General features: G+C 65.3%; 60 protein-coding genes and 1 tRNA gene (1 of these 61 running past the window's edge). 34 read left to right on the forward strand and 27 right to left on the reverse strand.

What is annotated here, in order from left to right; translation table 11 throughout:
* Positions 1-49: 49 nt before the first annotated feature.
* Positions 50-126: transfer RNA gene (locus tag GSH16_RS14940), tRNA-Met, on the forward strand.
* A gap of 157 nt (positions 127-283) precedes the next feature.
* On the opposite strand, the gene GSH16_RS14945 is transcribed toward GSH16_RS14940, so the two are convergent.
* Complete coding sequence (locus GSH16_RS14945) at positions 284-997, reverse strand: helix-turn-helix transcriptional regulator (RefSeq protein ID WP_160856421.1); 714 nt, start codon at positions 995-997, stop codon at positions 284-286.
* A gap of 87 nt (positions 998-1,084) precedes the next feature.
* Between GSH16_RS14945 and GSH16_RS14950 the strand changes: the two genes are divergently transcribed.
* Positions 1,085-2,029, forward strand: a complete 945-nt coding sequence (locus GSH16_RS14950) for an alpha/beta fold hydrolase (RefSeq protein ID WP_160856422.1) — start codon at positions 1,085-1,087, stop codon at positions 2,027-2,029.
* 201 nt (positions 2,030-2,230) lie between these two features.
* Here GSH16_RS14950 and GSH16_RS14955 read toward each other — a convergent pair whose 3' ends face one another.
* Positions 2,231-3,181 (reverse strand): LysR family transcriptional regulator, encoded by a 951-nt coding sequence (locus GSH16_RS14955; RefSeq protein WP_160856423.1) that lies wholly within the window; start codon positions 3,179-3,181, stop codon positions 2,231-2,233.
* 105 nt (positions 3,182-3,286) lie between these two features.
* Between GSH16_RS14955 and GSH16_RS14960 the strand changes: the two genes are divergently transcribed.
* Both GSH16_RS14960 and GSH16_RS14965 read left to right on the forward strand, forming a co-directional pair.
* On the forward strand, positions 3,287-3,754 hold the full coding sequence (locus tag GSH16_RS14960) for a cupin domain-containing protein (RefSeq protein ID WP_160856424.1): 468 nt from the start codon (positions 3,287-3,289) through the stop codon (positions 3,752-3,754).
* Complete coding sequence (locus tag GSH16_RS14965) at positions 3,751-4,173, forward strand: hypothetical protein (protein ID WP_160856425.1); 423 nt, start codon at positions 3,751-3,753, stop codon at positions 4,171-4,173. Before GSH16_RS14960 ends, GSH16_RS14965 begins: the two co-directional genes overlap by 4 nt.
* 179 nt (positions 4,174-4,352) lie before the next feature.
* On the opposite strand, the gene GSH16_RS14970 is transcribed toward GSH16_RS14965, so the two are convergent.
* On the reverse strand, positions 4,353-5,480 hold the full coding sequence (locus tag GSH16_RS14970; RefSeq protein ID WP_160856426.1) for a helix-turn-helix domain-containing protein: 1,128 nt from the start codon (positions 5,478-5,480) through the stop codon (positions 4,353-4,355).
* A gap of 153 nt (positions 5,481-5,633) precedes the next feature.
* Between GSH16_RS14970 and GSH16_RS14975 the strand changes: the two genes are divergently transcribed.
* Positions 5,634-6,320 carry a DUF2306 domain-containing protein gene (locus GSH16_RS14975; protein ID WP_160856427.1) on the forward strand — a complete coding sequence of 229 codons (687 nt, stop codon included), beginning with the start codon at positions 5,634-5,636 and terminating at the stop codon, positions 6,318-6,320.
* Between the two features lie 164 nt (positions 6,321-6,484).
* Complete coding sequence (locus GSH16_RS15810; RefSeq protein WP_205524137.1) at positions 6,485-7,273, forward strand: hypothetical protein; 789 nt, start codon at positions 6,485-6,487, stop codon at positions 7,271-7,273.
* Positions 7,274-7,411: 138 nt separating this feature from the next.
* On the opposite strand, the gene GSH16_RS14980 is transcribed toward GSH16_RS15810, so the two are convergent.
* The 6 genes from GSH16_RS14980 to GSH16_RS15005 form a co-directional block, all read right to left on the reverse strand.
* The gene (locus GSH16_RS14980; RefSeq protein ID WP_160856428.1) at positions 7,412-7,975 is read right to left on the reverse strand and encodes a transglutaminase-like cysteine peptidase; all 564 of its coding nucleotides are present in this window, start codon (positions 7,973-7,975) and stop codon (positions 7,412-7,414) included.
* A 154-nt stretch (positions 7,976-8,129) separates the two neighbouring features.
* A complete protein-coding gene (locus GSH16_RS14985; protein WP_160856429.1) occupies positions 8,130-9,164 on the reverse strand; it encodes an AraC family transcriptional regulator in 1,035 nt (344 codons plus the stop codon).
* Positions 9,165-9,211: 47 nt separating this feature from the next.
* Entirely contained in the window at positions 9,212-9,868 is a 657-nt protein-coding gene (trhA, locus tag GSH16_RS14990) for a PAQR family membrane homeostasis protein TrhA (RefSeq protein WP_160856430.1), read from the reverse strand.
* A 109-nt stretch (positions 9,869-9,977) separates the two neighbouring features.
* Complete coding sequence (csgH, locus tag GSH16_RS14995; protein ID WP_160856431.1) at positions 9,978-10,277, reverse strand: curli-like amyloid fiber formation chaperone CsgH; 300 nt, start codon at positions 10,275-10,277, stop codon at positions 9,978-9,980.
* Positions 10,278-10,533: 256 nt separating this feature from the next.
* Positions 10,534-10,962 carry a hypothetical protein gene (locus GSH16_RS15000; protein WP_160856432.1) on the reverse strand — a complete coding sequence of 143 codons (429 nt, stop codon included), beginning with the start codon at positions 10,960-10,962 and terminating at the stop codon, positions 10,534-10,536.
* 174 nt (positions 10,963-11,136) lie between these two features.
* Entirely contained in the window at positions 11,137-11,520 is a 384-nt protein-coding gene (locus GSH16_RS15005; protein WP_160856433.1) for a hypothetical protein, read from the reverse strand.
* Positions 11,521-12,189: 669 nt separating this feature from the next.
* Here GSH16_RS15005 and GSH16_RS15010 point away from each other — a divergent pair.
* From GSH16_RS15010 to GSH16_RS15035, 6 genes are all read left to right on the forward strand, one after another.
* On the forward strand, positions 12,190-13,509 hold the full coding sequence (locus tag GSH16_RS15010; RefSeq protein ID WP_160856434.1) for a DEAD/DEAH box helicase: 1,320 nt from the start codon (positions 12,190-12,192) through the stop codon (positions 13,507-13,509).
* A 104-nt stretch (positions 13,510-13,613) separates the two neighbouring features.
* Positions 13,614-14,063: an RbsD/FucU family protein gene (locus GSH16_RS15015; RefSeq protein ID WP_160856435.1), complete on the forward strand. Its 450-nt coding sequence runs from the start codon at positions 13,614-13,616 to the stop codon at positions 14,061-14,063.
* Entirely contained in the window at positions 14,060-15,226 is a 1,167-nt protein-coding gene (locus GSH16_RS15020; protein ID WP_160856436.1) for an acyl-CoA dehydrogenase family protein, read from the forward strand. Before GSH16_RS15015 ends, GSH16_RS15020 begins: the two co-directional genes overlap by 4 nt.
* An 80-nt stretch (positions 15,227-15,306) precedes the next feature.
* Positions 15,307-15,792 (forward strand): transcriptional repressor, encoded by a 486-nt coding sequence (locus GSH16_RS15025; protein ID WP_160856437.1) that lies wholly within the window; start codon positions 15,307-15,309, stop codon positions 15,790-15,792.
* Positions 15,789-16,574: an ATP-binding cassette domain-containing protein gene (locus tag GSH16_RS15030; protein WP_160856438.1), complete on the forward strand. Its 786-nt coding sequence runs from the start codon at positions 15,789-15,791 to the stop codon at positions 16,572-16,574. The genes GSH16_RS15025 and GSH16_RS15030 overlap by 4 nt, the downstream gene beginning before the upstream one ends.
* 3 nt (positions 16,575-16,577) lie before the next feature.
* On the forward strand, positions 16,578-17,399 hold the full coding sequence (locus GSH16_RS15035) for a metal ABC transporter permease (protein WP_160856439.1): 822 nt from the start codon (positions 16,578-16,580) through the stop codon (positions 17,397-17,399).
* On the opposite strand, the gene GSH16_RS15040 is transcribed toward GSH16_RS15035, so the two are convergent.
* The 3 genes from GSH16_RS15040 to carB form a co-directional block, all read right to left on the reverse strand.
* Complete coding sequence (locus tag GSH16_RS15040) at positions 17,385-17,921, reverse strand: gamma carbonic anhydrase family protein (RefSeq protein ID WP_160856440.1); 537 nt, start codon at positions 17,919-17,921, stop codon at positions 17,385-17,387. The two genes, GSH16_RS15035 and GSH16_RS15040, sit on opposite strands and share 15 nt — an antisense overlap.
* A 4-nt stretch (positions 17,922-17,925) precedes the next feature.
* On the reverse strand, positions 17,926-18,381 hold the full coding sequence (locus tag GSH16_RS15045) for a cell wall hydrolase (protein WP_160856441.1): 456 nt from the start codon (positions 18,379-18,381) through the stop codon (positions 17,926-17,928).
* A gap of 137 nt (positions 18,382-18,518) precedes the next feature.
* Positions 18,519-21,797, reverse strand: a complete 3,279-nt coding sequence (carB, locus tag GSH16_RS15050; protein WP_160856442.1) for a carbamoyl-phosphate synthase large subunit — start codon at positions 21,795-21,797, stop codon at positions 18,519-18,521.
* 253 nt (positions 21,798-22,050) lie between these two features.
* Between carB and GSH16_RS15055 the strand changes: the two genes are divergently transcribed.
* From GSH16_RS15055 to GSH16_RS15070, 4 genes are all read left to right on the forward strand, one after another.
* Positions 22,051-23,199: an aminodeoxychorismate synthase component I gene (locus GSH16_RS15055; protein WP_160856443.1), complete on the forward strand. Its 1,149-nt coding sequence runs from the start codon at positions 22,051-22,053 to the stop codon at positions 23,197-23,199.
* Complete coding sequence (locus tag GSH16_RS15060; protein WP_328803250.1) at positions 23,160-23,813, forward strand: aminotransferase class IV; 654 nt, start codon at positions 23,160-23,162, stop codon at positions 23,811-23,813. The genes GSH16_RS15055 and GSH16_RS15060 overlap by 40 nt, the downstream gene beginning before the upstream one ends.
* Positions 23,814-23,927: 114 nt before the next feature.
* A complete protein-coding gene (gene aspS, locus GSH16_RS15065; protein ID WP_160856444.1) occupies positions 23,928-25,709 on the forward strand; it encodes an aspartate--tRNA ligase in 1,782 nt (593 codons plus the stop codon).
* 144 nt (positions 25,710-25,853) lie between these two features.
* Positions 25,854-26,102, forward strand: a complete 249-nt coding sequence (locus tag GSH16_RS15070) for a GlsB/YeaQ/YmgE family stress response membrane protein (protein WP_160856445.1) — start codon at positions 25,854-25,856, stop codon at positions 26,100-26,102.
* Positions 26,103-27,032: 930 nt separating this feature from the next.
* Here the strand turns inward: GSH16_RS15070 and GSH16_RS15075 are convergent.
* From GSH16_RS15075 to GSH16_RS15095, 5 genes are all read right to left on the reverse strand, one after another.
* Positions 27,033-27,218: a hypothetical protein gene (locus GSH16_RS15075; protein ID WP_160856446.1), complete on the reverse strand. Its 186-nt coding sequence runs from the start codon at positions 27,216-27,218 to the stop codon at positions 27,033-27,035.
* A gap of 270 nt (positions 27,219-27,488) precedes the next feature.
* Positions 27,489-28,088, reverse strand: coding sequence for an acyl-homoserine-lactone synthase (locus tag GSH16_RS15080; RefSeq protein ID WP_160856447.1), 600 nt, complete (start codon positions 28,086-28,088; stop codon positions 27,489-27,491).
* Between the two features lie 33 nt (positions 28,089-28,121).
* Positions 28,122-28,730, reverse strand: coding sequence for a helix-turn-helix transcriptional regulator (locus tag GSH16_RS15085; protein ID WP_160856448.1), 609 nt, complete (start codon positions 28,728-28,730; stop codon positions 28,122-28,124).
* A 132-nt stretch (positions 28,731-28,862) separates the two neighbouring features.
* Positions 28,863-29,180, reverse strand: coding sequence for a helix-turn-helix domain-containing protein (locus GSH16_RS15090; RefSeq protein ID WP_160856449.1), 318 nt, complete (start codon positions 29,178-29,180; stop codon positions 28,863-28,865).
* Positions 29,181-29,399: 219 nt separating this feature from the next.
* On the reverse strand, positions 29,400-30,608 hold the full coding sequence (locus GSH16_RS15095) for a CaiB/BaiF CoA transferase family protein (protein ID WP_160856450.1): 1,209 nt from the start codon (positions 30,606-30,608) through the stop codon (positions 29,400-29,402).
* Positions 30,609-30,804: 196 nt separating this feature from the next.
* On the opposite strand from GSH16_RS15095, the gene GSH16_RS15100 reads away from it, so the two are divergent.
* The 9 genes from GSH16_RS15100 to GSH16_RS15140 all read left to right on the forward strand — a co-directional run bounded on the left by GSH16_RS15100 (position 30,805) and on the right by GSH16_RS15140 (position 37,672).
* Positions 30,805-31,608, forward strand: a complete 804-nt coding sequence (locus GSH16_RS15100) for a S49 family peptidase (protein ID WP_160856547.1) — start codon at positions 30,805-30,807, stop codon at positions 31,606-31,608.
* 4 nt (positions 31,609-31,612) lie between these two features.
* Positions 31,613-31,792, forward strand: a complete 180-nt coding sequence (locus GSH16_RS15105; protein ID WP_160856451.1) for a hypothetical protein — start codon at positions 31,613-31,615, stop codon at positions 31,790-31,792.
* Positions 31,793-31,831: 39 nt separating this feature from the next.
* On the forward strand, positions 31,832-32,794 hold the full coding sequence (locus GSH16_RS15110) for a calcium/sodium antiporter (protein WP_160856452.1): 963 nt from the start codon (positions 31,832-31,834) through the stop codon (positions 32,792-32,794).
* Positions 32,795-32,845: 51 nt separating this feature from the next.
* The gene (locus GSH16_RS15115) at positions 32,846-33,628 is read left to right on the forward strand and encodes an SDR family oxidoreductase (RefSeq protein WP_160856453.1); all 783 of its coding nucleotides are present in this window, start codon (positions 32,846-32,848) and stop codon (positions 33,626-33,628) included.
* A gap of 294 nt (positions 33,629-33,922) precedes the next feature.
* Positions 33,923-35,854: an excinuclease ABC subunit UvrC gene (gene uvrC, locus GSH16_RS15120; protein WP_160856454.1), complete on the forward strand. Its 1,932-nt coding sequence runs from the start codon at positions 33,923-33,925 to the stop codon at positions 35,852-35,854.
* Between the two features lie 97 nt (positions 35,855-35,951).
* Positions 35,952-36,620 (forward strand): CDP-diacylglycerol--glycerol-3-phosphate 3-phosphatidyltransferase, encoded by a 669-nt coding sequence (gene pgsA / locus GSH16_RS15125; RefSeq protein WP_160856455.1) that lies wholly within the window; start codon positions 35,952-35,954, stop codon positions 36,618-36,620.
* Positions 36,621-36,625: 5 nt separating this feature from the next.
* A complete protein-coding gene (gene moaD / locus GSH16_RS15130; protein ID WP_160856456.1) occupies positions 36,626-36,871 on the forward strand; it encodes a molybdopterin converting factor subunit 1 in 246 nt (81 codons plus the stop codon).
* Position 36,872: 1 nt separating this feature from the next.
* Positions 36,873-37,322, forward strand: a complete 450-nt coding sequence (locus GSH16_RS15135; protein WP_160856457.1) for a molybdenum cofactor biosynthesis protein MoaE — start codon at positions 36,873-36,875, stop codon at positions 37,320-37,322.
* Between the two features lie 101 nt (positions 37,323-37,423).
* A complete protein-coding gene (locus GSH16_RS15140; protein ID WP_160856458.1) occupies positions 37,424-37,672 on the forward strand; it encodes a hypothetical protein in 249 nt (82 codons plus the stop codon).
* Positions 37,673-37,777: 105 nt separating this feature from the next.
* Here the strand turns inward: GSH16_RS15140 and GSH16_RS15145 are convergent, their stop codons facing one another.
* The 3 genes from GSH16_RS15145 to ubiA form a co-directional block, all read right to left on the reverse strand.
* On the reverse strand, positions 37,778-38,104 hold the full coding sequence (locus GSH16_RS15145; protein ID WP_160856459.1) for a hypothetical protein: 327 nt from the start codon (positions 38,102-38,104) through the stop codon (positions 37,778-37,780).
* Complete coding sequence (locus GSH16_RS15150; protein WP_160856460.1) at positions 38,104-40,155, reverse strand: OmpA family protein; 2,052 nt, start codon at positions 40,153-40,155, stop codon at positions 38,104-38,106. The genes GSH16_RS15145 and GSH16_RS15150 overlap by 1 nt, the downstream gene beginning before the upstream one ends.
* Positions 40,156-40,241: 86 nt before the next feature.
* Positions 40,242-41,231 carry a 4-hydroxybenzoate octaprenyltransferase gene (gene ubiA / locus GSH16_RS15155; RefSeq protein ID WP_235913263.1) on the reverse strand — a complete coding sequence of 330 codons (990 nt, stop codon included), beginning with the start codon at positions 41,229-41,231 and terminating at the stop codon, positions 40,242-40,244.
* 12 nt (positions 41,232-41,243) lie between these two features.
* Here ubiA and GSH16_RS15160 point away from each other — a divergent pair, with 12 nt between their 5' ends.
* The 3 genes from GSH16_RS15160 (at position 41,244) to GSH16_RS15170 (ending at position 43,966) form a co-directional block, all read left to right on the forward strand.
* Positions 41,244-41,990 (forward strand): 16S rRNA (uracil(1498)-N(3))-methyltransferase, encoded by a 747-nt coding sequence (locus GSH16_RS15160; protein WP_160856461.1) that lies wholly within the window; start codon positions 41,244-41,246, stop codon positions 41,988-41,990.
* On the forward strand, positions 41,987-42,523 hold the full coding sequence (locus GSH16_RS15165) for a hypothetical protein (protein WP_160856462.1): 537 nt from the start codon (positions 41,987-41,989) through the stop codon (positions 42,521-42,523). Before GSH16_RS15160 ends, GSH16_RS15165 begins: the two co-directional genes overlap by 4 nt.
* A 72-nt stretch (positions 42,524-42,595) precedes the next feature.
* Positions 42,596-43,966 carry a glutamate--cysteine ligase gene (locus tag GSH16_RS15170; RefSeq protein ID WP_160856463.1) on the forward strand — a complete coding sequence of 457 codons (1,371 nt, stop codon included), beginning with the start codon at positions 42,596-42,598 and terminating at the stop codon, positions 43,964-43,966.
* Positions 43,967-43,972: 6 nt separating this feature from the next.
* Here GSH16_RS15170 and GSH16_RS15175 read toward each other — a convergent pair whose 3' ends face one another.
* The 5 genes from GSH16_RS15175 to GSH16_RS15195 all read right to left on the reverse strand — a co-directional run bounded on the left by GSH16_RS15175 (position 43,973) and on the right by GSH16_RS15195 (position 47,767).
* Positions 43,973-44,347: a DUF805 domain-containing protein gene (locus GSH16_RS15175; protein ID WP_328803251.1), complete on the reverse strand. Its 375-nt coding sequence runs from the start codon at positions 44,345-44,347 to the stop codon at positions 43,973-43,975.
* Complete coding sequence (locus GSH16_RS15180) at positions 44,344-44,766, reverse strand: DUF805 domain-containing protein (RefSeq protein ID WP_160856464.1); 423 nt, start codon at positions 44,764-44,766, stop codon at positions 44,344-44,346. Before GSH16_RS15180 ends, GSH16_RS15175 begins: the two co-directional genes overlap by 4 nt.
* Positions 44,767-44,895: 129 nt before the next feature.
* A complete protein-coding gene (plsY, locus tag GSH16_RS15185) occupies positions 44,896-45,555 on the reverse strand; it encodes a glycerol-3-phosphate 1-O-acyltransferase PlsY (RefSeq protein WP_407941078.1) in 660 nt (219 codons plus the stop codon).
* Positions 45,552-46,835 carry a dihydroorotase gene (pyrC, locus tag GSH16_RS15190; RefSeq protein WP_160856465.1) on the reverse strand — a complete coding sequence of 428 codons (1,284 nt, stop codon included), beginning with the start codon at positions 46,833-46,835 and terminating at the stop codon, positions 45,552-45,554. The genes plsY and pyrC overlap by 4 nt, the downstream gene beginning before the upstream one ends.
* Positions 46,832-47,767 carry an aspartate carbamoyltransferase catalytic subunit gene (locus GSH16_RS15195; protein WP_160856466.1) on the reverse strand — a complete coding sequence of 312 codons (936 nt, stop codon included), beginning with the start codon at positions 47,765-47,767 and terminating at the stop codon, positions 46,832-46,834. Before GSH16_RS15195 ends, pyrC begins: the two co-directional genes overlap by 4 nt.
* A gap of 136 nt (positions 47,768-47,903) precedes the next feature.
* On the opposite strand from GSH16_RS15195, the gene GSH16_RS15200 reads away from it, so the two are divergent.
* The 3 genes from GSH16_RS15200 (at position 47,904) to moaB (ending at position 49,973) form a co-directional block, all read left to right on the forward strand.
* Positions 47,904-48,527, forward strand: coding sequence for a glutathione S-transferase family protein (locus GSH16_RS15200; RefSeq protein ID WP_160856467.1), 624 nt, complete (start codon positions 47,904-47,906; stop codon positions 48,525-48,527).
* Between the two features lie 79 nt (positions 48,528-48,606).
* A complete protein-coding gene (locus GSH16_RS15205; RefSeq protein WP_160856468.1) occupies positions 48,607-49,443 on the forward strand; it encodes a uracil-DNA glycosylase in 837 nt (278 codons plus the stop codon).
* On the forward strand, positions 49,443-49,973 hold the full coding sequence (gene moaB, locus GSH16_RS15210; RefSeq protein ID WP_160856469.1) for a molybdenum cofactor biosynthesis protein B: 531 nt from the start codon (positions 49,443-49,445) through the stop codon (positions 49,971-49,973). Before GSH16_RS15205 ends, moaB begins: the two co-directional genes overlap by 1 nt.
* A gap of 3 nt (positions 49,974-49,976) precedes the next feature.
* Here the strand turns inward: moaB and GSH16_RS15215 are convergent, their stop codons facing one another.
* A complete protein-coding gene (locus tag GSH16_RS15215) occupies positions 49,977-50,819 on the reverse strand; it encodes a protein-disulfide reductase DsbD domain-containing protein (protein WP_160856470.1) in 843 nt (280 codons plus the stop codon).
* Positions 50,820-50,939: 120 nt separating this feature from the next.
* Between GSH16_RS15215 and GSH16_RS15220 the strand changes: the two genes are divergently transcribed.
* Positions 50,940-51,518 (forward strand): YqgE/AlgH family protein, encoded by a 579-nt coding sequence (locus GSH16_RS15220; protein WP_160856471.1) that lies wholly within the window; start codon positions 50,940-50,942, stop codon positions 51,516-51,518.
* Positions 51,519-51,528: 10 nt separating this feature from the next.
* On the opposite strand, the gene GSH16_RS15225 is transcribed toward GSH16_RS15220, so the two are convergent.
* Positions 51,529-52,524, reverse strand: a complete 996-nt coding sequence (locus tag GSH16_RS15225; protein ID WP_160856472.1) for an L-threonylcarbamoyladenylate synthase — start codon at positions 52,522-52,524, stop codon at positions 51,529-51,531.
* Between the two features lie 135 nt (positions 52,525-52,659).
* Between GSH16_RS15225 and GSH16_RS15230 the strand changes: the two genes are divergently transcribed.
* Together GSH16_RS15230 and GSH16_RS15235 are read left to right on the forward strand one after the other, a co-directional pair.
* A complete protein-coding gene (locus tag GSH16_RS15230; protein WP_160856473.1) occupies positions 52,660-54,390 on the forward strand; it encodes an acyl-CoA dehydrogenase in 1,731 nt (576 codons plus the stop codon).
* A 4-nt stretch (positions 54,391-54,394) separates the two neighbouring features.
* On the forward strand, positions 54,395-54,500 hold the 5' end (the start) of the coding sequence (locus GSH16_RS15235; protein WP_160856474.1) for an MBL fold metallo-hydrolase. The gene runs 962 nt beyond the window's last position; only the first 106 of its 1,068 coding nucleotides appear in the window; its start codon is at positions 54,395-54,397; the stop codon falls past the right edge of the window.

A 54,500-nucleotide genomic window follows, 5' to 3' on the forward strand; every position in this document is an offset into this window, starting at 1 on the left:
AAACCTGACAAGAACAGACGCTCTCAAACGATACAAAAAAGAACATCACCGCGGGATGGAGCAGCCCGGTAGCTCGTCAGGCTCATAACCTGAAGGTCGCAGGTTCAAATCCTGCTCCCGCAACCAACTATACAGAACGCCTGCGGAGAGAAGCCGCGGGCGTTTTCCATTTGCCTATTCCTGTAGGGACATGGTTCCGCAAACACTCCAACGTTTGATGGCGCAGGGTCTGTGGTTGCTTGTGCTTTCAATTACCGCAGTCCGCGTGATGCACTGACACCTGCTACGCATACCGAACTGGCTGCACACCGGCAGCAAATTCGATCCGCCGCGGCCGGAATGACTGGCCCTCGACCACATCGGGCCGGCTGATCCGGTCCATTCGGAAATGCCGGACATCCGCCCGACTCGGGTCCCACGCTACCAGATACCAGAGCGGCGGCAGGATCAGCATCGCCTGGGGTTCGACGCAGCGCCGGGTTCTCGCGCCCTTGGCATCCACATAGTCGAATTTCAGACTTAGTCGCTCGAGAAAGGCCCGCTCGAATGCCGGAAGCAAGCCGTTTTCCACCTCTCCGACCGTGGAGAGATCGACCTGCGGGGCCAGTGGCCCGACATAGAGACTGTCCAGCAGGCGCCGGAGGTCACGCAGCCTGTCGGGCGGCAGGGACTTCTCGATCCGGGACAGGCCGCTGTCGGCCAGGCCGGCAAAGGGAAGCGACCCGGCGGCACGCATGCTCGATATGCCGATGATGAGCGCGAAAACCTCCGGAACCGACAGCCTGGCCGTCGTCTGAACGGAGCCCGGGTCGAGATAGATGCCACCGCCACGTCCCTGTTCCGCGATGATCACATAGCCTTCGTCACGCAGCGCGGAGAGATCGCGCAGGATCGTGCTGCGCGACGCCCCGACCTCCGCACACAGGGCAGAGATCCTTGTCGGTCCGCTGCGGCGCAGGTTTCGGATGATGGCCTCTTGTCTCTCCCGGGTCCTCATACTTGTAGATAGATACAGAAAGGTGCCAAAATTTGGAACCTTTGAGGGGTAATCCGGTGTCGGAACAGCAGAACCGGAGGCAAAGACATGACCAAATTCACCGATTTTCCTTCAGCCAAACTGATCGCGCTCAACGGCGTCGACCTCGAGGTTTTCGAAGCCGGGCAGGAGAACAGGGGCAACCCGATCCTGCTGTGCCATGGCTGGCCCGAGCATGCCTTTTCCTGGCGCCACCAGATGCCGGCCCTTGCCGCGGCCGGCTACCATGTCATCGTTCCCAACCAGCGCGGTTTCGGCAACTCGTCATGCCCGGAGGATGTGGCCGCATATGACATCGCCCATCTGACGGGTGATCTTGCCGCGCTGCTGGACCATTTCGGCTATGAGGACGCGGTCTTTGTCGGCCATGACTGGGGTGCAAATGTCGTCTGGAACATGGCGATCCTGCATCCGGACCGCGTCAGGAAAATCATCAACCTCGCGCTGCCTTATCAGGCGCGGACGCCTGTGCCGTGGATCACCTTCATGGAAACCCTGTTCGGCGCGGACAATTATTTTGTCCACTTCAACCGCAAGCCCGGCGTTGCGGATGCCATCCTGGACGCGAATGCCGGATCGTTCCTGCGCAACCTTTTCCGCAAGAACCTGCCGGCGCTGCCGCCGGATCCGGGGATGATGATGATCAATCTAGCGCAGGCGGACCGGCCGTCGGGCGATCCTGTGATGTCTGACGCGGAGATTGACGTGTTCGTCTCGGCCTTTGAGAACACCGGCTTTACCCCGAGCATAAACTGGTACAGGAACCTCGACCGGAACTGGCACCTTCTGGCTGACATCGATCCCATCGTCCGGCAGCCGGCCTTGATGATCTACGGCACGCAGGACGCGATCCCGCCGTCAGAAAATCTCTCAGATTTTGTCCCGAAGGTGGAGCTTGTGCACCTCGATTGCGGCCACTGGATCCAGCAGGAGAAGCCACAGGAGACCACAGAGGCCATTCTGGGCTGGCTGGCGCTCGACCTGGCGGCCTGAGGCGCGGCGGCCCTTGCTGTCCGGCAGGACCGGACGGCAGGGGCCGTCGCTGCGGCCAGCGCTGAAACGGACGAGCTGCCGTGGAACGGCATGGCCATCCGAGCCGGTCAGCGACTTGATTGCATCGCCTGTGGGCGCGGATCGGGCGGACACAAAACCAGCTATGGATGGGCGTCGGTCGCCGCACGCGTTCGGAATCTGTCACGTGGAGACAGGTTCCTCATCGAGCGACGACAGCAGGTCCGCGATCTGGTCGCGCATCCAAGAATGCGACGCACTTGCGGCGTATCGCCGGTGCCAGATCATGCACAGTTGCGCGGTCGGGACGGGCATCGGGGCGCGGTAGACACGCAGACCGGCGGTTCGGGACACGTGATGGGCCAATGCTGTCGGAAGCAGGGCGATCAGGTCCGATCCGGCCACGGCCCGATAGACGCCCGAAAAGGTCGGCATTGTCATGACCACACGCCGCTCGCGCCCGACCTCTGCCAGAGCCGCATCGCCGATGGCTCTGCTGTTTCCCTCCGGCGAAAACAGAACGTGGCCGACATCGCAGAACAAGTCGATCGGCACGATATCGCCATCCGCCAATCCCTCCCGCTTCAGGCGCGGGTGATCCTTGCGGGCAATCACCGAAAAGCCAGACCTGAAGGCCGGACGGCACTCAACCCAATCCGGGAATTGCGTCTGCGGCACAATGGCGAGCTCGACCTCGTAGCGGTCGAGTGTCTCGACATAATTGTCCGGGACCAGATCAACCAGATGGACACGCATCCCGGGGGCAAGGGGCTGAAGCCGTTCGGCCAGTTTCGGCATCAGAAGCTCAGCAAAGTAGTCGCTCCCCGAGATGCGGAAACTCGCATCCGATGTGCACGGGTCGAACCTGTCCGGTCCCTGGATCAGATCTTCAATCTGGTCGAGAACCTGCTTCAGGTCCTCTTTCAGGGTGAGCGCATAATGTGTGGGCTCCAGTCCTTTGCCGCGACGGAAAAACAGTTCATCACCGAGCGCAACTCTGAGGCGCGCGAGCGCCGCAGAAACCGCTGGCTGGGACAGTCCGAGCGCTTCGCCGGCACGAACGGTCGAAGGCTCTTCCAGCAACGCATTCAGCACGCGCAGAAGGTTCAAATCGAACGTTTTCAAATTAGCCATGTAAATTGATACGATACATTCAATCAATTTTCCATATGATTAGCGCGGTGGTATCCTGTGCCCGTCGAAGGCGCCTTCGTTTCCCGGTCTTTGCAGGAGGAAGCGATGAAAGACTCATTACTCGGACCCGGTGCCATCGCGTGGCTCGGGGTCCATTACAAGACCATTCTCACGACCGATGCCACCGATGGCGCGATGTCGATCACGGAGTCCGTCTCGCCGCCCGGGTCCGGTCCGCCCCGTCACATCCACCACGATGCGGACGAGACCTTTGTCATGCTGACGGGCGATTCCGAATTCTGGCTGGATGGCGAACGGTTTGCGCGGGGGCCGGGGCAAACGGCCTTTGTCCCGCGCGGCAGGGAACACACGTTTCGCGTGGTGAGCGATGTGCCGGCCCGCCACCTCGTCATCCTGACGCCCGGCGGGTTTGAACGGTTCTTTGCCGAAATGGCGGCTGGGCAATTGTGCATTCCGCAAGATATGCCGGAGATCGCCAAAATTGCGTCAAAATACAATCTGACGTTTACTGGCCCTCCATTGAGTTCTGATGACGAGGAGGCAATACAATGAAGAACGCACCAAAGATGTTTTTTGCAACGGCCGCGCTGTTTGCACTTTGCGGAATGGTCTGGGGCATTCAAATGTCGGCAACCCACGATCATGCGCTGTCGCCTGCGCACGGGCATCTCAACCTGATCGGCTTCGTGATGATGTCGGTCTTCGGCACCTACTATGCCCTGACGCCGCATGCAGGGCGAAGCCGGGCAGCAGGGTTCCACTATCTGCTGACCACCGGCGCTGTTCTGGTGCTGACCCCCGGGATCGCCCTCGCCATTTCCGGCCAGACCGAAGTCCTCGCTCAGATCGGGTCCGTTTTGGCGGTTCTGACAGTGGCACTGTTCGGTTTCGTTGTCCTGAAATACGGTGTCGGCCACACGTCGCATGAAGCCGGTTCGGACAGCGGGATGACGACCCAACCCGCAGAATAGTCACGCCTTCCGCGAAAAACGCGGGTAGCAGGCGCAGCCCCTCGTCCCCGCAAGCGCCTGCTCCTGCACCTGCTGAACCGGCCGCCTTCGGGCCAGAAGTCCAAAGCAACAGACCGGACCATTGCAGCGCGACTCAGAAACCTTGCTGACTACGGCAGCACTTGGCCGGATTCCTGCGTTCAGGCGGCGCTCTTCTGTGCGTTGCGATAGTCTTTGGGTGTCATGCCGGTTTCCCGTTTGAAGGCCTTGTAGAAAGCCGAGCGCGAGTTGAACCCAACATCCAATGCAACGGTGAGGACCGATGCCTCGCCTTTTGCGATCCGTGGTTTTGCCGCTTCGATCCGCCAGTGCGCAACATAGTCGTAAAAGGTTGCCCCGATCTCCTGATTGAGCGTTTGCGACACAAGGTTCGGGAGCGCGCCCACGCGCCGTGACAGATCCTGCAGCGACAAGCCGGGATCCAGATAGGGCGCGTCCTGTCGCATCACCGCCTCGATCCGGTCTGCTAGCTTTGCCGCGTGGTCACGCGTCAATGCCGATCGGGCATATTTCGTGTCCGGCGCGGGTCCTTCCATCTGCGGGTCCGGCGGTTCGGTCGGGGCAAAGATGTTCAGGACCAGCAAGCCGACGGCGATCAGGACGAGATACAGTTCCTCGGCAAAAATTCTGCTGCGCGCCAGATTGTCCTCTGCCAGCGCAAATGCGCCTGCGGCCCAGATCAGCACCAGCACAAGGATGACCAGATCGATCCAGCGCAAGTCCCGCTGGTCGGCATCCGAGAAGAACTGCCGGATTTCGGCGCGATAGGCGGTGAGGCGCCGCAGACTGGCAATCAGGTAGGCGAAGGAGGCGATCAGCCAGACCATGATCAGCCCGAAGGTCGACAGGGCGAGCGCCGCCGGCCAGAACCCCGCTGGAAGCGCACCCGAGATGAGCATGATGTCCCTGTCCTGTGACGGGAGGCCCCAATAGCCCAGGCACACCACGCCGCCTGCCAGTGGCAAAGCCAGATCCCGCCACGGAATGCGCGCGGATGGTGCCTTGCCTGTCCTCGCTAGGATGAAGCGGTAAAGGGCGGGCGGCAGGGCCAGCAACAGGACGAGCAAGAGCGGCATGTAGAGGGTCAACGCGGCTTCCGCGAAGGCCCTGACAACCGGCAATGCGATCATGCCCATGAATGCGACATAGACCAGACCGAGGCTGAGCCGTTCGGGCAAACGCCCGTTCCGCAGCAGGACGGCAAGAAACCCGGACAGGGCAATGCCAAGACAAAGGCCAGCGAGTGTCAGGAGGGCTGCGTTGGTCATGTGCCTTGATACGCGGGTTTCACCGCCCGCATCAACGCGCCCTTTGGTTCGGGGATGTGCAGGAAAAATGTCCTCGCCGTCATGCGCGGACGACAGGACATGTCACGCGGGTGCAGGTCCTCTTCGCAACCTTCCCGTTTGATAGGACATAAAATGCCTGATCTTCACGTCATCACCCTCGTCTTGCATGTCGCCCTCGGCACACTGGCCGTTATCGTCGGCGCCATCGCGCTCGGGTCCCGAAAGGGGCGCAATGTCCATGTGGGCGCCGGTCGCATCTTCGTCATCAGTATGGGCCTTACGTCCATGCTGGGGGCGGTCCTTGGCGCCTACAGGTTTGATACATTCTGGATCACCGTCCACGCCGGTATTCTCGGGGCGACCCTCGTTGCCAGCGGCGTTCTGGCGGTGCGCATACAGGCGGCGCGCACAAAGCGATGGTTCGTCGCGGTCGCTGCGGTGAATGCGCTCAACGCGGCCGGCCTTGGCGGAGCCGGGTGGTATGCGACGACCTTGCCGGATGCGCGGTTGTTCGGCTTTGCGGCTGCCGACTATTTCTTCCTCTTCGGCATGGCTGCCATTGTTTTTGCGGGAGACCTGCGCCTGCTGCTGGTGACAAAAGTGTCAAACAGACACCGGATCGCCCAACATCTTTCGCGCATGTGCCTCAGCTTTTTCATCGCGGCCGGGTCCGCCTTCACCGGACCGGGCGCTTCGGCCTTTCCCGAAGCCGTGCAGAACTCAGGCCTATTGTCCCTGCCGGAACTGGCCATCGTGCTCCTGATGCTGTTCTGGCTCTGGAAAACACTTCGGCCACATCGGTCGGTGGTTACCCAATAGGGCGGTTTTCCAAGGGCTCCAAATCGCAGACCGGCACGGCTGTCCAAACTTTTGGATCATGGCGCACTTTCGCAAATCATCAGCGGGACATCGAAACTCTGCCGGGTCGCAAGCCTCCATCTTCGTTTCAGGGAAGGAAAACACTTGTGAAACGGAGTAGTGACATGAACATCGTTCAGACCCTGAAATCCAGCACGGCCATGGCTGGTGCGGCACTGGCCCTGAGTATCGGGGCTGCCGGAGCAGCGGGGGCGCAATCCGCACCAGAAAAGTGCACCGTCAATGTCGCGCGGGATGTGATCCTCGAGGCCGAGTATGACGCACTTTGCGGGTGCGAGACCGTCACGCCTGGCTTTGTCGCCTATCTCCAGCAGACCGATGCGCTCGATGCGATCCTGATCGAAACATCGGAATCCTGCCCGGCGATGGCGAGCCTTCTATCCGATCTGCCGACGGCATCGGTCCGCGGCCCGGCTGGTGGTGGCACGCGCGGCGAGCCTGACGAGCCGCAGGCGGAAGAGCCGGTCCGGAACGGCTGGGTCGACGCGATCGTCCCCACCCGCACGCCGGTGGACGATGATGCAAGCGGCCCGGACGAAGGTGACGGACACGACGAGGGTGATGGCCACGACCATGAGGACGGCCATGATGGCGGCAACGGCGGTGGCGGAAACGGCAACGGCGGCGGCCATGGTGGCGGAAATGGCAACGGGAATGGCGGTGGCCACGGGAATGACAACGGCAATGGAGGCGGCCAAGGCAATGGCGGTGGAAACGGCAATGGTAACGGCGGCGGAAACGGCACCGGCCCAGGCGGCCCTGGCAACGGAGGTGATGATGGTGACGACAGCGGCTCTGGCGGCGATGATGGCAACAATGGCCATGGCAACGATCCGGGTGGCTACGATCCCAGCAATCCGGGCAACAGTGGCGGCGCCAATGGACAGTCCTGACGTCTAGGCGCCCGTGGACCGGATGGCGGTGGAAAATTCAACGCCGCCGTCTCGTCCAAACCGGGCGAACGGCGGGCGGCATCTTCGCGGATGCCGCCCGCCTCGACTATGCTGAGCCTTGAGTGCATCGGCAGGAGTTCAGGAGCCGCCACCCGCCATCACGAAGCGCCAGTTCGACACACTCCCAGCATCCTGAATGCGCAGGAAGAAATAGCCTGTCTCGTCCCAGCGCTTGATCTTGTTGGTCAGATTGTCGAGCACGAAATCGCCGCCGCCCGTGCGCAGGACAAGCACGGCATGGGCTTCGCGGTTCGGCTGCAGAACAGTCGCGATCAGCAAATTGTCGGGAGCGATACCGCGCTTGATCAGCTCGCGTTTTTTCAGGAGCGCAAAATCCTCACAATCGCCGCCCCGTTGTGTCGGTAGGTCCCAATGGTCCGGCTGCCCGTATTGGCGCTGGTCGGAAATCTCGCGCACCTTCGCGTTGACAAAGAGGTTCACCGAAAGGGCGGTCGACAGCATGGCTTTCGTCCCGCTCACGCGGCCGGCCCGGCCCGGGGCGCAGGCCCATGGCAGGCGCGCGCAGACGCCGTCGAACCCGCTCGGAGCGCGAGCCGGCTCCAGAAGGGCAATGCGGTTGTTGGCCAGAGCTGTTTGGGCGGACAGAAACAGCGCGAAAAGCGCGACGGGCAGGAACGCCATCGCGGACAACAGATCCGGTCGGACGGGCAGCCGGGCGGGTCGGGGAATGGGGGTCATCTTGTCCCTGTCGGTTTTCTGCCCCGGGTGCGTTTGGAATTGCCCGGGCGTAATTCGCCGAGATTAGGTGCCCTGGTCGCTTCGGGCAAGCGTCCGGTCACGCGTCCGGGTTGGCGTGTCGCGCCCTGTTGGCCGCGCGATAGGCGCGCGGGGACAGGCCCACATGCTGCCGGAAGGCCGTGGAGAAGGCGGCCTGTCCGGCATAGCCCAGCCGCCAGGCGATCTCCCCGATCGGGCGATCGCTGTCGCGCAACTCGCGCGCGGCGATCCGGGTCCGGACATGTGCGCGCACCGTCTGGAAGCTGGTGTCCGCATCCTTCAGCCTTCGCGACAAGGTGCGGGACGACATGCCGAGCCTGCTGGCGGCCGCGTCGAGAGAGGGCATCGTGTCGGGATATCCCGCGTCGAGCACGAGTTCGAGCTGCGCAACGACGCCCGACGCGATCCGGTCGAGCCGCGAGAGTGCATCTTCGGCCTGCGACAGGAGGAGGCCGCTCAGGATATCGTCTCGGGAGATCATGGGCGCATCCAGAATGGCCGGTGACAGGCGCAATTCGATTTCTTCGGCGTCAAAAAGGACCGGGCACCCGAATTTGGCCGATACCGACGCGGCAACCGGTGCCCGCGCATGTCGGAAGCTGACACTGTCGGGATGGAACGACCTGTCGGTGAAGGTGCGGATCTGCGAGACCGCCGCGCCGATCATTGCTTCCTGATGCCGTGGACTGGCCAGCAGGTCCGGGTTGGAGAGGTCCAACCGGATCGCGGCCGCATTGCCGCTTTCGTCGAGTGAGAATTCCAGACCCGGGCGAGCGGTCCGCATGAACCGGATGGCCCGGCGGATACCGTCGCGCAAGCGGGGCGCATGCTGGTTGAGATAGAGCGGCAGGGTCGAGGCCAGACCGAAGGACAGGCCGCAGTCGAAACCGAAATCGATGCCTGCGCCGTCGCAGGCGGCCTCGATGAAAGCGGCTTCCTGCTCGATCGGGATCAGGGTCTCGATCGGCGCATGCATCACATCGGGCAGGCCGAGGGCGTCCACGATCCGGTCGACCTCCTCGCTGGAGGTGCGGGCGCGCAGAACGAGCGCGGCATGGCGAACGAATGCAAGTGTGGGGCCGGGATCGGTCATCGGCCGGACTTTAGCCTGTCAGGGCGCGGCAAGGGAGGGGTCCCGTATCAGCTCGTCTGCTCGAGATGCAGGATGACCGCGGCGAAGAACACGGCCGTTGCGGCCAGCACGAACACATGCCAGACGGGCGTGTGGAAGGGCATCCGGTGATTGACGTGGAAAATGATGCCGACCGTGTAAGTCAGGCCGCCGATCACGATCAGGATGGTCACCGGCCAGGACAGCGTCTCGAACATGGACGCCCCTTCGATGAGCCCGGCCCACCCCATTGCAAGGCACAGGCCGATTGCCAGCCAGCGGAACCGGTCGGGCTGCAGCACCCGCAGCGATGTGCCCGCAATGGCCGCGCCCCAGAGCCCGGTCAGGAGCGCCCAGCCGGGTGAGGCGGACAGAAGGATGAAGGGCGTATAGGTTCCGGCGATCTTGAAGTAGATCGCCGAATAATCGAGCCGCATGAAAAGCCCGCGCCAGCGGTGCCGCCAGGCCAGATGGTAGAGCGCCGAGCAGCCGAGCATGGCGATCAGGCAGGCGCCGTAGATGCTGGTCGACAGGACCGCCGCGGCATCCCCGCGCCAGACGGCGGCAAGCGTGATCAGAACCGGCACAGCCATGAGCGCGGCGGTCAGTCCGACAATGTGAACAACAGCGTCGGAGAGCCGTTCGGCGCGGCTGTAATCGCGGTATTCTGTAACGGGTTCGAACATGGGATCACCCTATCGCGGGCGCTGCGACGCGCAATGGGCAATGGTGCAGGTGACGCGTTTTTGTCAGCGGCGTGACCGCGTCCCCGGAGTGTTTTCGCAAATGCCGGACCTACAGATCGTCAAACGTCGCGTCGCAGATCTTTTCCCGCCCGTCGGCCTGGACGGTCAGGCGGATCAGATACTGATCGCCCGCGCTGCGGTTGAGCGCGACGGAGCCGACGACGGCCGGTTTGCCGGAGGCAAGCGTGAACATGCCGCGTTGCGACACGTTGGAGCTGCCCGCCGGACCAGTGCGGTTGACGATGAAACTGTAGGTGCCGTTGACCTTGTGATCGGCGCGGACGACGCCAACCAGTTCAAACCCAGCGGCATGGGCGCGTTTGCGGATCTCGCATTCCAGATTGCTCATGGCGTGACCCCCTGTCGGTCCGATCAGGGCGGCGAGGCACAGGAGCGCCGCGCGGGGTGCGCGGGGGCGTCCATGCCTCGTCCCGGGACCAGATGAATGAAACATGACAAAACTCCTTGTCGGCCGTTGCGGGCTGCGGGCATTGGCCGGGGCTGCAGGACTGTTGCGGTCGCCGGACGCACCAGGGCGCCGGCGGCCGCATCTTCCACCCGGCCGCAGCCCAGAAAAATCGGGTCGGGTGAAAGGATCTTGTGGCTCAGGGCGAGACGCCGACATGGACCTCTACATCGAGCCAGCCGTTCGATTGACTGGCAGAACTCGAGAAACCGTAGCTGCCGTGCGTGGCCTGAATCGAGCCGAACGCATTGGCCTGGCCACTTTGTCCGACGGCGACAGACTTGCCGGACCCGATCTGCGCGACACCTGCGATGTTCACGCTGCCGGACTGTACCACGGCTGCGGTATGGTCCTCACCGATCTGGACAATGATCGACGCATTCTGGCCAGACTGGGCAGTCACGGCCCGGTTGCCACTACCGCCTTGGATGGTGGTGGCCTGGTTCATGCCAGATTGCAGGGTCACCTGCGCATTGTCGAGCCCGGCCTGAAGCACGGAAGAGGCATTTTGCGCCAGTCCGAGTCCCGGAACGAGCAGAGCCGCACAGAGTGTCAGATGACGTATCATTGGCTTACTCCTTTCTTGAGCGCCAGTGCGGGTCCGGAGGGAAAACCATGTGACTGAAAAAGCCGCCCTGCGGCAGGCGGCTCATAACACCGGCCTTCGATCCGGGTGGTGCATCGGCGCGAATGAACCGGATGAACCGGGGGCGGGTGCCGCCCCCGGAACGCTCGGATCGGATCAGTCGGTCTGAGTCGTCAGCGACACGTTGCCATGGCCGACCTGGCTGGTGCTGGACTGGTGTCCGGCAATGCCGACCTGCAGCGTTGCGGCCGCGTTGCCAGCGCCATACTGGTTGGTCATGGACCCGTTGAAGGCACCAATCTGGACGGTGCCGGCGGTGTTCGAACCAGCCTGATTGGTCACGGAAATGTTGGCAATGCCGAGCTGGCCCGTATAGGCCGTGTTGCTACCTGTCCAATAGGTGCCGTGGGCAGTTGCGCCGGACTGGTTGGTGGCCTGTGCGTTGCCGAGGCCGAACTGTTCGACGACGGATACGTTCTGGGCCATTGCACCCCCGGCGATCACGGTGGCAAGGACGGCGGTAAGAGCAAATTTTTTCATTTCAATCTCCACTGTTTTACTGCGTTGACACACACAAGCTGTTTTCTGAGCTCGTGGTCTCAGGCTAGGGCCGTGGGGGTGCCGGGCGGTGATCTCAAGCGTCCCTGAAAGCGCGAAAAAAGGACCTCGATCCGGGCAGATGGATTGGGTGGCGCGGCGGAGAACTGCTTTTTCATGCAAATGTCGAATTGGGTGCGCGGACGGCGAGGATCGCATGCATCTGCGTCTGAAATGGTGCCTTCGTCCCGTGCCGATGGTGCAAATGCGTCATCCTTGATGCACATGCACTATGAAATCCGCCCGGACAGCCGCTATTTGCGGCCTTCGCTGCCGCCGAGTTCGCTTGACACCGGGCCGGAAGGGGCAGATAGAGCGCCCTTGCAGGATGACGGCCGCCCGCGTGAGCGGCCCGTCCCGACCGGCGGACGCAATATGATTCGCCCTCTCCGGACCATCCCAGACGCATCCGCCCCAACGGCCGGCAGGCCGGGATGCAGAATGTTCCCATGTCACGCGGGGTTCAGGCGGCCGCACGGCCGGGTCGCAGAATGCGCCCGGTGAGGCGGGGCCGCGACCGCGATATCGGACAGGTGCCGGCTTTGCCCGCGTGCCTGCGCTCCGGTTTTGACCAGCGCCCTGCCGTGACGGCAGGGGCGGAAAAGAGAGATTGTGACGACTTTTTCTGACCTGGGTCTCAACAAGACCCTTCTGAAGACCCTCGACCGCAACAAGTTCGAGACCCCGACCCCCATTCAGGCCGAGGCGATCCCCCATGTGCTGGGCGGACGCGACGTGCTCGGGCTGGCACAAACCGGCACCGGCAAGACGGCCGCCTTCGGCCTGCCGCTCGTCCACCAGCTGATTGCGCGGCCCGAGAAGCCCGCACCGAAGGCTGTGCACGCGCTGGTGCTGGCGCCCACCCGCGAACTGGTGAACCAGATCGCCGTGAACATGCGCAGCTTCGTCTGGAACACGCCGCTCAAGATCGGAGTCGCCATCGGCGGTGCGTCGATCAACGCGCAGGTCCACCGCCTGTCGCGCGGCACAGACATCCTTGTCGCCACGCCTGGCCGTCTGCTCGACCTTGTGGAACGGCGTGCGGTGGACCTGAGCGCGGCGAAATTCCTCGTGCTCGACGAGGCGGACCAGATGCTCGACCTCGGCTTCATCCACGCGCTGCGGCGGATCGCCAAGCTGGTCGGGCAGGAGCGCCAGACGATGCTCTTCTCGGCCACCATGCCGAAGTTGATTGCCGAACTGTCGGAAGAATATCTGACCGATCCGGTTCGTGTGGAAGTGTCGCCTCCGGGGCGTACCGCCGACAAGATCCGCCAGAGCGTCCACTATGTCGACAAGGCCGCGCGGACGCAGATCCTGATCGATGCGCTGTCCGCCGACAAGGAGAGCCTGTCGCTCGTCTTCGCGCGCACCAAGCGCGGCGCGGAACGGCTGATGAAGACGCTCGTGTCGGCCGGCCTTCCGGCGGCTTCGATCCATGGCAACAAGAGCCAGGGCCAGCGCGAACGCGCGCTCAAATCCTTCCGCAATGGCGAGACGCGCATTCTTGTGGCCACCGACGTGGCCGCACGCGGCATCGACATCCCCGGTGTCAGTCATGTCTATAATTTCGAACTGCCGGAAGTGGCGGAAAACTATGTTCACCGGATCGGCCGCACCGCGCGTGCCGGGCGCTCGGGCGAGGCGATCGCCTTCTGCACGCCCGACGAGTTCGACCGGCTTCTGGCCGTGGAGTCGGTGATCGGCATGGAACTGCCCGCAATCGGCGGTGAGCGTCCGGCGGAACCTGCGCCTGCGCCCCGCAAGCCGGGCCGCCGTCGTCGTGGCGGAGGTGGCAATGCGGGCGGCAACGGCCAGAAACCGCGCCAGAAGAACAGCCGCGGCGCGCCGCAGGGGCAGAAGCCCGGCGGCCAGAAACGCAACGGCCCCGCGCGTAAGCGCAAGCCGCAGCGGCGCAAGCCCGCCGCCTGACGGCATCGACCCGAAGGCCGCAGGGCAGGCGGGCATTGCAGAAAAAATCTCCAAGGGCATAGTGGGCGCGACCCGCTATGCCCTTTTCATTCGGAGATGCGCCCATGCTGCGAGGATTAGACCCGCTTCTGTCCCCTGACCTGCTTCACATGCTGGCCGCGATGGGCCATGGCGATGATCTGGTGATTGCCGATGCGAATTTTCCCGCCGAAAGCTGCGCCCGGCGGCTGGTGCGGCTCGACGGGGTGACGGCGACAGGCGCGCTCAATGCGGTGCTGGGCCTCCTGCCGCTCGACACGTTCGTCGATGATCCGGCCCGCGTGATGGGCGTGGTCGGCGACCCCGAAGCGGTGCCGCCCGTTGTGGCCGAGTTCCAGACGATCATAGACCAAGTGGCCGATGCACCGGCGCCGATCCGCGCCGTTGACCGGTTCGACTTTTACGATGTCGCGCGCGCGGCGTTCGGCGTCGTGCTGACCGGCGAGACGCGGCTCTACGGCAATATCATCGTCAAGAAAGGCGTCGTGGCGCCCTCTGATGGCGGAGCGCAATGACTGACACGCCATTTGCCGACCCCTATGCCGATATCCGTGACGCGGTACGCCAGCTCTGCGCGGACTTCCCCGGCAGCTACTGGCGGGCGCTCGATCGCGACCATGCCTATCCGACCGAGTTTGTCGCGGCGTTGACGGAAGCCGGCTATCTGGCCGCCCTGATTCCCGAAGCCTATGGCGGATCGGGGCTGCCGCTGGCCGCCGCCGCTGCGATACTGGAGGAAATTCACGCCTCGGGCGGCAATGGCGGAGCCTGTCATGCCCAGATGTATGTGATGGGCACGGTGCTGCGACACGGGTCGGAAGCGCAGAAAGCCGAGGTGCTGCCGAAAGTGGCGGACGGACGGCTGCGGCTTCAGGCCTTCGGCGTGACCGAGCCGACGAGTGGCACGGACACGGGCGCGATCCGCACCTTCGCGCGGCGGGACGGCGACCGCTACATCATCTCCGGCCAGAAGATCTGGACCAGTCGGGCGGAACATTCAGACCTGATGGTCCTGCTCGCCCGCACGACGCCTGCCGCCGACTGCGCGCGCAAGACCGACGGCCTGTCGGTTTTCCTGATCGACATGAAGGCGGCGCTGGCCGAGGGCATGAGCATCCGCCCGATCCGCACGATGATGAACCATGCGACGACGGAAGTGTTCTTCGACGACGTGCCGGTGCCGGCAAGCACGCTCATCGGGGAGGAAGGCAAGGGCTTCCGCTACATCCTGTCGGGGATGAATGCGGAACGGATCCTGATCGCGCATGAATGTATCGGTGACGCGCGATGGTTCCTCGACACGGCTACGGCCTATGCGAAGGACCGAGAGATTTTCGGCGGACCGATCGGGCGCAACCAGGGTGTGCAGTTCCCGCTCGCCAAGGCCTATGCAGAGATGCGCGCCGCGGCCTTGATGAGCGAACGCGCGGCCAGCCTGTACGATGCGGGTGCGCCTTGCGGAGCCGAGGCCAACATGGCCAAGATGCTGGCGGCGGATGCCTCTTGGGCGGCGGGCAATGCCTGCCTGCAGACCCATGGCGGGTTCGGCTTCGCCGAGGAGTTCGACATCGAGCGGAAATTCCGCGAAACGCGGCTCTATCAGGTGGCGCCGGTCTCGACCAACCTGATCCTCTCCTATATCGCCACCCACGTTCTGGGACTGCCGCGTTCCTACTAGGCCCCATGCCTTTCCGCTTCCTTTGCGCGGCATATGTTACTATATAACATTCTTCGCAATAGGTGGGCGGGTGACGACCCATGACGGATACGATTTTTGACGGGCACGATCACGGGCGGTGCCAGGGCATGGCGCTCGACGCGGTCGATGCGCAATGTGCCGCGCGCGGCCTTCGGCTCACGCCAGTGCGTCGCGACGTTCTGGAAATCCTTCTGAAATCGCACCGCGCGCTCGGCGCCTATGATCTGCTCGACGAGTTGAAAGCCCGTGGCCACAAGGCGCAACCGCCGGTCGCCTATCGCGCGCTCGATTTCCTGCTGTCGAACGGGTTCGTGCACAAGATCGAGCAGCGCAACGCCTATGTCGCCTGCTGCCAGCCCGGCAAGGCGCATGCGCCGGGCTTCATGATCTGTCGCGGCTGCGATCTGGTGGCCGAACTGCCGTCGCCCGATCCGCAGGACAGCGTCATGGTGGCCGCCCGCCAGATCGGCTTCGCGGTGGAGCGGACCGTGGTCGAGGCCGAGGGCCTGTGCCCCGCCTGCAAGCGGGAGGAGGAAGAGGCATGAGCCTGATCGACGCGCGCAACGTCATCGTCCGCCTCGGTGACGCGGAGGTGCTGACCGACATCGACTTCCGGATCGACCGCGGAGAGATCGTGACCATCGTCGGCCCGAACGGGTCGGGGAAATCGACACTCCTGCGGGTGCTGATCGGGGCCGAGGCGCCCCATTCCGGCACTGTGGAGCGGGAACGGGGCTTGCGCATCGGCTATGTCCCGCAGCGGCTGGCCGTCGACCGGACCCTGCCGCTGACCGTCGGCCGGTTCCTGCGGCTGAGCGGTGGTACGGCGGAGCGTCGCGCGGACATGCTGGCACGCGTTGGCGCGTCGGGCCTTGGCGACCGGCAGCTTGGCGCCCTGTCGGGCGGTCAATTCCAGCGGGTGATGCTCGCGCAGGCGCTTCTGGTCGGCCCCGATATCCTTGTGCTCGACGAGCCGACGCAGGGGCTCGACCAGCCCGGAGAAGCCGCGCTCTACCGGCTCATCGAGGATGTGCATGCGGAGATCGGTTGCGCTGTCCTGATGGTCAGCCATGACCTCCATGTCGTGATGAGCGCATCGGACCGGGTGATCTGCCTCAACGGACATATCTGTTGCGAGGGCACGCCCACGGTCGTGTCCGAGGCGCCCGAGTATCGCGCGCTTTTCGGGCTCGGGACCGAAGGGGCGCTGGCGCTCTACCGACATGAGCACAGCCACCATCATCATCACGACCATCCCCATGATGCGGCGCATGACCATGCGCATGACCATCATGGCTCGGATGCGGACCGGACCGGAGCCGCCTGATCCATGTTTGACGATTTCCTCTTTCGCGCCGCCGTCGCGGTGACCGGACTGGCGCTGGCTGCCGGCCCGATGGGCTGTTTCGTCGTCTGGCGGCGCATGGCCTATTTCGGTGACGCCACGGCCCATGCGGCGATCCTCGGGGTCGCGCTGTCGCTGGCGCTCGCCATGCCGATCTGGCTCGGCGTGCTCGTGATGGCACTCCTGATGGCGCTCTTCGTGTCGAAACTGTCCGGCCGGACCTTCGCGATCGACACGATGCTGGGGGTCGCCGCGCACAGTGCGCTGGCTTTCGGGCTGCTGGCCGCGGCACTGATCGGCTCGGTGCGGCTCGACCTGATGGCATTCCTCTTTGGCGACGTGCTGGCCGTGTCGGTGAAGGACCTCGCCGTCATCTGGGGCGGGGCGGCACTGGTGCTGGGACTTCTCGCGTGGCGCTGGCGGCCGCTCATTCTTGCGACACTCAACCGCGATCTGGCAACCGCGCACGGGATCGACCCGCGCCGTGAACAGCTTGTGCTGACACTGGCTCTGGCGGTCCTCGTGGCGGTGGCGATCAAGGTCGTGGGTGCGCTCCTCATCACCGCGCTGCTGCTGATTCCGGCCGCGGCGGCGCGGGCGCTGACCCGCGGCCCCGAGGCCATGGCCGTGGTGGCTGTGATCGTGGCGGCCCTGTCCGGGTGGCTCGGGCTCGGTCTGTCGCTGACCGCCGATACGCCGGCCGGCCCGAGCATCGTTGCCGCGGCCGCAGTGCTCTTTTCTCTGGCAGCGCTGGTCGGGACCCGCCTGTCGCGGATCGCCGGACCGCCCATGTCAGAGCGGCTTTAGCCCCTTGCGGAAGCGGGTCATGTTCGCGCGGTAGCGCGCCGCGCCACCTGCCAGCGTTTCCGCATCCTGCGGCGAGAGCGTGCGCAACTGGCGCGCCGGTGCACCGACGAGCATGGCGCGATCCTCGAAGACCTTGCCTTCGGTAACAAGCGCGTTGGCCCCCACGAGGCAGCCCGCGCCGAGTTCCGCGCCATTCAGCACGGTTGCCCCCATGCCGATGAGCGCCCCGTCGCCGATCCGGCATCCATGCAGGATCGCCTTGTGGCCCACGGTCACCGATGCGCCGACATGGACGGGAAAGCCCGGGTCGGTATGGATGACCGCCCCGTCCTGCACATTGCTGTCCGGACCGATCTCGATCGGCTCGCCATCACCGCGCAGGACAGCGTTGAACCAGATGCTGGCGCCCTTGTGCAGGATCACGTTGCCGATCACCCGCGCGCCGGGCGCAATGTAATAGTCGCCATCGTCGGGCAGGGTCGGGGCGACCCCGTCGAGGCTGAAAAGCGTGCCGTCCGTCATGGCGTCACTTGTAGAAGATGTTGCCGCCGAACGTGCCGATGCGCGGCCGCGAGGCGAACCAGCCCGGCGCGATGCGGGCGGAATGGAAGAAGAGCGCCCCGGGCGCGAGTTCGGAGGTCTTGCCCGACAGGACCGCCTTGGCGGTCTGGTCGGTCTGCGCCTTCACCTTCTTGTAGCGGTAATGTTCCGGATTGCCGTCGCATTTGTAGGAGAACTGGCAGCCGCGCCCGGATCCGACACCCTCGGAGATCACACCGCAGATCGTGTTGGGGAACCGTGGGTCGTTCTTGCGGTTGACGATCACCTCGCCTACCGCCTGCTGGCCCTTCACGCTGAAGGCGGCGGCTTCGAAATACATGGCCTCCGACAGGCAGGCCACGTCTTTGGCGGAGAAATCACCGGCCGCACGGGTCGCCTCGGGCGCTTCGGCTGGTGCGGTGGTGCAATTGGAAAGAATCATCGCAGCCGATGCAATGGCTGCCAAGGACATGGAAAAGCGAGACAATTCCGGACTCCGGGCCGTTTCAGATGCCGCACTCTGCCCCAAGTTGACCCACCGGGCAAGTTGCCGGCCCCGCAGGGCCGGCAAACTGTCGCCTATGCGTAATCCTGAACCGCGGTCACCGTCATCTCGGACGCTTCGCGGTCCTGCATGGCGCGGGCCGCGGCGCGGGCGCCGGCGGCGGTCGTGTAATAGGGAATCCGGTCGTAGAGCGCGACGGAGCGGATGTCCCGGCTGTCATTGATCGACTGGACGCCCTCGGTCGTGTTGAAGACCAGTTGAATTTCGCCGTCCTTCAACGCGTCGACGATGTTCGGGCGTCCCTCATGCACCTTGTTGATCAGTTCCGCCGCGATCCCGAGCCCGTCGAGATAGTCCCGCGTGCCGCGCGTCGCCACGATCCGGAAACCAAGGCCGGAGACGATCCGTGCCGCCTCCGCGATCAGCGGACCCTTGTCGTCCTCTTTCACCGAAATGAAGACCGTGCCCTTGGTCGGCAAATCGGTGCCTGCGCCGAGCTGGGCCTTGAGGAAGGCACGCGAGAAGCTGGTGTCGAGGCCCATCACCTCGCCGGTGGAGCGCATTTCGGGTCCGAGCAGCGTGTCGACGCCGGGGAAGCGGGCGAAGGGCAGCACGGCTTCCTTCACCGCCACATGGCCCGGATCGGGATCGGCCAGATCGAAGCCCGAGAGCGGCTCGCCCGCCATGACCCGCGCTGCGATCGAGGCGATCGGCGAGCCGACGGCCTTGGCCACGAAGGGCACGGTCCGCGAGGCGCGCGGGTTCACTTCCAGTACGTAGATCGTGCCGTCCTTGATCGCGAACTGCACATTCATCAGGCCGACCACGTTGAGCGCCAGCGCCATGGCCTCGGCCTGCCGCTTCAGCTCCTCGACGATCTCGGCCGACAGGGAATAGGGCGGCAGGGAACAGGCGCTGTCGCCCGAATGGACTCCGGCTTCCTCGATATGTTCCATCACGCCCGCGATATGCACGGTCTTGCCATCGCACAGCGCATCCACATCCACTTCGACCGCGCCGGCGAGGTAGCTGTCGAGCAGCACCGGACTGTCGCCGGACACGACCACCGCGTCGCGGATGTAGCGTTCCAGCTGTGCGTCGTCGCGCACGATTTCCATCGCGCGGCCTCCGAGCACATACGAGGGGCGGATCACCAGCGGGTAGCCGACCTTTGCGGCGATATCGAACGCTTCCTCGCGCGAGGCGGCAATGCCGTTCACCGGCTGTTTCAGGTCGAGCTCGTTCAGAAGCTTCTGGAACCGCTCGCGATCCTCGGCCAGATCGATCGCATCGGGCGTCGTGCCGAGGATCGGGATGCCCTCTTCCTCAAGCGCGTTGGCGAGTTTCAGCGGGGTCTGGCCGCCGAACTGGACGATCACGCCATGCAGCGTGCCGTTCTCCTGTTCCTTGCGCAGGATCTCCAGCACATGTTCGAGCGTCAGCGGTTCGAAATAGAGCCGGTCCGACGTGTCATAGTCGGTGGAGACCGTCTCGGGGTTGCAGTTGACCATGATCGTCTCGTAGCCCGCGCCGGTGAGCGCGAAACAGGCGTGACAGCAGCAATAGTCAAACTCGATTCCCTGGCCGATCCGGTTCGGACCGCCGCCGAGGATGACGACTTTCTTGCGGTCCGAGGGCCGCGCCTCACATTCTGCGAAGCCCATCGCGTCGGCCTCGTAGGTGGAATACATGTAAGGGGTCTGGGCCTCGAACTCGGCCGCACAAGTATCGATCCGCTTGAAGACCGGCGCCACGTCGAGCGACCGGCGGTGCGCCCGCACTTCCGCTTCGGTCTTGCCGGCCAGATGCGCAAGCCGCGCATCGGTGAAGCCCATGGCTTTCAGCGCCCGCATGCCAACGGCCGACTCCGGCAGCCCGCCCGTGCGCACCGTTTCTTCCTCGGCCACGATCTCGGCAATCCGGTCGAGAAACCACGGGTCGAACTTGGTGACGGCGCGGATATCCTCCATCGGCAGCCCCTCGCGCATCGCCTGCGCGATGAGGCGCAGCCGGTCGGGTGTCTGGGGGGAGATGGCGGCGATGATCGCGGCGTTGCGGTCCTCATCAAGGCCAGGGATCTCGATCTCGTCGAAGCCGCTCAGCCCGGTCTCCATCGAGGTCAGCGCCTTCTGCACGCTCTCGTGGAAGGACCGGCCGATCGACATGACCTCACCCACCGACTTCATTGCGGTGGTCAGGCTGGCTTCGGCGCCGGGGAATTTCTCGAAGGCGAAACGCGGGATCTTGGTCACGACATAGTCGATGCTCGGCTCGAAGCTCGCGGGTGTCACCTGCGTGATGTCATTGTCGAGTTCGTCGAGCGTGTAGCCCACGGCCAGCTTGGCCGCGATCTTGGCAATCGGGAAACCGGTGGCCTTGGAGGCAAGCGCGGAGGAGCGCGACACACGCGGGTTCATCTCGATCACCACCATGCGGCCGTTCTCGGGGTTCACCGCCCACTGGACGTTTGAGCCGCCGGTTTCCACGCCGATCTCGCGCAATACGTTGATCGAGTGGGTCCGCATCAGCTGATATTCCTTGTCGGTCAGCGTCAGGGCCGGGGCCACGGTGATCGAATCGCCGGTATGCACGCCCATCGGGTCCACATTCTCGATGGAACAGACGATGATCGCATTGTCCGCCGTGTCGCGGACAACCTCCATCTCATATTCCTTCCAGCCGAGCAGGCTTTCATCGACAAGGATCTGGCCGACGGGGGAGGCATCCATGCCCGACCGGCAGATCGCCATGTAATCCTCGCGATTATAGGCGACCCCGCCGCCGGTCCCGCCGAGCGTGAAGGCGGGCCGGATGATCGCAGGCAGGCCGATATCGTCGAGCGCTTTCATTGCTTCGGCGACGCCGGCGGCAATGTCGAACTTTCCGTTTTCAAGCTTGGGCGCGGTCACAATCGTGGCGCGCGGGTTCTCGATCCCGAGCCGGTCCATGGCCTCGCGGAAGAGCTTGCGGTCTTCGGCCATCTCGATCGCGTCGCGCTTGGCGCCGATCAGTTCCACACCATGTTCCGCGAGCACGCCGAGATCGTCGAGCGCCAGCGCGGTGTTGAGGCCGGTCTGGCCGCCCATGGTCGGCAGGAGCGCGTCGGGCTTTTCCTTGGCGATGATCCGCGCCACCACCTCCGGCGTGATCGGCTCGATATAGGTTGCGTCGGCCATGTCCGGATCGGTCATGATCGTGGCCGGGTTCGAATTGACCAGGATGACGCGGTAGCCCTCCTCGCGCAGGGCCTTGCAGGCCTGTGCGCCGGAATAATCGAACTCGCAGGCTTGCCCGATGATAATGGGGCCTGCGCCGATGATCATGATGGAGGAGATGTCTGTTCTTTTCGGCATGCCGGTCCCGCCTTTTCGGCCCCGACCGTGGAAGGTCCGGGGCTCGGTATCGTCCCAGTGAAGCAAATTGCGCTGGTTATAGTCGGACCGGCCCCCGTTGCAAGGTGCGGTGGGGGATAATCGGCCGCCGGACACGGAAAATTTTGACCGCACCGGACGGGATCACAGGCTCCGCCCCGATCCTGCCTCTGGCCTCGGGGCACGTGCGGCGCTATCTGGGGCGCAGGGAAGCGAGAAATCCGGTGTCCGGCACATGACCGACGTGACGATCAGGTTTGATTCTGGCCCGGACGGGGCGGCGCTGGCCTTTGGCGTGCCGGAAGCGCGCGTGACGGCTTGGGCGCCTGACGGCTTGGGCGCGGCGCTGACGCTGGCGCGGGACCTGCAGGCGCGCGGCTTCTGGCTGGCGGGCTTTGCCTCCTACGAGCTTGGCTATGTGCTGGAACAGAAGCTGGCGCCGCGCCTGCCCGAAGGGCGCCGTGTTCCGCTCCTGTCGCTGGCGGCCTATCGCGCGCCGCTGGACCGACCGCCGGATCTGCCGGCCAGCGACCTGCCGCCGCTCGATCTGGTGCCCCGTTGGGACCGCGACCGCTATGCCGCCGCCTTCGGGCAGATCATGGACTATATCGCGGCGGGCGACATCTATCAGGCGAACCTCACCTTTCCGCTCGACGGCCGATTCGCGGGCGATCCGCTGGCGCTCTACGGTGCATTGGCCGCCCGCCAGCCGGTGCCGCACGGGGCCTATGTTGCGCATGACCCGTCGGTGACGCTGCTGAGCCGGTCGCCCGAGCTTTTCTTCGAGATCGACCGTGCTGACGCGTCCGGCAATCGGACCATCCGCACCCGCCCGATGAAGGGCACGGCGCCGCGCATGGATGATGACGTGCAGGATATGGCCCGCGCCGAAGGGCTGGCGCAGGACCCTAAGAACCGTGCGGAAAACCTGATGATCGTGGATTTGCTGCGCAATGATTTCAGCCGCATCGCGCGGCCGGGGTCGGTGCGCGTGCCCGACCTGTTCAAGGTGGAGCCCTATGCGACCGTGCACCAGATGGTGTCGACGGTGGAGGCTGACTTGGCGCCCGAGGCCGATCTGGCGGCGATCTTCCGCGCGGTCTTTCCCTGCGGTTCGATCACCGGCGCGCCGAAAATCCGGGCCATGGAGATTCTGTCGGACCTGGAACCCCGGCCGCGGGATGCCTATTGCGGCGCGATCGGCTGGCTGGCGCCGGACGGGCGGGCCTGTTTCAACGTCGCCATCCGCACCCTTGCGCTTTATCCCGGGGGCGATCTGGTGCTCAATGTCGGCGGCGGCGTCGTCGCGGACAGCACCGCCGACGCCGAATATGAGGAAGCCCTGTGGAAAGCCCGCTTTACCAGCCCCTGCCCGCCGGCCTGATTCTGATCGAGACGATGCGGCGCGAACCGGACGGAACCATCCCGCGCCGCGCGCTCCATCGGGGGCGGCTCTGCCGGAGCGCGGCGGCGCTTGGCATCGAAACGGCGCCGGAGCGGTTTGACGCAGCAGTGGATGCCCACCCGTCCGCGGGCACGGCCGAGCGGGTGCGGCTGACGCTCGACCGGGCAGGCCGGTTCGCGGTGACCGTCGCATCGGCGCCGGAGGCGGCCCGGCTCTGGACTGTTGCACTTCATTCCGAGCGGCTCGACGCGCGCGACCCGTGGCTGCAGGTCAAGACGAGCGAGCGCCATCTCTACGATCGCGCCCGCGCGGCGCTGCCTGACGGGGTGGACGAATATCTATTTGCCAATCGCGACGGGAATCTGGCCGAGGGCACGATCACCAATATTTTCGTCGATCTGGGGCAGGGGCTTGTCACGCCGCCCCTGTCGAACGGATGCCTGCCCGGCATCCTGCGGGCGGAGTTGCTGGAGACCGGTCAGGTGCGTGCGGCGCCGGTGCCGATCGAGGCCCTCAAGGATGCGCGCGCGCTCTATGTCGGGAACAGTCTGCGCGGTCTGGTCCGCGCGCGTCTGCAGCCAATGGACGGATGACCGCCGCCCCGGGGTGCTTCCCTTGACATTTCGGGCGCAAACCTGTGTATCGGGCGGCAGATTTTCCGGCGTGCGGTCTGCGCGCCGTTTCGTGTTTTCAAAGGACGTCCATCCATGCATGCCTATCGTTCGCACAATTGTGCCGGCCTGACCAAAGCCAATGTCGGCGACACTGTCCGCCTGTCGGGGTGGGTTCATCGTGTCCGGGACCATGGCGGCGTGCTTTTCATCGACCTGCGCGACCATTTCGGCATAACGCAGGTGCTGGCAGATGGCGACAGCCCGGTCTTTGCCGAGCTGGAGAAGGTGCGCTCGGAATGGTGCATCCGCATCGACGGCACGGTCAAGGCGCGTGACCCGGAACTGGTGAACCCCAACATTCCGACCGGCGAGATCGAGGTCTACATCCGTGATCTCGAAGTGCTGGGCGCTGCGGACGAACTGCCGCTGCCGGTCTTTGGTGAACAGGACTATCCCGAAGAGACGCGGCTGAAATACCGCTATCTCGACCTGCGCCGCGAGACGCTGCAGAACAATATGGTGCTGCGCTCCAACGTGGTCGCCTCGATGCGCAAGCGGATGTGGGACAAGGGCTTCAACGAGTTCCAGACCCCGATCATCACCGCTTCCTCGCCGGAGGGTGCGCGCGATTTCCTCGTGCCCTCGCGCCTGCATCCGGGCAAGTTCTACGCGCTGCCGCAGGCGCCGCAGCAGTTCAAGCAGCTGATCATGGTGTCGGGCTTCGACAAGTATTTCCAGATCGCGCCCTGTTTCCGGGACGAAGATCCGCGCGCCGACCGGTCGCCGACGGATTTCTACCAGCTCGACATGGAAATGAGCTTCGTCACCCAGCAGGACGTGTTCGACACGATCGCGCCGGTGCTCGCCGGCGTGTTCGAGGAGTTCGGCGGCGGCCGCAAGGTGGACGCGCCGCAGGACTGGCCGCAGATTTCCTATCGCGATGCCGCGCTTTGGTACGGCACCGACAAGCCCGACCTGCGCAACCCGATCAAGATGCAGATCGTGTCCGACCATTTCCGCGGCTCGGGCTTCGCGATCTTTGCCAACCTTTTGGAGCAGGACGGCACCGAAATCCGCGCGATCCCGGCGCCCAAGGGCGGCAGCCGGAAATTCTGCGACCGGATGAACAAGTTCGCGCAGGGCGAAGGTCTGCCCGGCATGGGCTACATCTTCTGGCGAGAGGGCGCGGATGGCATGGAAGCGGCCGGACCGCTTGCCAAGAATATCGGCCCCGAACGGACCGAGGCGATCCGCCAGCAGCTCGGGCTGGAGGTGGGCGACGCGGCCTTCTTCCTCGGCGGCAAGCCGAAGAGCTTCGAATCCGTGGCCGGGCGTGCGCGCACCGTCATTGGCGAGGAACTGGGCCTGACCGACAAGGACCGGTTCGCCTTTGCCTGGATCGTCGACTTCCCGATCTACGAGAAGGACGAGGAAAGCGGCGCGATCGATTTCGAGCATAACCCCTTCTCCATGCCGCAGGGCGGGATGGCGGCGCTCGAGGGCGATCCGCTCGACGTGCTGGGCTTCCAGTATGACCTGGCCTGCAACGGCTACGAACTGGTGTCCGGCGCGATCCGGAACCACAAGCCGGAGATCATGTACAAGGCCTTCGAGATTGCGGGCTACGGCGCGGACGAGGTGAACAGCCGCTTCGGAGGAATGGTCAACGCGTTCAAATACGGTGCACCGCCGCATGGCGGCTGCGCGGCGGGCATCGACCGGATTGTGATGTTGCTCGCCGACGAGGCCAATATCCGCGAGGTTATCATGTTCCCGATGAACCAGCGGGCCGAAGACCTGATGATGAACGCGCCGTCGGAACCGACCAACGAACAGTTGCGGGAACTCGGATTGCGGGTCATTCCGCAGGACTGACAGGGGGCGCACCGCTGCGCCGCGGCGCGCGGCGAAAGAGACCGGACAAGACGGGGCAGGGGCGAAATCGCGCTTCTGCCCCTTTTTTGTGCTATGCTGCCTCTATTCGGCCGGAAGAGCCGGCGGAAATAAAGGGAGCAGATCATGGATATCGTGGGCTTTATTATCTGGCTGTTGATCGGTGCTATTGCCGGTTGGCTGGCCGGGCAGATCATGAAGGGCTCGGGCTTCGGCCTGATCGGGAACATCGTTGTCGGGATTGTCGGCGCTGTGATCGGCGGTTGGCTTCTAGGGTCACTGATTCCTCTGGCAGGCTATCTGGGAACCATCGTCTACGGCACGATCGGTGCCGTGATTCTTCTGGCGATCATCGGGCTGTTCAAGAAAGCCTGAACCCGCGCGATGCGCCCGCCGGGCCGGGCGCATCCGATGGAAAAACAAGCGGCGGCCGCGCAATGCGTGGCCGCCGTTTTCATATCCGCAACTCAACCCGAGGTGGTGTTCAAGTCAGTGAAATAAGGGTATGGGCGCAAGCCCGGATTCCAATTGTGCTGTTTCGCACACAAAAATCAGCATTTCTGCATTTTTTGGTTGCGAGGGCGCGGGTGTGCAGATACAACAATTCTACGAACAGTTTAGCGAGTATCCGGTGTATTCAGGGGCTGTTCGGGATGAAGCCAAGAGTTGAGCCCTGACTTCATCCCGCTTGTGACAAGCAGTGTTTCGATTTCGCGCAGTCGTATTTGTGGGGGCAATTCAACGGCGTGAAATCTGAGTAGCCCAGTAGACTGTCTTGAACACCCCGTCAGCCTAGGCAGGCGGGGTGTTCGCATTGTGACCCGATTGTGGCAAGAAAGTGGCGCGCGGCATTTTTGCCAGCTAATCGCAGCATTTCAGCAGAAAATTAATGGAAAATTAGGGCTTCCTGGTGCCCTCTGGGGCGCTATGGCCGTCAGCCAGCGCACCGGCTCGAAGGGGTGGAGATAGTTGCCAAAGCCCCTTTGCCCCCACAAAAAAGACTTTGGCAACTACACAACAGCCTTGCTCAGACCCCGGATCGGGCGCGAAGCCCACTCCACGTTCCGTCCGGGTAGGTTCGAAAACCCCATCCCCACAAGAACTGTTTTCCCACAATCGTTACGCACTCCACACACTTATGTTGCTACATCCCGCGTCAGGGGAGCGCAATCAAAAAATGCAAAAATGCTGATATTTTTTCGAAATTCTGCACTTTTCGTGCGGGTCGCCCCTGCCGGAACGGCGAAACGGCCCCTCCGGCAAACCGGATAGGCCGTTTTCAATCAGGAATTGCAGGTCGGAGCGTCAGCCCGCCCAGGCTTGCGCCCCGTCGCCCTGCGGCAGGTCCGCCTCGTCGAGGCCAAGGGCCGCCAGCGTGTCCGCACGCCCGCGCGCATAGGCCTTGCGCAGCTCTTCCGCCAGGTCGAACCCTTTCCAGTCGGCATCGCGCGGCTGCAGTTTCGACGAGGTCATCGTGTCTTTCGAAATCATGATATCCCCATAAAAAATAAATTGCGGCTATCGGTCAGGATTGCTTTGAAAAAAGGCAAATCTTTGTCGCGTTCATGGTCAGAAGGTGATCCGTCCGCAATTCGGACGGACATGTCTGTCCCTGAAACGTCCCCACATCAAACCGCAATTTTCCCCATTTGAGCAAGCGAGACCATACAGATGACCCTGGGTCAACGCGGTGGCGAATCTCACAATCTTGCCGAAATCGGCCGCCGGCTTTCCCGCGGCCAGTGGATCAAGGAGCTGGAATCAGTCGGGAATCTCGATCATCAGCGCCAGCCAGTCGGCTGTGCCGATCCGGGTGCGCGGGCCCAGTGCTGTTGCACGATAGCCCCATTTGGGAACAAGTATCAGGCTCGCCGGGCGGCTGATCAGCAGGATCCGGTCGCCGCCCTGATGCTGCACGAAGCGCGCAGCGCGCGCCAAGAGCGCCTTGAAATGCACCGCGTCCCCGCCCGAAATCGCGCGCGACAGCTCCCACGCGCCCTTGTCGGTCGGCGCATGTTCGGCCAGCTCCCGCGGGATGCCCGGCAGGATGCCGCGATGCGCATCGCGGATCGTATAGCTGAATTCGACCTCGCCGAACCGGTGCGCACCGTCGCAGCGGATCAGGCGGCAGCCGCCCGTGCAGGTGCCGCCTTCTTCGCGCAGCAGCATAAGCGAGCGCGGTCCGTCATACTGGTCCCACTCGTAGCCTCCGTGATTGGGCAGCGTCCACGTGAGCCCGTCGACAAAGACATTCTTGCGGAGCTGGTGATAGTCGCGGAGCAGGCGCGTGTGATGCGCGTCCATCCATTTGACGATCCGGTAGTCACCAGTCTGGGGGTCGGTACTGGTATCAAAGCCCACGTTCGTCGATGTCCTTCGGTTTGGGGGTTGGGGTCAGATCAGGCCCGCACGGCGGGCATGGGCGATGGTGTGAAAGATGGTGCTGAAACGGCTGTCCTGAATGGCCTTCTTCTTGCGTTCGCGCACCGCGCGGAGCGACAGGTCGAGCGCCTCTGCGATCTCGGTGTCGTTCAGCCCTTCGGCGGCTTTCTGGAGGTAGCTGATTTCCTTAGGCGACAATTCTGGCGCGGCGTCATCGAGCGGCCCGCCAGCAAGCGCCGAGACCATGGCGCCAACCGTCATCGCATCCGCGTCCGACAGGTCGATCCGGCCGAAAAGGATGCAGACATCGGTGGCCTCCCCGCGCGGGGACAGGATCAGCGTGCCATCGGCCCAGCCGAAGCCTGCCGCGATCCGTCCGGCCTCCGCCGCATCCCCGTCGGCGCCCGGCCAGCGGACGCAATGCACAGTTGCGCGGTCCCGGTCGGCAACCAGCGGGTCCACAAGTCTGCAAATATCGTCGAGTGTGTCGGGAAGTGCGGCGGCGCCGCCTTTGAGCAGAAGCCGGGCCTGTTGCCCTGTTCCGGCGTCGCGAATGACCGCATAACCGCCGGGAGCCAGGCCATCCAGCCGGCTCGACACCACCGATTGCAAATCAGACACGTCCACCCTCCCTCTGACGGGCTTGTCATTATTGCCGCTTACACCGCGGTCCCGTGAATACGCATTACACTTTATAAATCAAATCAATAGCGCCGTCTTCGGTCGGGAGCCACAGCCCCTGCGAGCAACCGGTCAGGGGTGGTGATAGTTCTTGGAACGCAGGAGATCCTGCAATGAATTGAGCGCATCGGTCTGGATGCGGGCTTCGACTTCCAAATCCGCATTTGTGACGGAATCGCTCTGAGCGCCGTCCAGAACATAGGCCAGCGACACGTCGAGCGCGTCGCAGATCGCGCGCACCCGGTCCATGCTCGGCTTGGCCTTGCCCGAAAGAACGTTCGAGATGTAATCGCGGTGCAACCCCAGATCCGTCGACAGGTGCGTGACCTTCACGCCCTTCAGATGGATTGCCGAAGCAAGTCTGGTTCTCCAGGCCTCACTCTCGCTCATTACTCAACCTTCCCACAAACACCAATAATGCAAAAATACTGGTTTTTTCCAGCATTGACAACTTTCTTGTAGGGCCTCGCAGCAGCCCCTTCCTGAGAAACCGCAAGCTTCCGTAAACGTCAATCAATGGCGCATTGCAACCGGAGTGCCGCGCCCAGTGACATTCCAGATGTGATAATTCGCACACATTTTATCCGAATGGATGTGCGCGCGCGGGCGCTATCGACCGGAGCGGGTAGGGCGCTCGGGCCAACCCGGTGCAGCATCCTTTTCCCCCGCCCGGCGGCGGAGCGCGGCGCGGATCTCCGGCCCATCCGCATCGAGCATCGGCGCAGGTTGCGGTCGCGCCAGATCGTGGGCGGAGAAGCGGATCGGGTTGCGCACCATGGTTGCCGGTGCCCCTTCCGGCGCATCGTCCGGGCGCGGCACGGCCATGCCGCGATGGCGGGCCTGTTCGGTATCGAACGCCTCGGCGATTGTGCGGATCGGACTGCCCGGCACACCGGCGCGGTCAAGCAGCGCCATCAGCGCATCGCGGCTGAGGGAGGCCACTTCCGCCGCGATCAAGGCGACCAGTTCGGCGCGATGGGTGACGCGGTCGGCATTGCGGGCAAAACGCGGATCCGCGGCCCAGTCCTTGCCCATCTCGCGGGAGAGGCGGGCGAACTGCCCGTCATTGCCGCAGGCGATCACGAAGGGACCGTCCGCTGCCTCGAACGTCTGGTAGGGCACGATATTGGGGTGGCTGTTGCCGAGCCTTTTCGGGCTTCGGCCCGACACGAAATAGTTGGCGGCCTGATTGGCGAGCACCCCCATCTGCGCATCCATCAGCGCCATGTCGATATGGGTGCCCCGGCCCGTCGCGTCGCGCGCCCGGAGCGCAGCCTGCACCGCGATCGTGCCGTAAAGGCCGGTGAAAATGTCGGCATAGGCAACGCCGGGTTTGGTGGGTGGCCCGTCCGGTTCACCGGTGATGTCCATGATGCCGGACATGGCCTGGATGATGAAATCATAGCCAGCCCGGCCCGCATCCGGCCCGTCCTGTCCGAACCCCGTGACGGAACAATAGACAAGGCCCGGTGTCTCTGCCGACAGGGTCGCATAGTCGAGCCCGAATTTTGCCAGCCCGCCCACCTTGAAATTCTCGATCAGCACATCGGCGCTTCGCGCCAGGTCACGCACCAGCGCCAGATCATCCGGGTCGCAGAAATCGAGCGCGATCGAGCGTTTGTTGCGGTTGCAACTGTGATAGTAGGCCGCTGTCCCGTCCTCGGCGAAGGGCGGGCCCCAGCCGCGTGTCTCGTCACCGCCGGGCGCTTCCACCTTGATCACATCGGCGCCGAGGTCGGCCAGTGTCTGACCGATCCACGGACCGGCGAGCACACGTGCCAGTTCCAGAACCCGAATGCCGTTCAATGGCGCCTGCATCGCTCGCACCCCTCCTGCCCGTCGATTGCCCGACAGAGCTATCATGCGGCAGCGCCGCGCGTCAGTCCCAATCGCACGCGGGCGTCATGCGCGCCGCACGTCGCGCGGGCGTGACGCTGCGCCACCTGCGCAACAGGGGCAAGAAGCTGGGCGGATGCACCTTGTCGAAGCGCAGGTGCCGCCCTATGTCGGACGGATGAAAAGGCTGGGCGCTCTGCTGAAAAAGGCGCCACGGGTGTCCGTGGTGCGGCTCGATGGTGTGATCGGGGGCGGTGGCCGCCTGTCCGGTGGCGGACTGACGGATGCGGCGCTGGCGCCGGTGCTGGAGCGTGCGTTCAGCCGGGGCAAACCGGCAGCGGTCGCACTGTTGGTGAACTCGCCCGGCGGTTCGCCCGCGCAATCCTCGCTCATCGCCGCTCGGATCCGCCATCTGGCGGAAAAGCATGAGGTGCCGGTCCTTGCCTATTGCGAGGATGTTGCCGCTTCGGGGGGCTACTGGCTCGCTTGCGCGGCGGACGAGATCTATGCCGACCCCAATTCCATCCTCGGCTCCATCGGCGTGATTTACGCAGGCTTCGGCTTTGCCGACCTGATCGCCCGCTACGGCGTGGAACGGCGGGTCCATACGGCGGGCGAGAGCAAGAGCCTTCTTGACCCGTTCCGGCCCGAGAAGTCGGAGGACGTGGCCCGGCTGACCAGCCTGCAAACGGACATCCATCAGGGCTTCATCGACTATGTGAAGGCGCGGCGCGGCGACCGGCTTGCGGACACGGACCTGTTCACCGGCGACATCTGGGTCGGACGCGGCGCGGTCAATGTCGGGCTTGCCGACGGCGTGGCTCACGCGGTGACCGATCTGGTGGAGCGGTTCGGACCGGATGTGAAACTGGTTCCGCACGGCCGGAAACGGTCCATCTTCAAGCGTCTGGGCGCGCAGATCGTTGCCGACGGTCTGGCCGGGCTCGAAGATCGTGCGCTCTGGGCGCGCTACGGGCTGTGATGCGATGATCGTAAAGGCCGTCTTCCTGTTCCTGATCGCCATTGCCGTCCTCGGCATGTTCGGAAAGCTGCGCATGCCGCGCCTTCCGGGGGCGAAAGGCCCTAAATTCGTCACCCGGACCTGCAAGGCCTGCGGCGCACCCGTGCCCGGTGGCGGCACCTGCCCCTGTGGACGGAACCGCTGACATGGGCCGCAGCTCCAAATTTCGACTGAAGGGTCCTGCATGAACCTCGTTCTGGTGATGGCCGGTCTCGGCATTCTTCTGCTGGCCGGCGACAGTCTGGTGCGCGGGGCCGTGGCATTGGCGCTCAGGCTGGGCATCCCGGCGCTGATCGTCAGCCTGACGATCGTCGCGTTCGGGACCTCGGCGCCCGAACTGCTCGTCTCGGTCCAGTCAACTCTCGAAGGCGTGCCGGGGCTTGCCGTGGGCAATGTGGTCGGGTCCAACATCGCCAACGTGCTGCTCGTGCTTGGCGTGCCGGCGCTGATTTCGGCCATCGACACGAAAGGATGCGAATCCGCCCGCAGCTATATCCAGATGCTGGGCGCGACGGTCATCTTCATCATCCTCTGTTTTCTCGGCCCGCTCCATATCTGGCACGGGGTGGTGCTGTTCGGGCTGTTCCTCGCCATGCTCTATAGCGGGTTCGCGGAGGCCAAGAAGCACCGCGACAGCGCCTGTGCGCCTGCCGATGCCGAATTGGCAGAACTGGAAGAGGGCGCGACCGGACTGAGCGGTTTCCGCATCGCGGTCTATATCATCCTCGGCCTTGTCGGCCTGCCGCTCGGCGCGCAGCTTCTGATCGACGGGGCCATCGGCATCGCGGTGAAATATGGCGTCTCTGATGCGGTGATCGGGCTGACGCTCGTCGCCTTCGGCACCTCTCTGCCGGAACTGGCGACCACTGTTATGGCCGCGATCCGCAAGCAGGCCGATGTGGTCATGGGCAACGTGATCGGGTCGAACATGTTCAACCTGCTCGGTATCCTTGGCATCACGGCCTTCTTCGGCCCACTGCCGGTCGAAGGATCGTTCCTGACGCTCGACCTCTGGGTCATGCTGGGCGCGTCGCTTCTGCTGATCCCCTTCGTCTTTCTGGGCTGGCGGATCAACCGGCTCTGGGGGCTGGCCTTCTGCGCGGCATACGGGCTTTATGTGGCAAGGCTTCTGCAGGTGGCCGGCTGACGGGCATCCGCGTCGCACCTGTCGGACGTAATGGCAGTGGAGGAGGTTCGGATGGTCAAGGCAGCCCTGATCACCGGCGGCGCACAGCGTCTCGGCGCGGCGATGGCACGGCATCTGGCGCGTGAGGGCTGGGCGGTGGCGGTGCACTATGCAAGCTCGTCCGACGCAGCCGAAGCTCTGGTGACCGAACTGCGCGACGCTGGCACCACGGCAGAGGCCCTGCAGGCTGACCTGTTGCAGGACGCAGAAGTTGCCGAACTGGTGCCGCGTGCGGCGACGGCGCTCGGGATGCCGCTGTCGCTTCTGGTGAACAATGCGTCCATCTTCGAGCATGACCGGCTCGACACGATGACCGGGGACAGCTGGACGCGGCACATCGGCTCGAACCTCAAGGCGCCGGTCTTCCTGTCCCAGGCATTCGCGGCCCAGGCCCCGCGTGCCGCGCGCGATGCGGCGGGCGAACCGGTGGCGCAGGCGGTGATCGTCAACATGCTCGACCAGAGGGTGCTGAAGCCGACACCGGAATTCATGACCTATTCGCTGGCCAAGGCCGGACTCTGGGCCTTCACGCGGACCGCGGCGCAGGCGCTCGGCCCCGACATTCGCGTGGCGGGCATCGGCCCCGGTCCGACATTGCAAGGCGAGCGCCAGTCGCCGGAGCATTTCGCGCGGCAGCGTGCCGCGACCATTCTCGAACGCGGATCGGACCCGTCGGAAATTTGCGCCGCCCTTGATTTCATCCTCAAAACGCCGGGATTCACCGGGCAGATGCTGGCGCTCGATGGCGGTCAGCATCTGGGCTGGCAGACCCCGGACGTGCTCGGTGTGGAGTGAGTTCGGGACCGCGCGGAAAGCTGCAATTTTTTTCGTTTTCCACCTATCTCGCGCCGCTCACATTCCTGTGACAGATTTGTAAATGATTTCATTAATTTAGAAGGCGTACCAAAAAATAATGTTTGAAAACAATGGCTTGAAAAGATGCCTATTTTCTATGCAAGTCACCAATTTGCCAACAATGCTTGGCTGAATCCGCCATCACGAGAAGTTACACCCAGACTTATCCACAGGAATCGTGGACAGGAAATTTCTTGAATTCGTAACCTGAAACGGGCAGCCCAACGGAGAATCATGGCCGGCGACGAGAAACCAGACACGGAATTGGCACAGGCAGCTGCCGCACCGCTCGATGAAGAGGGGAAACCGGCTGCGCCCGACGGTCTGACCGGTCACCGACTGATCCGGGACTATGTCCGCAAGCTCGACAATTCGCCGGGCGTCTACCGGATGCTCGATGCGCAGGGCGCGGTGCTCTATGTCGGCAAGGCGCGCAACCTGAAGAAACGCGTATCCTCCTATGCCAAGCCCACGGGCCACAGCGCGCGGATCGGGCGGATGATCACCGCCACCGCCGGGATGATGTTCCTGACAACGCGGACGGAAACCGAGGCGCTGCTTCTGGAGCAGAACCTCATCAAGCAGCTGAAGCCGCGCTACAATGTGCTGTTGCGCGACGACAAGAGCTTTCCCAACATCCTGCTGACCACCGACCACGAATATCCGCAGGCCAAGAAACATCGCGGCGCGCGCAAGGCGAAGGGCGACTATTTCGGCCCATTCGCATCGGCCGGCGCGGTGAACCGGACGCTGAACCAGCTCCAGAAGGCGTTTCTTTTGCGCAACTGCACCGACTCGATGTTCGAGAGCCGCACGCGCCCTTGCCTGCAATACCAGATCAAGCGCTGCGCCGCGCCTTGCGTCGGTCTGGTGTCGCCCGGCGACTATGGTGCATTGGTCGATGATGCGCGGCGGTTCCTGACGGGCAAATCGACCAAGGTGCAGGCCACGCTTGCAGCCGAGATGGCAGAGGCCAGCGCCGCGATGGAGTTCGAACGCGCCGCGGCGCTGCGCGACCGCATCAAGGCGCTGACACAGGTGCAGGGCGCGCAGGGCATCAACCCGCGCGGGGTGGCCGAGGCCGATATCGTCGCGCTCCATGCGGAGGGGGGTCAGGCCTGCGTGCAGGTCTTCTTCATCCGTGCACACCAGAACTGGGGCAACCGCGCCTATTTCCCGCGCATGGTGGCCGATGCCGAACCGGGCGAGGTGCTGGAGGCATTCCTGGCCCAGTTCTACGCCACAAAGACGCCGCCGCGCATGGTCCTGACCAATGCCCCGCCCGACAATGCCGACCTGCTGGCCGAGGCGCTCACCGCCAAGCGCGAGCGCCGTGTCGTCATTGCCGTGCCGCAGCGCGGCGAGAAGCGCGAACTGGTGGAAAATGCCGAACGCAACGCGCGCGAGGCGCTGGCCCGCCGCATGGCCGAGAGCGCGAGCCAGCGGAAGCTCCTCGACGGTCTGGCTGAAGCCTTCGCGCTCGACACGCCGCCCGAGCGGATCGAGGTCTATGACAACAGCCACATTCAGGGTGCGCACGCGGTCGGCGCGATGATCGTGGCCGGGCCCGATGGGTTCCGGAAATCGGACTATCGCAAGTTCAACATCAAGTCGCAGGACCTGACACCGGGCGACGATTTCGGGATGATGAAGGAAGTGCTCGACCGGCGCTTCCGCCGTCTTCTGAAGGAAGACCCCGACCGCAAGTCGGGCAATTGGCCCGACCTCTTGCTCATCGACGGCGGGGCCGGGCAAGTATCTGCCGTTGCGGCGGCGCTGGCCGAGCTCGGCGTGGAGGATGTCGCCATCGTCGGGGTTGCCAAGGGTGTGGACCGCAATGCCGGCAAGGAGGAGTTCCACCGCCCCGACGCACGGCCCTTCGCATTGCCGCATCGTTCGCCGGTCCTCTATTTCATTCAGCGGCTGCGCGACGAGGCGCACCGCTTTGCCATCGGCACCCACCGCGCGAAACGGTCGAAAGCGATCGGCGCATCGCCGCTCGACGAGGTGCCGGGCGTGGGCGCGACCCGCAAACGTGCGCTGCTGGCCCATTTCGGTTCGGCCAAGGCCGTGTCCCGCGCGGCACTGGCCGACCTGACGGCGGTGGACGGGATCTCCCAGGCGATGGCCGAGACCATCTACAACCACTTTCATGCCGAGGGGTGAGGGGCGGCCGCGCATTCCGTGCTTCCCCCGCCACGGCCTGCCCGTTAAAACGGGCCGGACAGACGACTGACCAAGCGAGCCCATTGAAGGACGTGCCATGCGGTGGACCATCCCCAATATCCTGACGGTCATCCGGCTCCTTGCGGCGCCGGCCGTGGCGCTCTCCTTTGCGGTTTTTCCGCGCCCCTTTGCCGATCTGCTGGCGGTGATCCTCTTCGTCGGGGCGGCGGTGACGGACTATCTCGACGGCTATCTGGCGCGGCGCTTCGACTGGGGCACGAGTTTCGGCAAGATGCTCGACCCGATTGCCGACAAGGCGATGGTGATCATCGCGCTGACCGTGGTTGTGGGGGTCATGGGCATGACGCCGCTCATCATCGTGCCGGTCGCGGCGATCCTCCTGCGGGAAGTGTTCGTCTCCGGCCTGCGCGAGTTCCTCGGGGCCGATGCGGCGCGGCTACAGGTCACCAAGCTCGCCAAATGGAAGACGACCGTCCAGATGATCGCGATTCCGGTTCTGATGGTGTCGAATCTGTTTGCATGGATGGCGATCATGGCCTTCAACCAGTTGGGCGTGGAGGCCGGCGAAGCCGTCCTGTCCGGTGCCGCGCCCGATGATCTGGGGCTGCTCGCGGCGCACCAGCTTGCCAGCTGGACCCGCTGGCTGGGGCTGGCGATGCTGTGGATCGCGGCCGGACTGACGCTCGTCACCGGTTTTGACTATCTGCGCAAGGCCATGCCCTTCATGCGCGAGCGGGAAGGGTAGGGGCGATGCGGGTGCTCTATTTCGCCTGGATCCGCGAACGGATCGGCCTGTCGCAGGAAGAGGTCTCCTCCGACGCAGCAACCGTGGCCGATCTGGTGGCGGAGTTGCGCGCGCGGGAAGAGCGTTACGACCTGGCCTTCTCCGACATGGCGTCGGTGCGGGTTGCTGTCGATCAGGAACTGGCCGGGCTCGATGCGCCGCTCGACGGCGTGCGCGAGGTGGCCTTCTTCCCGCCGATGACCGGGGGCTGAGATGGCTGTCCGGGTGCAGGAGGCGGATTTCGATCTCGGCACGGAAGTAGCGCGGCTGACCAGCGGCAACACTTCGATCGGCGCGCTCGTCACGTTCACCGGCCTCGTGCGCGACCTTGGCGGCGCCGATGCGATCTCGGCGCTGGAACTGGAACATTACCCGGCCATGACAGCTGCTGCGCTGGAACGGATCGAGGCCGAGGCTTGCGCGCGCTGGGCGCTGCAGGAGAGCCTCATCATCCACCGCTACGGGCGGCTGGAGCCGGGCGCGCAGATCATGATGGTCGCGACCGCCGCACCGCATCGGGGCGATGCGTTCGCCGCGGCCGAGTTCCTGATGGACTTCCTGAAATCGCGCGCGCCCTTCTGGAAAAAGGAACACGGGGCTGACGGGGCCCGCTGGGTCGATGCCCGCGAAAGCGACGAAGCCGCCCTCAACCGCTGGACCTGACCCTAGGTCAGCTTTTCCGTCAAAGCGTATCAATCCGCACATCGCCGGACCGGGTTCGGGCGCATACTGCACCTGTCCCCGATAAAGCGATGGTGTGAGACATGCGTAAGAATTTCCTGTTGGCCGGAACGGTTGCGGCAACCCTGATCCCGGCGGCCATTTTCGCGGAGCAGAAGCCCGCGACGGATGCCTGTCACGCGGCGGCCGAAGCGGCCAATGCGGTGGCTCTGCATATGGACGAAAACGGACATTGTGTGGTGGTTGCCAAGAGCAGCCGCTCGGCGGTGACCGCTGAACCGGCCGGCTATCCTGACCGGATGCCAGCCATGGTGGTGAATGTCGGTTTCTGACAGATGATGCGGCGGGCCGGCCGGCCCGCCTGATGCGACGCGCGTGTGTATTGCGTCGCCTGCAGGACAGCGAACCTGTCCGGATCGCGCGGCGCGCGTGGGCGTTCAGTTGCCCTCGCGTGCCGCCAGCGCGTGATTCGCGGCTTCAAGTTCGCGGCGGACCGATCCGAGCGTCTCGAACGTGGCGGCCAGTTCGGCCTCTGTCTGGCTCAGCTTCTTGTGCAGGTCCACTTCGACCGAGACGAGTTTCGCCTCGGCCATTTTCTGCGCTTCCTCGGCGGCAAGCAGACGCGCCGCCATGTCGCCCTGCGCCGACGGGTCACCCCGGTTGGCGCGGTTGAGGCGGCTGAACATCCACCGCAGGCACCATCCGACAAGAACCGCCAGGAACAGGGTTCCGGCAATGGTGTAGGTCAGGGCCGTGCTGTCCATCAGTTGCTCTCCGTCTGTGTGTCGTCCGTCGTCGCGTCGCTATCTTCTGCCGCGGCGGTGTCCGCATCCGCGTCCCCGGCGTCTGTTTCCGAGCCGTCCCCGCCATCGTCCGACCCGTCTGCACCATCCGCTTCTGCACCATCCGCTTCGGCAGCATCGGCTTCCGCCGCCGGATCGGTGCCGCCGGTGACGTCCGTATCGGCCGCGTCTCCTCCGTCGGCATCCCCTTCCGGGTCATCCTCGATCAGGGTGAACTCGATCCGGCGGTTGATCTGGCGGCCTTCCTCGGTGCCATTGTCGGCGATCGGCACCGCCTCGCCATAACCCTTGGCGGTCATCGAGCTTGTCGGCACCTCGCGCTCCAGAAGCGCGTCGAGCACCGCGTCGGCGCGGCGCTGGCTCAGCGCCTGGTTCGACAGTTCGCCACCCTGGCTGTCCGTGTGGCCGGCCACCTCGAACGGTGCGCCGGGGCAGAGCCGCAGAACGGCGGCGATCTCGTCGATCACCTGCTGGCTTTCCGCGTCGATCTCGTCGGACGAGGGGGCGAAGGTGATCTGCCGGACGTTCAGGATCTCCTCGATCAGCAATCCGCAATCGGTCTGGTCGGGCTGGGCTTCCTCGACCACCAGCGCGGGGTCGAAGACGACCGAGGTGGTGAAGCGCGCGTCGGCCCCGAGCCGCAGGCGCAGCACGTCCGACATTTCCTCGTCGATCGATTCGCTCGCGGACCGGCCCGACACGGACACATTGCCCGGCGTCACGATCAGCTGGCCGGAATTCAGGAGCGACAGGGCTTCGATCCCGCTCAGCACCCGCCCGGGCCAACCGGCGGGCATGTCGGCGATCACCCGGGTCCGGTCCTCGACCTGGCCGAAGCCGAAGAGCGAGGCGGCATAGGTCTCGACCGCCTTCTGGCTCATGCTGTCCTGGATCGAACCGCGCAGGATGACCGTGCGCTCGGGCGTCAGTTCGGCCACGAAGGTCGGCACCGACACGCGTCCGCCGGGATTGGTGGAATCCTCCGGCTCGGGCAGCGTGGCCGACAGAGAGAAGAGCGGCGGCAGCGCGGCGCGCAGGTCTTCGGTCACCTGCGCAAATTCATCGGGATCGGCGCCGAGCGGCCCGTCGAGCACCACATCCGTGTCGCGGAAGGTGATGCTGCCCCCGCCGAGCGATTTGACCGCCGAGATGCCGAGCCCGACTGCCTGCGGCCAGAGCGGCGTCGGGGCGCCAAGACCCACCCGGCAGGCGGGCGGGGCGAGCGTGCCTTCGCCGGCAGCCGTGCGCAGGATACGGTTGCGGCCCTCTTCGGTGAGCGCGACACAGGGCGCCAGTTCGCCGGTCCCGTCCTCCAGCCTGTAGGTCAGTTCGAACGGGGTGATGACCGGCCGCGGGGCCGAGATATTGAGCGCCAGTTCCACCGATTCGGGCCGCAAGCCGTTCAGCTTTGCCGACAGGTCGCGCCGCTCGGCGTCCGACAGGGCCACAGCGGAGACGATGACCCGCCCCGGCGTGATGCTGATCTTGGTGCGGTCCAGTTCGGCCAGAAGCTGGAGGCCGAAATCGAGGCTGTCGCCCCAGCCGTCCGGCACGTCATATTGCGCCTCGTCGAGCATGTCGGTCACGTCGGAACTGCCGAGCGCATCGAGCGCGGACATGACCGGTCCGCGGCCATTGTCGGTCGGCACCAGCCCGATCAGCGACACTTCATTGAGGTTGCGCAGGATTTCCAGCGTGAATTCGGGGACATCCGTGTCCACTTTCGGCGCAATCGTCACCTCGTCGACGATCCGCCGCGCGCTGACAAGCTGCAGGGCGATTTCGCGGGCGCGGAAGCGGCGCCCCTCATCCTGCGCCTCGCCGCTCAGCCGGACAATGGACCCGTCGGTGTCGACCTTGGCCCAATCCTCGCCGGCGGCGCGCAGCGCGGTGGTGATGCGCGCCTGTGTCGTCGTCTCGATATGGGCGACCGTGCGGGTCGCGATATAGTTCGCGGCCAGCGCACACAGGGCCAGCGACACGAGGGCAAAGAGCGGAGCGATGAAACGCATGGAATCTCGATCTGGGTCAGTCCAATCGCGCGGACACTATGAGAAGCCCCCCCGAGGTTCAAGCAACCTGCGGTCCCGCGATCGCGTTACAGCAATCCGGCGCCGATGAAGAGCAGGGCCGGGATCAGCCCGGCGGTGCGGTTGGTGCGGAAGAGCCGCAGGCAGGTTGCCGGGTCGTTGATCCGCAGGCCCGACAATTGCCAGGCTAGGTGCCAGCCGAAGCCCCATGCTGCGGCCAGTCCGACAAGGGCGGGCACGACGCGGCCGTCCGGGATGGTCACGCCGAGCACGGCCACACCCATCAGCGTGACGGAGACCACGAGGAACAGAAAAAGCCATCGCGGCGTGTTGTCGGCAAAGAGCCGTGCGGTCGACTTGACCCCGATCAGCGCGTCATCCTCCCGGTCCTGATGCGCATAGATCGTGTCATAGAAGAGCGTCCATGCAATCGCCGAGAGGTAAAGCGTCAGCGGCGCCCAGGACAGGCTGCCCGCATGGGCCGCCCAGCCGACAAGGATGCCCCAGTTGAACGCGATACCGAGGAACACCTGTGGCCACCATGTGAATCGCTTTGCAAAGGGATAGATCGCGACCGGTCCGAGCGCGGCGATGCCGAGTGCGATCGTGAACGGGTTGAACGTCAGAAGAATCATGAAGGCCAGAAGCGCCTGCGCGGCCATCCAGACAAGTGCAGCCTTCGGGGACACCTGCCCGGACGGCAGCGGGCGCGAGCGCGTCCGCTCCACCGCGCCGTCGATATGGCGGTCGGTATAGTCATTCCATGTGCAGCCCGCGCCGCGCATCAGGAACGCGCCCGGCACACAGGCCAGCGCCACCCAGAGGTCGCTCCAGCCGGCCGATCCGGGATTGGCCATCAGCGCAAGCCCCAACCCCCACCAACAGGGCAGGAGCAGCAGCCACGTGCCGATCGGCCGGTCGGCGCGGGACAGGCGCAGATAGGGCCGCGACCATGCCGGACACCAGCGGTCGACCCAATTGTCGGGCGGTGCATCGGCAACCTGCCCATCGGCCCTTCCATCCGGCTGGCTGTCTGGCATAGTTTCTGGCGACGTCATGGAGTGTCCGACTTGTCCGATTATCATACTGCGACCCGCGCCCGGATCCGGCTCTTTGTGGACGCCCCCCTGTCGGGCGGTCAACAGGTAATGCTGACGCGCGATCAGGCCCACTATCTGTTCGGCGTGATGCGGCAGGGGGTGGGCGCGCCGGTTCTGCTCTTCAACGGGCGTGACGGCGAATGGCGGGCCAAGGTGGCCGAAGCCGGCAAACGCGCGGGCCGGCTCGATGTGGTGGAGCAGACAGCAGCACAGGCGCTGCCCCCTGATTTCTGGCTCGTGTTCGCGCCGATCAAGAAGGCCCGCACCGATTTCATCGTGGAGAAAGCCTGCGAACTCGGGATGCGGCGGATCCAGCCGGTCTTTACCGCCTATACCAACAGCGAGCGGCTGCGCCGCGATCGGTTGCAGGCCCATGTGGTGGAAGCGGCTGAGCAATGCGGCGGCACGTTCGTGCCAGATGTGGCGGAGCCGGTGAAATTCGAGCGGCTGCTCGCCGACTGGCCGGAAGGGCGCCAGATCGTCTTTTGCGACGAGAGCCGCGATGCCCGCCCGATGGCGGAGGCCGTCGCCGGCCTCACCGGGCCGGCGGCGGTGCTGATCGGTCCCGAGGGCGGCTTTTCGGCTCAGGAAGCGGCGCGGCTGCGGGCGCGGGACGATGTGATCCCGGTGACGCTCGGTCCCCGCATCCTGCGCGCTGACACGGCCGCGGCCGCGGCGCTGGCGATCCTCCAATCGGTGGCGGGGGACTGGCGATGAGTTTCGTCCGGCCAGAGGTCGCGGCGCTGGCCCGCCGGCACCGCATGACGATCCTCTTCGGACTGCTGACCGCGCTCGGCCTCTGGGGGCTTCTGGGCGCCGTCCTGCGCGGGCAGGAGGTCTGGATGCTGATCTGGGGGGCGCTGGCGCTCGGGGGCGCCGTCGCGGCCATCGGGGCTTTCCAGCGCGCCCGGTTCGTGGGCGAGGGCGCAGGCTGGGGCCGCGTTCTGCTCGATGAAAGCCTGCTTGGCTATCTTGGCCCCGAGGGCAGCAGTTTCATCGATATCGACGACATCACCCGCGTGGATTTCGCGCCCGCACAGCGCGGCGCCGGTCACTGGGTCCTGCGCGGCAAGAGCGGTGTTCAGTTGCGTATTCCGGCCCGGGTGGAGGGCGGCGAGCAACTGTTCGACGCGCTTGCGCAACTGCCCGGTCTCAGCGTGCCGAAACTTCTGGCCGCGCCCGACACGGCCAGCCGGGTGCCCATCGCCGTCTGGCAGAAGCCCCGCCCGCAGATCGAACGTCTGCACTGATCCGCGGCCTTGCGTCCCGCGCGGCGCGGCACTAAGTCGGAAGTTCATCCGTGGCCAACCGGGAGCCTTGCCATGTCGATACCGCAATCCGGCGGCGGACCGATCGAAGATCACGCCCAGCTGGCCCAGTATCTCTCCGACGGATGCAAGCCGGCCGACGCCTGGCGGATCGGCACCGAGCATGAGAAATTCGGCTATTGCCTGAACAGCCACCAGCCGCTGCCCTATGAGGGGCGCGGCTCGATCCTGACCGTGCTGGAAGGCTTGCGCGACCGCTACGGCTGGGCGCCTGTCGAGGAAGCGGGGCACCTGATCGGGCTGGAAAAGGACGGGGCCAATGTCAGCCTCGAACCCGGCGGCCAGCTGGAATTGTCGGGCGCGCCGCTCGGCACCATCCACGAAACCTGCGACGAGGTGAACGCCCACCTGCGCGAGGTGAAGGATATTGCCGATGCGGTCGGCGTCGGCTTCATCGGGCTGGGGGCCGCGCCCGCATGGACCGAGGACCAGATGCCGGTCATGCCGAAGGGCCGCTACAAGCTGATGACCAGCTACATGAAGACGGTCGGCACGCTCGGCACCGCGATGATGTACCGGACCTGCACGGTGCAGGTGAACCTCGACTTCGCTTCCGAGGCGGACATGGTGCAGAAGTTCCGCATCGCGCTGGCGCTCCAGCCGGTCGCCACGGCGCTATTCGCCAACTCGCCCTTTTTCGACGGGCAGGTGAACGGCTGGCAAAGCTGGCGGTCGCGGATCTGGACCGATCTCGACCCGGCCCGCACCGGCATGCTGCCCTTTGTCTTCGAGGACGGGATGGGGTTCGAGCGCTATGTGGACTATGCGCTCGATGTGCCGATGTATTTCGTCTATCGAGACGGAAAATATATCAATGCGCTGGGCCAGTCCTTCCGCGACTTCCTGCGGGGTGAATTGCCGGCTTTGCCTGGCGAGGTGCCGACCCTGTCCGACTGGGCCGATCACCTGACGACGATTTTCCCCGAAGTGCGGATCAAGAAATTCATGGAGATGCGCGGCGCCGACGGGGGGCCGTGGCGGCGTATCTGTGCCTTGCCGGCGCTCTGGGTCGGGCTGCTCTATGATGGGGCCGCCCGAGATGCCGCGTGGGACCTCTGCAAGGGCTGGTCGGAAGAGGAACGCTGGGCGCTCCGCATGGACGCGGCAAAACACGGGCTGAAGGCGCAGATCGGCGGCCGGACGATGCAGGAGCTCGCGGCCGATGTGCTGGAGATATCAAAGGCCGGACTGGCGGCACGGGCGCGGGCCGGTGCGGGCGGGCTGATCCCCGACGAGACCCATTTCCTCAATGCCCTGCATGAAATCGTCGATCGCGGCGAGACGCCGGCGGACGAGCTTCTGCGCCACTATCACGGGGACTGGAAGGGCGAGATCGACCCGATCTATGCCGCCTACAGCTACTGACGGGCCCTATTGCGGCGGCACCGGACCGAACCGGTTGTCGCCCGCTGTTCCGGGCAGCGCCATCATCGCGAGCAGGATCGGAAGGCCCAGAGGCAGGAAATAGACCAGCACCCACCAACCGCGCCGGTCCTGATCGTGCAGGCGCCGCACGAAGCTGGCCAGTTGCGGCAGGAGCAGCGACAGATAGACCAACGCGGCGAGGATGATCGCCGTCAGCCCGACAATATCGTCGAGTTCTGTCAGCACGAAAACGGCGGTGAACAGCCCGCCCACGATCAGCGTGCAGGCAAGGAAGAAGTACCAGAATTCCGAACGGCTCGCGCGGCCCGAAAAGTCTGCATAGCGCCGCAGGCAGCGCCCGGTGGCCTGCGTGAGGGTCACAGTTCCTCCGGCGGACCGGGCGCCGGGCCGAACCGGTTGTCGGCCAGATCGCCGGGCATGGCGGCCCAGACCAGAAGCACCAGCCCGCCGATGACGGGCACCAGCCCGATCCACCACCACCAGCCGCTCCGGCCGGTGTCATGCAGGCGGCGCACCATGGCCGCCGCGGTGGCGATGGCAAGGTAGATCACGAAGACGCCGAGCATGGAGGAGGCGACCAGAAGGAACCCGCCAAGGATGCCGCTCGGGCCGGACCGTTCCATCCCGAGCAGTTTCGCCGCATGGTCCGCACCCAGATGTGCCACCGACACCATCGCGATGGCAAAGAGTGCGAAAGACCAGTAGGCCGCCCGCGAGGAGCGCCCCCGAAATGTCAGGCCGAGCGACAGCCCTTCCCGAATGAACGTGGCAAAAGACATGAATTCCCTCTTTACGCGCAGTCACTTGTATCCGCCCGCAGGATGGGGTGCGGATCGGCAGCCGGTCAAGTCTGCTGCGCGGGCGAGGGGATCATCGCGGCCCGCCTGTTGCCCGGTGGTGCCGGCGCTTCAGCCTGCGTCCGCCTTGCCGGACTTCGCGCCGATCCGGGGTTCGGTGCCAGCGAGGAGCCTGCGGATATTGGGTGCATGGCGCACCCAGACGAGCACGGCCAGCACAATGCCGAGCCAGACCGCCTGCGGCAGCCCGAACAGGTAGAGATAGACCGGTGCCGCGGCCGCGGCGACGAGCGCCGAGAGCGAGGAGATACGGAAGAGGGCTGCCATGACGGCCCAGGTCGCACAAGCCGCCAGCCCGGCGGGCCAGCAGAGCGCCAGCATCGTGCCGAGATAGGTCGCCACCCCCTTGCCGCCCCGGAACCCGAGCCAGACCGGGAAGAGATGGCCGAGAAACGCGCCCAGACCGGCCAGTTGGTCATAAGGCTCGCCATAAAGGGCCCGCGCGATGAGGACCGCAATCGCGCCCTTTCCGCTGTCGAGCAGGAGCGTCGCCAGCGCGGCGGGCTTGTTGCCGGTGCGCAAGACGTTGGTCGCGCCGATATTGCCCGATCCGATCTGGCGGATGTCGCCAAGGCCCAAGAGCCGCGTGATGACCAGCCCGAAAGGCACCGACCCGAGCAGGTAGGCCAGAAGGAAAACGCCGATCATCCAGGGCAGGGCAGCCTCGAAACCGGGTGCGGCGGCGCCGGGGCGCAACAGGTCGGGGATCATGCGGCCTCTCCGAAAATGATGTCGCCGCCCACGATACTCAGGATCACACGCCCCTGCATCCGGCGCAGGTCATAGGGCGTGTTTTTCGACTTGGAGCGCAATGTCGCGCGGTCGAGAAGGAAGGGCTTGTCGGGATCGAAGAGGATCAGGTCGGCCGGTGCGCCTTCGGCGAGCCGTCCGGCGTCCAGACCGAGCAGCTTTGCGGGGTTCAATGCGAGCGCGCGGAAGAGCGCCGGCAGGTCAAGATGACCGGCATGAACGAGTTGCAACGCGGCGGGCAGGAGCGTCTCCAGCCCCACGGCGCCGGAGGCAGCTTCCTCGAACGGCAGGCGTTTGCTTTCCTCGTCCTGCGGCGTGTGCATCGAGGAGATGATGTCGATCTCGCCCGCGGCCAGCGCCTCGACCACGGCGAGCCGGTCTTCCTCGGCGCGCAGGGGCGGCTTGACCTTGAAGAAGGTCCGGTAGTCGCCGACATCGAACTCGTTGAGGGTCAGATGGTGGATCGACGCGCCCGCCGTCACCGGCAGTCCGGCGGCCCGGGCGCGGGCCAGCGCGGGCAGGGCGGCGGCGCAGGTGATCTGGTCGGCATGGTAGCGCACGCCCGTCATCTCGACGAGCGCGAGGTCGCGTTCCAGCTGGATGCGTTCCGCCATCGGCGATACCGCGGGCAGGCCGAGTTTGGCGGCAAACGGCCCCGAGGTCATGCAGGCCCCGTCCGACAGGATCGGCTCTTGCGGGTGGCCGATGATGAGCGCGCCAAGGCCCGCCGCATAGCTCATGCAGCGTTGCAGCACCTTCGTGTCCGCCACCGGGCGGTCGGCATCGGTAAAGGCCACGGCGCCCGCGTCGAGCAGGAAGCCATATTCGGCCATCTGCTTGCCGGCGCGGGCCCGCGTCAGCGCGGCCATGCGCAACACGTTGACCGGTGCGGCCTCGCGGGCGCGACGGTCGAGAAATTCGAGCGCTTCGGGTGAATCGATGGCGGGGCTGGTGTCGGGCCGGATGACCATCGTGGTCACGCCGCCCGCGGCGGCGGCGCGGCCTGCAGTGCGGAAACTTTCCTTGTGGCGGTCGCCGGGCTCGCCGATCTTCACCCCGATATCGATGATGCCGGGTGCAAGGCACAGCCCGCGCCCGTCGATCCGGCGGGCATCCGTCGCGGGATCGGGCTTTGCACCGACCGCTGCGATCCGGCCGTCCGCGATCCGGACCGCACCGTGGGTCTCGGTGCCCGCGTCGGGATCGATCAGGCGCACATTCTCGATCAGGAGGTCGCTCATGCCCGGGCCTCCTTGAGGTTGCGGGCGAGCAGGTCCATCGCGGCCATGCGCACCGCGACGCCCATTTCCACCTGTTCCTGAATGACCGAGACGTTGATGTCGTCGGCCAGCGTGCCGTCGATCTCCACCCCGCGGTTCATCGGGCCGGGATGCATGACGATCGCGTCGGGTTTGGCAGCTTTCAGCTTCGCGGCATCAAGGCCGAACCGGTGGTAATATTCGCGTTCCGACGGGATGAAGGCACCGCTCATCCGCTCTTTCTGCAGCCGCAGCATCATCACCACATCGGCATCGGCCAGACCGGCCTTCATGTCATGTTCCACTTCCACGCCGAGCCGGTCCATGCCCGAGGGGATGAGCGTCGCCGGGCCGACGATCCGCACCCGGTTTTCCATCTTGCCGAGCAGGATGATGTTCGAGCGCGCCACCCGCGAATGGGCAATGTCCCCGCAGATCGCGACCGTCAGCCGGTGCAGCCGTCCCTTTCGGCGGCGGATGGTCAGCGCGTCCAGAAGCGCCTGTGTCGGATGCTCGTGCCGCCCGTCGCCGGCGTTCAGCACGGCGCAGTTCACCTTCTCCGCCAAGAGGTTCACAGCGCCCGAACTCGGGTGCCGCACGACCAGGATATCAGGATGCATCGCGTTCAGCGTCATCGCGGTGTCGATCAGGGTTTCCCCCTTTTTCACCGAGCTTGTCTGCATCGCCATGTTCATCACATCCGCGCCGAGCCGCTTTCCGGCCAGTTCGAAGCTCGACTGGGTGCGGGTCGAGTTCTCGAAGAACATGTTGATCTGCGTCAGGCCGGCCAGCGCCGTGCCGTGCTTGTCGGGCGACCGGGTCCGGTCGACATAGGTGTCGGCCAGATCGAGAATGGCGGTGATATCGGAAGGCGAGAGATGCTCGATGCCCAGAAGGTGTCGGTGGCTGAACATGAAAGCTCCTGCAGCGGTTGGCCCCGCTTATATCAGGGCTGCGGGACGGGGCAAGACTGGCGGCGCGCCTTGCCGCAGTGCCGGGACCGGTCCAGACTGGAGCCGCCCTGACCCGTTGAAGCGAAGGCCCGCCACCATGACCTTGCCACGCCCCGATCTGCTCGTCGAAGCGCCCTATGCGCCGAACCCGCGCCGCGTACGCATCTTCATGGCGGAAAAGGGGATCGACCTGCCGCGCGAGCAGGTGGATATCATGGCGGGCGAACAGTTCCTGGCCCATGCGGAGCGGGTCGGGACGTTTCACGTGCCGGCACTGCATCTCGATGACGGCTCGTGGCTCACCGAGACGGTGGCGATCTGCCGCTATCTCGAAGCGCTCCATCCCGAACCGAACCTGATGGGCCGCGACGCGCGGGAGGCGGCCGAGATCGAAATGTGGTCCCGCCGGATGGAGTTCCAGCTTTTCTATCCCGTGGCGCAGGTGCTGCGGCACGGCAATCCGAAAATGGCCGTGATGGAGGATCAGGTCCCGCAATGGGCGGAGGCCAACCGCACGCGGGTCCAGTCCGGGCTGGAGCTACTGGAGCATGCCCTTTCTCGGGACGGCTATGTCGCTGCAGGGCGCTATACGATTGCCGATATCACCGCCTTCGTCGCCGTGGAGTTCATGCGCACGATCCGGCAGGAGCTTCCCGAAGCCCATGACGCGACCCATGTCTGGCGCGGCCTGATTCGGGCGCGTCCCTCGTCGGTGCCCTGATCCGGTCCGGTCTTCTGGCGTCCGGCCTTGATGCATCCTAGAGTGGCCGCAGAATCGCCCATCACGGAGCCTGACGCGCATGACACCCGGCCAGAGCACCCCCGAGGCTTTGCTCGCCCATCTCGACTGGATGGTCGAAATGGGGGCGGACGAGGCCATCGGCGATGTGCCGGTGGACCGGTTCGCGCTGCCCGACAAGGCACCGTGGAGCAAGCCGGGCGCCCGCAAGCAGGCTGCGACCCCGTCTGCTCCCCGTGGCGACACAGCGGCGGACACGCCCGTTCAGGCGCCGCCGAAGGAAGACCCGGCCAAGGCGGCATCCGAACTGGCGGCCTCCTGCGCGGATCTCGATGCGTTGCGTGTCGCGGTCGAAGGTTATGACGGCTGCGCCCTGAAACGCGGGGCGCGCAACACGATCTTTGCCGATGGTGTTGCGGGTGCGCGGGTGATGGTCGTCGCCGACGCGCCGGATCGGGACGAGGATCAGGCCGGACGGCCGCTCGCCGGTCGCGCGGGGCTGCTCTTCGATGCGATGTTCGCGGCAATCGGGCTCAGTCGGAGCGCGGATGCGCCGGCAGCAGGGCTCTACCTGACAAGCCTGTTGCCATGGCGCCCGCCGCAGAACCGGCCGCCGTCGCCAGACGAGATTGCCCAGATGCGGCCCTTTCTGATGCGCCATATCGAACTGGCCGCGCCGGAAGTGCTGATCCTGCTCGGGACGCCGCCGGTGCGCACGGTCCTCGACACGCAGGCCGGCGTCACACGGCTGCGCGGGCAGTGGACGGCGCTGGGCGACCTGCCGGTCATGCCGATGCGCCATCCGCGCGCCCTTCTGCGCGACACCGGGTTGAAACGCGACGCATGGGAGGACCTGAAAGCGGTGCGTGACAGGCTGGCTGCCGGAGGGGCGGCCTGATGGGCGATCGTGCCTTCATTCCCGTCCGCATTGCGGTCCTGACCGTGTCTGACAGCCGCGGACTGGCCGAGGACCGGTCGGGCGATGTGCTCGTGGCACGGCTGGAGGGTGCGGGGCATCTGCTTGCCGACCGCGCGATCCTGCCTGACGAGCGCGACCAGATCGCCGCGCAATTGCGCGCCTGGGTTTCCGATCCGGATATCGATGTGGTGATTTCCACCGGCGGCACGGGCCTCACGGGGCGCGATGTGACAGTGGAGGCGCATCGCGATGTCTACGAGAAGGAGATCGACGCTTTCTCGACGCTCTTCACCATGGTCTCGGTCAAGAAGATCGGCACGTCGGCGGTGCAATCTCGTGCCTGTGGCGGGGTGGCGGGCGGCACCTATCTGTTCGCGCTTCCCGGCTCGCCCGGCGCCTGCAAGGACGGGTGGGACGAGATCCTGCAGCCGCAGCTCGACTATCGCCACATGCCCTGCAATTTCGTGGAAATCATGCCCCGGCTGGAGGAACACCAGCGCCGCAAGTGAGAGTCAGCCGCCCGCGGTGCAGCCGCGGATATCCGCGGCAAATCCGCTGCCCAGAACGGTCAGCCGCAGCCGGTCGCGTTCGAGCAGGAACCCGCCATCGCCGTAATATTCCATCCGTGCGCTGCCGCTGATCCGCCCGCCCGCGACATCCGATCGAGATGTGCCGATCCAGAGATCGGCATCCGGGCTTTCCACCACCGTGATCGCATCGGGCGGCAGGGCGCGGTCGAAGGTCAGATCGGTCGTCAGTTCGAACCGATCGCCAGACCGGTCGAGCCCGCAGGCGGCGCCGGTCAGGCCCTGCGCCTGCCCGGACCGCGGCGCGGATTTCAGCGCCGCCACGATTGCCGGTTGGGCCGCACCCCCGCGCGCGGCGGGCAGCTCGGCGGTGAATGTCTCGAAAGCGGGGATGCAGATCTCCTCGCATACGCCATAGTCGAGCGCGAGCCGGACCCGCACCGGGGCACCCGTATCGCGCGGCCGGATGCGGATCGGCAGGATCACCTGCCCGCCATAGCCGATGGTCTGCTCGCCGAATGTCTCGAACACGTCCGGCGTCGGCCAGACGACCTCCACGGCGGCGATATTCTCCGATCCGGTCCAGTCGAAGCGCGGCGGAATGCCGGTCGCGCCGGGCGCGCGCCAGTAGGTCTTCCAGCCCGGATTGAGGTCGAAGGCCACGGCTATGGTCTCGATCCCGTTATCCGCCTGCCAGCCGGGCAGAAGTGCCACCGTGCCGAAATCTGTATCGGGGGCGCTCTGTGCCATCGCAAGCGTGCCAAAGCCTGTGAGCAAGGCCGCGACGGCGGCCAGGGCAGGGCGGAACAGGTTGGAGCGGCGTGGCATGTCGGGACTCGGGTCAGGACAGAAATCGCGCCCACTCTAGTCAAACAAGCGGGGACCGGAAGTCACATTCGGGTGTGAGTCCGCTTGAAATCGCCGCCCGCGAGCGGCACATTTATGGCTATGAGCGCAGATCAACAGGAACCCGGATTTCTTGACGGCAAGCTGCTGGTTGCCATGCCCGGCATGGGCGACAGCCGGTTCGACCATACTGTCATCTTCATCTGTGCCCATTCGCCGGAAGGCGCGATGGGCCTTGTCATCAACAAGCCGGCGCCAGATCTGAAATTCAAGGACCTGCTGGACCAGCTCGATATTCCCGGCACCGGTTCGGCGCGCGAGTTGCGCGTGCATCTGGGCGGACCGGTCGAACATGGGCGCGGCTTCGTGCTGCACACGCCGGAATATCATGTCGACCAGTCGACTATGGATATAGACGGGCTGTTCGGGATGACTGCAACGCTGGAGGTCCTGCGCGATATAGCTGGCGGGGAGGGGCCGGAACGGTCGCTTCTGGCGCTCGGCTATGCCGGCTGGGGACCGGGGCAGCTGGAGAGCGAATTGCAGGCGAACGGCTGGCTCACCTGCGATGCCGATCTCGATCTTGTCTTCAACGATGATGATGACGAGAAATGGCAGGCCGCGCTGGCGCTTCTGGGCGTCGATCCGCGCATGTTGTCGGCCGAGGGCGGCACCGCCTGATATCCCGATCCTATGCCGGTTGATCCGGGCGCGGGGCCGCGGCGCGGCCCAGCCGGTCATTGATCGCGGCGCCGAGCCCGCCCATCGGGATCGGCGCGACCGCAATCCGGGCAAGGCCCGCATCGGCGGCCAGATTGTCGATTTCCCGCATCGCGGCAAAAAGCCGTGCGGCCGCTTCATGCAGATCGCCGGTGGGCGACAGGTTCAGCGCCGGTCCGTCGATCCCTTCCGGGTCCGGTCCGAACCCGAGCCAGGCCTCTCCGGTCAGGGGGCGGTCCGCGTCCAGCCGCATATGGGCGTCCGGCGCGTAATGGGACGCAAGCTGCCCCGGTGCGGTGATTGCCGCATGGCCTTCACGGTCCGCCAGCGGGCGGCAGAGGCAGGCCTCAATCGTCTCACGCGGGATGCCGCCCGGCCGCAGAAGGACCGGCGCGCCGTCAGCGTCGAACCCGACAATCGTGCTCTCCAGCCCCACCGGACAGGCGCCGCCGTCCAGAATGGCCTCGATCCGGCCCGACAGCCCGTCGGCCACATGCGCGGCCGATGTCGGGCTGACCCGCCCCGACGGATTGGCCGATGGGCCGGCCACGGGGGCGCCGAACGCCTCCAGCAGCGCGCGGCCGAGCGGGTGCGCCGGCACGCGGACGCCGAGTGTCGGCAGGCCGGAAGTGACCAGATCGGACAAAGGCGCCCCAGCGCGGCGCGGTAGAACCAGCGTCAGCGGTCCGGGCCAGAACGCATCCGCCAGTTGCCCCGCGGCCTCGGGCAGATCCACATAGGCTTCCACCGCGGCGCGGTCGGGCAGATGGACGATGAGCGGGTTGAACCGCGGCCGGTCCTTGGCCGCGAAGATCCCTGCGACGGCCGCATCTGACCGGGCATCGGCACCGAGCCCGTAGACGGTCTCTGTCGGGAAGGCGACGCGGCCGCCGTCGCGCAGGATCTCGGCCGCGCGGGCGATGCCCGCAGCACTGTCGGGCAGGATCTGGGTGACGGGGTCGGCCATTGTGACGTTGCGTTTTCCTTGTTTCCCGGGCGGCGTGCGGCCTAACCTGCCCGCTGTCGGCAGCCCGACTGTCGGCATACTGAATTTCACCGGTTTCCGGAAGCCCGGAGAACCGGCCGGCGAGCGGAGCGGATGATGACTTATCGGGCCCCTGTTTCTGAATTGCAGTTCCTGTTGCGCGACGTGCTCGGCTACGGGCGCGTGACAGAGACCGAACGGTTTGCCGAAGCGGCAGGCGAGATGACGGACGCGATCCTGACCGAAGCCGCGCGTCTGGCCGAAGAGGTGATGGCGCCTCTGCAGCGCGCGGGCGATCTGCACCCCGCGCGGCTGGAAAACGGCGTCGTGCGCACCTCGCCGGGCTTTGCCGACGGGTACAAGGCGATTGCCGAAGGCGGCTGGGTCGGGATGACGGCCGATCCCGAACATGGCGGCATGGGCCTGCCGCTGACACTCGCCACGGGTGTGAATGAGATGATGCATTCCGCCTGCCTCGCGCTCGCGCTCAATCCGCTTCTGACGCAGGGGCAGATCGAGGCTCTGGAAGCGCATGCAAGCGACGAGATCAAGGCGACCTACCTGCCCAAGCTGACATCGGGCACCTGGACCGGCACGATGAACCTGACCGAGCCGCAGGCCGGGTCGGACGTGGGCGCGCTACGCTCCAAGGCCGTGCCCAATGGCGACGGCACCTATGCGGTGAGCGGGCAGAAGATCTATATCTCCTGGGGCGACCATGACGTAGCGGAAAATGTCTGCCATCTCGTGCTCGCACGGCTGCCGGACGGGCGTGCGGGAACCAAGGGCATTTCGCTCTTCATCGTGCCGAAATATCTGCCCGACGAAGCGGGCAATCCCGGCAAGGCCAACAGCCTCCGGACCGTTTCGCTGGAGCACAAGATGGGTCTGCACGGCTCGCCAACGGCGGTGATGGAGTTTGACGGCGCGACCGGTTGGCTCGTCGGCGCGGAGCATGGCGGCATGGCGGCCATGTTCACGATGATGAACAATGCGCGGCTGGCCGTCGGGGTCGAGGGGCTCGGCATTGCCGAGGCTGCAACCCAGAAGGCCGTTGCTTTCGCGCTTGACCGCGTGCAGGGGCGGGTGCCCGTCGAGGGCGGCACGGGAACGATCCTCGACCATGCCGATGTGCGCCGGATGGTGCTGCGGATGAAGGCGCTGACCGCGACCGCGCGGGGGATCTGCCTCGATACGGCGCTCAGTTTCGACATGGCGCAGGCGACCGGCGGCGAAGAGGCGAAAACATGGGCCGCGCGTGGCGCGTTCCTGACGCCGATTGCCAAGGCGCATGGCACGGATATCGGCTGCGAAGTGGCCGAGCTCGGCATCCAGGTCCATGGCGGCATGGGCTATGTGGAGGAAACCGGCGCAGCGCAATTCTATCGCGATGTGAAAGTGACCACGATCTACGAGGGCACCAACGGCATTCAGGCGATGGACATGGTGGCCCGCAAGCTGATGGATGGCGGCGACGCGGCCCGTGCAATGCTGGCAGAGGTGCAGGCCACGGCCGACCGCGCAGCGGGGTCGGACGGGGCGTTGGCGCCGCTAGGCGCGGCGCTCGGTCGGGCTGTCGAGGCCGTGGCCGAGACGCTCGACTGGATGCTCGGCGCCGAGATGAACGACCGTTTCGCGGGCGCGCGGCCCTTCCTGACGGCTTTCGGGCATCTGCTCGGCGGCCATTATCTTCTGGCGGCAGCACTGGCGGGTGACAGTGCGGAACGCGTGGCGCTCGCACGGTTCCAGATCATGCAGATCCTGCCCGGCGTCGGCGGGCTGTGCCTATCGGCCCAACAGGGCGCGGAACCGCTCTATGCCTTCCCGGCCGACGCGTTGACGGCCTGACCGGATGGGCAGCGCGCAGGACCCGATCCGGATGCCGTTCCAGACGCCGCCCGCAGAAGGGGCGGCGGTCGAGGTCGCGCCGGGCATTCTGTGGATGCGGCTGCCGCTCC

It is taken from the genome of Oceanomicrobium pacificus, from assembly GCF_009833495.1.
In the GTDB taxonomy this organism is placed as follows: domain Bacteria; phylum Pseudomonadota; class Alphaproteobacteria; order Rhodobacterales; family Rhodobacteraceae; genus Oceanomicrobium; species Oceanomicrobium pacificus.

Coding starts and splice junctions, on each gene's coding strand:
- GSH16_RS15220 (WP_160856471.1), top strand. CDS start 50,940: ATGAGCGCAGATCAACAGGAACCCGGATTTCTTGACGGCAAGCTGCTG.
- GSH16_RS15225 (WP_160856472.1), bottom strand. CDS start 52,524: ATGGCCGACCCCGTCACCCAGATCCTGCCCGACAGTGCTGCGGGCATC.
- GSH16_RS15055 (WP_160856443.1), top strand. CDS start 22,051: ATGACCGACGTGACGATCAGGTTTGATTCTGGCCCGGACGGGGCGGCG.
- GSH16_RS15030 (WP_160856438.1), top strand. CDS start 15,789: ATGAGCCTGATCGACGCGCGCAACGTCATCGTCCGCCTCGGTGACGCG.
- aspS (WP_160856444.1), top strand. CDS start 23,928: ATGCATGCCTATCGTTCGCACAATTGTGCCGGCCTGACCAAAGCCAAT.
- GSH16_RS15135 (WP_160856457.1), top strand. CDS start 36,873: ATGGCTGTCCGGGTGCAGGAGGCGGATTTCGATCTCGGCACGGAAGTA.
- GSH16_RS14980 (WP_160856428.1), bottom strand. CDS start 7,975: ATGGCGTTCCTGCCCGTCGCGCTTTTCGCGCTGTTTCTGTCCGCCCAA.
- GSH16_RS14955 (WP_160856423.1), bottom strand. CDS start 3,181: ATGGCTAATTTGAAAACGTTCGATTTGAACCTTCTGCGCGTGCTGAAT.
- csgH (WP_160856431.1), bottom strand. CDS start 10,277: ATGAGCAATCTGGAATGCGAGATCCGCAAACGCGCCCATGCCGCTGGG.
- plsY (WP_407941078.1), bottom strand. CDS start 45,555: ATGATCCCCGACCTGTTGCGCCCCGGCGCCGCCGCACCCGGTTTCGAG.
- GSH16_RS15025 (WP_160856437.1), top strand. CDS start 15,307: ATGACGGATACGATTTTTGACGGGCACGATCACGGGCGGTGCCAGGGC.
- uvrC (WP_160856454.1), top strand. CDS start 33,923: ATGGCCGGCGACGAGAAACCAGACACGGAATTGGCACAGGCAGCTGCC.
- GSH16_RS15090 (WP_160856449.1), bottom strand. CDS start 29,180: ATGAGCGAGAGTGAGGCCTGGAGAACCAGACTTGCTTCGGCAATCCAT.
- GSH16_RS15145 (WP_160856459.1), bottom strand. CDS start 38,104: ATGGACAGCACGGCCCTGACCTACACCATTGCCGGAACCCTGTTCCTG.
- pyrC (WP_160856465.1), bottom strand. CDS start 46,835: ATGAGCGACCTCCTGATCGAGAATGTGCGCCTGATCGATCCCGACGCG.
- GSH16_RS15005 (WP_160856433.1), bottom strand. CDS start 11,520: ATGAAAAAATTTGCTCTTACCGCCGTCCTTGCCACCGTGATCGCCGGG.
- GSH16_RS14985 (WP_160856429.1), bottom strand. CDS start 9,164: ATGACCGATCCCGGCCCCACACTTGCATTCGTTCGCCATGCCGCGCTC.
- GSH16_RS14945 (WP_160856421.1), bottom strand. CDS start 997: ATGAGGACCCGGGAGAGACAAGAGGCCATCATCCGAAACCTGCGCCGC.
- GSH16_RS15205 (WP_160856468.1), top strand. CDS start 48,607: ATGACACCCGGCCAGAGCACCCCCGAGGCTTTGCTCGCCCATCTCGAC.
- GSH16_RS15035 (WP_160856439.1), top strand. CDS start 16,578: ATGTTTGACGATTTCCTCTTTCGCGCCGCCGTCGCGGTGACCGGACTG.
- GSH16_RS15110 (WP_160856452.1), top strand. CDS start 31,832: ATGAACCTCGTTCTGGTGATGGCCGGTCTCGGCATTCTTCTGCTGGCC.
- GSH16_RS15015 (WP_160856435.1), top strand. CDS start 13,614: ATGCTGCGAGGATTAGACCCGCTTCTGTCCCCTGACCTGCTTCACATG.
- GSH16_RS14950 (WP_160856422.1), top strand. CDS start 1,085: ATGACCAAATTCACCGATTTTCCTTCAGCCAAACTGATCGCGCTCAAC.
- GSH16_RS15180 (WP_160856464.1), bottom strand. CDS start 44,766: ATGTCTTTTGCCACGTTCATTCGGGAAGGGCTGTCGCTCGGCCTGACA.
- moaD (WP_160856456.1), top strand. CDS start 36,626: ATGCGGGTGCTCTATTTCGCCTGGATCCGCGAACGGATCGGCCTGTCG.
- GSH16_RS15200 (WP_160856467.1), top strand. CDS start 47,904: ATGACCTTGCCACGCCCCGATCTGCTCGTCGAAGCGCCCTATGCGCCG.
- carB (WP_160856442.1), bottom strand. CDS start 21,797: ATGCCGAAAAGAACAGACATCTCCTCCATCATGATCATCGGCGCAGGC.
- GSH16_RS14960 (WP_160856424.1), top strand. CDS start 3,287: ATGAAAGACTCATTACTCGGACCCGGTGCCATCGCGTGGCTCGGGGTC.
- GSH16_RS15075 (WP_160856446.1), bottom strand. CDS start 27,218: ATGATTTCGAAAGACACGATGACCTCGTCGAAACTGCAGCCGCGCGAT.
- GSH16_RS14965 (WP_160856425.1), top strand. CDS start 3,751: ATGAAGAACGCACCAAAGATGTTTTTTGCAACGGCCGCGCTGTTTGCA.
- ubiA (WP_235913263.1), bottom strand. CDS start 41,231: ATGACGTCGCCAGAAACTATGCCAGACAGCCAGCCGGATGGAAGGGCC.
- moaB (WP_160856469.1), top strand. CDS start 49,443: ATGGGCGATCGTGCCTTCATTCCCGTCCGCATTGCGGTCCTGACCGTG.
- pgsA (WP_160856455.1), top strand. CDS start 35,952: ATGCGGTGGACCATCCCCAATATCCTGACGGTCATCCGGCTCCTTGCG.
- GSH16_RS15115 (WP_160856453.1), top strand. CDS start 32,846: ATGGTCAAGGCAGCCCTGATCACCGGCGGCGCACAGCGTCTCGGCGCG.
- GSH16_RS15095 (WP_160856450.1), bottom strand. CDS start 30,608: ATGCAGGCGCCATTGAACGGCATTCGGGTTCTGGAACTGGCACGTGTG.
- GSH16_RS15165 (WP_160856462.1), top strand. CDS start 41,987: ATGAGTTTCGTCCGGCCAGAGGTCGCGGCGCTGGCCCGCCGGCACCGC.
- GSH16_RS15020 (WP_160856436.1), top strand. CDS start 14,060: ATGACTGACACGCCATTTGCCGACCCCTATGCCGATATCCGTGACGCG.
- GSH16_RS15100 (WP_160856547.1), top strand. CDS start 30,805: ATGAAAAGGCTGGGCGCTCTGCTGAAAAAGGCGCCACGGGTGTCCGTG.
- GSH16_RS15170 (WP_160856463.1), top strand. CDS start 42,596: ATGTCGATACCGCAATCCGGCGGCGGACCGATCGAAGATCACGCCCAG.
- GSH16_RS15040 (WP_160856440.1), bottom strand. CDS start 17,921: ATGACGGACGGCACGCTTTTCAGCCTCGACGGGGTCGCCCCGACCCTG.
- GSH16_RS14970 (WP_160856426.1), bottom strand. CDS start 5,480: ATGACCAACGCAGCCCTCCTGACACTCGCTGGCCTTTGTCTTGGCATT.
- GSH16_RS15045 (WP_160856441.1), bottom strand. CDS start 18,381: ATGATTCTTTCCAATTGCACCACCGCACCAGCCGAAGCGCCCGAGGCG.
- GSH16_RS15230 (WP_160856473.1), top strand. CDS start 52,660: ATGACTTATCGGGCCCCTGTTTCTGAATTGCAGTTCCTGTTGCGCGAC.
- trhA (WP_160856430.1), bottom strand. CDS start 9,868: ATGTTCGAACCCGTTACAGAATACCGCGATTACAGCCGCGCCGAACGG.
- GSH16_RS15195 (WP_160856466.1), bottom strand. CDS start 47,767: ATGTTCAGCCACCGACACCTTCTGGGCATCGAGCATCTCTCGCCTTCC.
- GSH16_RS15150 (WP_160856460.1), bottom strand. CDS start 40,155: ATGCGTTTCATCGCTCCGCTCTTTGCCCTCGTGTCGCTGGCCCTGTGT.
- GSH16_RS15215 (WP_160856470.1), bottom strand. CDS start 50,819: ATGCCACGCCGCTCCAACCTGTTCCGCCCTGCCCTGGCCGCCGTCGCG.
- GSH16_RS15140 (WP_160856458.1), top strand. CDS start 37,424: ATGCGTAAGAATTTCCTGTTGGCCGGAACGGTTGCGGCAACCCTGATC.
- GSH16_RS14975 (WP_160856427.1), top strand. CDS start 5,634: ATGCCTGATCTTCACGTCATCACCCTCGTCTTGCATGTCGCCCTCGGC.
- GSH16_RS15105 (WP_160856451.1), top strand. CDS start 31,613: ATGATCGTAAAGGCCGTCTTCCTGTTCCTGATCGCCATTGCCGTCCTC.
- GSH16_RS15810 (WP_205524137.1), top strand. CDS start 6,485: ATGAACATCGTTCAGACCCTGAAATCCAGCACGGCCATGGCTGGTGCG.
- GSH16_RS15000 (WP_160856432.1), bottom strand. CDS start 10,962: ATGATACGTCATCTGACACTCTGTGCGGCTCTGCTCGTTCCGGGACTC.
- GSH16_RS15070 (WP_160856445.1), top strand. CDS start 25,854: ATGGATATCGTGGGCTTTATTATCTGGCTGTTGATCGGTGCTATTGCC.